The sequence below is a fragment of the Pontibacter beigongshangensis genome (assembly GCF_014332515.1).
In the GTDB taxonomy this organism is placed as follows: domain Bacteria; phylum Bacteroidota; class Bacteroidia; order Cytophagales; family Hymenobacteraceae; genus Pontibacter; species Pontibacter beigongshangensis.
In genome coordinates this window covers 57672-113997 of record NZ_VFSD01000024.1, presented here as the reverse complement: position 1 = coordinate 113997, position 56326 = coordinate 57672, and the positions used below count along the sequence as shown (strand labels likewise).

Sequence of the window (56326 nt, the reverse complement as noted above, 5' to 3'; positions counted from 1 at the left end):
AAAAGCGGTTTGTACCTGCCGCCGGGCGTGCAGGAAAAAGAGAAGGTGCAGGAAGGCTACATCATGAAAGTAGGCCCCGGCTACCCCATCCCGGCTGACTACGGTTTTGACGAAGAACCCTGGGAACGCGAAGACGAGGAAGAGATGGTGCGCTACATTCCGCTGCAGTCTAAAGAAGGAGATCTGGCTATTTACCTGCAGCGCGATGCCATCGAAATCAACTATCTGGGCGAGAAATACTTTATCGTGCCGCAAAGCGCTGTGCTGATGCTGGTGCGCGAAGAAGACCTGTAGCCACTCCCACACTATCACATAAAAAAAGAGCGTCATCTCCTGCAAAGGGTGGCGCTCTTTTTTAGTTAGAAAGGTAAGAGTTAGAAAGTTGCATATGTAGGCCAGGACTTTTCTGAGGTGCAGCAGGGGCATTTTCATTAGAATAATTGAAGTGTATAGCATGGATTCAGTATTCCTGCCGCGAGCTTTCAGCTCGCATGGATCCTTACTCCAACTTATGATCATAAAGTAGTTTACAAGAAGGTAATTCTTCTAACATGGTGGAGGAACATGGCCTGTTGGCCTACTCCCGCGAGCTGAAAGCTCGAATCATACTGAACCACGAGCTGAAAGCTCGCGAGAGGGATAAGTAATACTTTTTAGCTGAATATAAAAACCCCTTCGTAGTCTATACAATCAAATTATTTGAATAAAGATACCCCTCCGGAGCCTCTGCTGCTCCTGCTGCTGTTGCTGATTCACGCACAATGAGATGAAGCTGCCTCGTTAAGCAAGACACTCGTCACCAGATCAGCAATTAAACAATTTAACCATTCAACAATCCAGCAATTTAACCATCACTCCAAAGGCTTTGTCAGGTCGAAATCGGCCTGGAAGCGGAGCTGGTTGTCGCGTTTGAGGATGTAGCTGAAGGTACTGCCGTCGGGGCTGATGGCCAGGGTCCATTCGTTGGTGGCGGCGGCAGGCAGTAACTGTGCGGTGTGGGCATCGGCGGGAAAGGAATGCGTGAGCGATTCTGCCGGGGCCGTAGAGATGCCGCCATACATGGTAATTTCATCCGGGGTGCCATCTTCGTGGCGGTGGTCGTGCTTGAGCTGCAGGCCTTCAGGCGTTTTGCGGATCAGCCAGGTGCGGGATTTGTCTTCGCCCACCGTAAATGGCACCCGAAGGGTGGTGTCGGAGCAGGTTTGCACGTGCATCACCAGGGCTTTGCCGGCAAATGGATCGGTGCCATCAGCAGGGTGTACTACTGTTCCCCGAAAAGATTTGCCGCACAAAACAGCCAGGCTGTTGTAGAAAGATTGAGGAGAATGGCTTTGCGTAGAAGGCGGTGTAGTACATCCTGCCAATAGGAGCAGGAGCATCAGCATCAGCGAAAGGATCGTCTTTTTCATAAGGGGGTAGTTGTGAATATCTAAAGGTAGAAAGAGCTGCCTTATGCTGTGGCTTTTGCACAATAAATTGCGCATAAAGAGCTGGTGAGAAACAAAGCTTCCGATGCTAATCCAGAGGATCGGCTCGACTGAAAACGGATGCTATCGCTGCACCACCAGCTTTTTGGTATACTGCCTGGGGCCATGCTGCACCCGCAGCAGGTACACGCCCGATGCCCGCCCCGACAAATCGATAAAGCCTTCATACTGCCCGTTCCGCTGCTCCACCTTGCCGGTGTACAACAGGTGTCCGACCATATCCGTTACCTCAAAGGTGATATCCTCCGACCGATCTGTTTCCAGTTCCAGCCTAAAGCGGCCCGAGCTGGGGTTCGGTGAGGCAATCAGCTCCGGCCCTAGTTCCCGTACATCCGGACGGAAAATGTAAGTATAAGGAACCGACATCTCCGAGATGCAGCCATCATGTGACACCGTTACACTGTAGCTGCCACTCTCCTCGGGCACATAGGTATTGCCCGTGGCACCAACCAACAGCCGGCCGTTCAGGTACCAGCGGTTTCCTGTCGTTGCCGACGATACTAAGGTTTTGCCATTTCGGGTAACAGCTGGCTGCGGAATGGCAGTACCTGTTGTAATCTCTGCTGCCACACGTTCGCTCTGGCAGCCCAGCGCACTGATTTTCAGGTCGTAGAAGTAATAGAAGTAGCTGAGCGGGCCCGGGTTGGCAGAAGAGCCTGTGATGGTGAAGACATTCGATATGCCAAACGGATAGCCCTCTACACCCTCGTTGTTTCGGTAGATAGTGGCGCCGCCTTCGTAGGCAATGCCGATTCTGTAGTTTCCGGCTTCCGGCAGCGCCAGCCCGAGGTAGTACACGGCGCCCGTGTCGGCAGGGTCGTCGGGTTGCACGCCTGTGGCAGGGGTGGTGCGGGTCGCCACTACGTTCAGGGTGCGGCTGGAGACAGGGGCACCATCCTCATTAAAAGCGGTAAATGTTATTTTGCCGCTATGGCCAATGTAGAGGCGGGTACTTTCGAGCAGCATGGGCGCATGGGTGCTAACCAGCACATCAGGCGTAAACTGGTTATAGCCCCCGCCCGTGGCGAAACTTTTCGTGGCCGGCCCGATGGTAGCAGAAAAATCGTTGAGCGCCACATATAGATTATTGTTTACCTGCCCCAGGTCTGCCGATAGCAGATGGCCGGCCGCCACCGGAACAGTGGCATCAGGCGTGGCATACCAATAGGTGGAGCTTCCGCCTGAGCTGTTGAGGGTGAACTGCGAGCTGGTTCCGCAGCGTACGGCCATAGCCTGTGGCGGCGCAGCAGGCGCACTGATGGAAATGGTGCGGGTGAGGCGGTTATTGGCAGCCACCACATCGGTCAGGAGTTCAGAGGTGGCTATCAGTTCGTAGGAGGCGCCTGCCCCTGTGGCAAAGTTGCCTTCCAGCAGCATCTCTTCTTCCGAAAAAGGAGCCAGTGTACGATCGTAAACGCCAGTTAAGGTGGCTACAGCAGTACCATTTTGCAGCACGCTCACCGACACTGGAATATTGCTTTGTGACGCTGCTCCAAAGTTTCGTATTCTCACCACCAGCGCCTGGGCCGGGGTGGCGCAGAGGGAGCCGCCAGGTACCGATATGCTGGTAATGCCCACATCGTGCTGCTGCCGGATGAGCTGTACCACATAGTCCTGCGTTTCGCCGCGTGTGTAGGAGCCGCAGGCAGTTATGGTGCTGGCATCCGTAGTTTCCTGCAGTACCAGGCGCATCCGAAGTTTATTCCCAGCCACTACAGTGCCTGGTGCGGTTACATAGGCTGTTAAGGTGCCGCCTGAGCTGGAAAACAATACTTCTTCGCCAAAATCAGTAAAGTTGCCGTTATTGTTCCAGTCAAAAAATGCTTTGGCAGCTGTGGGAGCCTCTGCGCCACAGGTGCCGGTTACTATGGTCAAAGTCTGTGTCTGACCCGGTTCAAAAAAAATGGGGGCGTTAGCTGTATAATCGCGGGTGGTGGAGCAGCCGGTAGCGGGCATTGTAAGCGCGTAGGAACCCAGGGAGAAGCTGTTTATGCGGGCACCAGCATCAGAGGAGGGAGCACTGGCACAAGAAGCCTTGCCGCCAACACCACTCACCAGCAGCGAATAATCCTGCTTGCTATTGCGGAGTGCTCCTTTATGCGAGATGGTGATGGTGTAGGTTTCGCCGGGAACGGCATTGGCAATGGTGATCTGCTCTACATTGTCCAGGATGTTGTTGCCGGGTTGTGCAGGCTCTGCAGGGCTCAACGGGTTGAGGGTCCAGGGGAGGTGCGTGGTGCCGCGGCCGCTGATGCGTAGGTCCAGGTCGTTGACCAGGCGGGGTGTACGGTTGTTCAGCGCCTCTTTACCTACTGGTGTTGAGGCAGCTTCTGGGTCGGCCCAGCAAATGGTGGCCACCAAAGGACCGTAACCGGAGGCCACTACTTGTAAGGTGTAGGTCTGCGATTGGTTCAGGCTCCTTTCCTGCACCAGGTGTGCCTTATCGGTATTCGAGATTACGTTGGCGGCCCTGTCGGCATTTAACAGACCCCAGCCATGCCTGTAATCGGGGCCGGGAGAGGGACCAGCCTCATCGGCTGTGTGTATGGCCAATCCTTTTAGGGTGGCGGCACGCATCAACGCGCCATTGTTCAGGTTGGCATAGTGTTCCTGCAGCAGCAGCAGTGTACCGGCCACATTCGGGGAGGCCATGGAGGTGCCGTTGGAGGAGCGGTAGGCAAAGTCGGTGGTGCTGCTGGTGGAGAGTACCGCCACGCCGTTGCCCACAATGTCGGGCTTAATCCGGCCATCGTCGGTGGGGCCGAAGCTGCTGAAGCCTGAGATGGTTACATCGGAGGGCTTGTTGTACCCGTTGGGTATGGCGGCAACTGCTCCTACCGTGAGTATATTTTTGGCCGTGCCGTAAGTCGGGATAACGTCGTAGCCGTTGTTTTTGCTGATGGTGGCCGGGCGCGAGGCTTCCAGCGTAAAATCGCCCTTCCGGCTGCGTTTGTAGTAAGGGTCGCCCACGGCCGGGCCCGTGTCGCTGCGGTTGTTGCCAACTGATTTCACGATCAGGTAATACGGCGCGTTAAACGCGATGCGGTCCCAGGAGGTAGCCACTTCGCTATAGTAGCCGAATTTGTAATCTACAGTGTCGCTAATCTCCGGGTCGCCCCACCATTCCCAGAACGGATCTTCTTCGGTGCCTTTGCGGTCGGAGTTGTAGTGCCAGCCGGCAATGGAGCCGTAGGAGTGGTTAGAGACCAGCAGGTTGCTGGCTGCCGCCGCCATCTCCGATACATCGTTGTTATAGTCGTAGGCCTGCAGCTGCGTTACCCCGAACGCCATTCCTTTGGCAAAGCCATTTATGCCGCTGGCTACGAGGGTACCTGCAACGTGCGTAGCGTGATCGTCTGCTTTGGAGGCCTTGTCTTTCTGCAGCACCTTTCCCCGCAGTTCCTGGTGCGTTTCGAGTACACGGCCGGCATCCCAAACGCCCAGCTTGGTAGCAACACTGCTGCTGGCGCCGCTCAGGTTCAGGCCCAGCCCGCCGCCCGCCCAAAGCTGATCGGTTTTGGTGGTGGCAGCTGCGCGGCTGTTGTTGTAGGTAATGTAGTAGATGGGCAGGCCCTTGGCATCGAGGCCCTGCAGCGACATGTGGGTGCCGTCTTTGTAGGTTCTCTCGATTACCCAGCCGTTTTGGTTGGCAAGGTCTATGGCCCTGGCTCGGTTTATTTTGTAATCTTTCTCGGCCGCAATGGCTACGTTTTTCAGCACCTCTACATTCGTGCGGATGGGGGTGACACCCTGTTGTGCTATAGCCGGTGCGGCTGTAACTAAGGCAGCAATTAAAAGCCAAAGTCCTTTCATAGAGGGGAACAGGGTGTGAGTTTATTCTATCAAGTTAAGATAACAGTGCGAGAAAGTCAAAAGTTATGAGATTGTGTGCATTGCCACTGCTTTTCTAACTGATGTTACGCATTTTGCTGTAAAGATTAGGTTCCACCACTCTTCGCTGCTGCCCTATCCAGAGCCCTTGCCCTGTTTTGTTGCATATTAGTGGCGCTGAGCGCTCACGGCTGGGGTAGGGGCCCTATGCAAGCGGGGCCTCGTCCTTGGGCATCGGTGCTGCATTCCCTCCTGCCAGGGGTGCAGGGGCCCCTTTTTGACTCGCTGTCGCTCAGGCTGCCTGCGGCACCGGATCTCACGAGGCACCTCAACCCAAGGACTGGAACAGCTTCAATAGCACAAGCTTCTGCAGCACCTGCTGCTGCAGAAGCGAGTATGGCTCCAGAAGGCCTTTTCCATTCAAATAATTCGGTTGAAGCTGCCGCATAAAATAACCATGTAATTACCTAACCATTTAACCATTCTCCTATGCAAGGCCCCCTGTGTGTAACATCAGTTAATAGTTAAACTTGGGATAGCTTGCGAAGGTTCAATTCGGGGTTTGTAGGGCAGTTGCAAAAGGAAAAGGCGCACCAGACTAAAATTGATGCGCCTTTTCTATGTAATTATTCGAATCAAAACAGCCCTCCGGAGTTCTTTACTGCTGTTGATGCTCCTGCTGCCTAGGGCCGGACCCTCGCAGGAGCTGCGCACGCTGCGGGTTCTGTGCAGTCGACTACTGCTTCTTCAGGTACTGCGCGTATTCTTTGGCGAAGTAGGTTAATATAACGTCGGCTCCGGCTCGTTTTATGCCGGTTAGTATCTCGGCCATCGCTTTGTCGTTGTCGAGCCAGCCGTTTTGGGCAGCTGCTTTTACCATGGCGTACTCCCCGCTGATGTTGTAGGCGGCAATCGGCAGGTTAGAGTTGTCGCGGAGCAGCTTGATGACGTCGAGGTAAGCCAGGGCAGGTTTCACCATCAGGTAATCGGCTCCTTCCAGGGTGTCGAGTTCGGCTTCTATCAGGGCTTCTCGGCTGTTGGCGTAGTTCATCTGGTAGGTTTTCTTGTCGCCAGATTTTGGGGCAGAACCTAAAGCGTCACGGAAAGGACCGTAGAAGGCGCTGGCATACTTGGCGGTGTAGGCCATGATCGCCACTTTCTGGAAGCCGTTCTCATCAAGCACCTTCCGGATATGCCCGATGCGTCCGTCCATCATATCGGATGGGGCCACGATGTCGGCTCCGGCCTGCGCCTGTGTCAGGGCCATTTTGCCCAACACCTCCAGCGTCTCATCGTTTATGATCTCGCCGTTCTCCACGATGCCGTCGTGGCCGTCGGAGCTGTAGGGGTCCATGGCTACGTCGGTTACCAGCGCCACCTCCGGGAAGTTCTTCTTGATGGCCCGGATGGCGCTCGGGAAGAGGCCGTCGGGGTTCTGGCTTTCGGTGGCGTATTTATCTTTTATGTCTTCGGAGATGCTCGGGAAGGGAGCAAACACCTTTATGCCCAGGTCCACACAGGCCTGCACCTCTTCCAGCACCTGATCGATGGTGTATCGGAAGATGCCGGGCATGGAGCTGATCTCTACTTTCTTGTTCTCGCCCTCAATTAAAAACAGCGGAAATATAAAATCGTGCACACCAACCGTCGTTTCCTGCACCATGTTGCGGATAGCCTCTGTCTGCCGGTTGCGTCTAGGTCTTCGTATCATAAGATAGTTCGTTTACTGATCATCAAATAAGAAAGACAAAGGTAAGGGGCTTCGCTAAATTAAAAATTAGAAATTCAAAATTAGGAATGCCTGAAATAGTATGCCTATAGCCTTATTATTACTCCTCCAATTTGATTTTCAGAAAGGTTTAATGCTTGTAAAGCTGCCAGAAAGCATATCTGCCATAATTTATAATTTTAAATTTAGCGAGGCTTCAAAAGTTCATGATCACGTCTTCTATGATGTCGCAGCAGGCCTGCAGCTGCTCTTCGGTAATGACCAGCGGAGGGGCGAACCGGATGATGTCGCCGTGCGTAGGTTTGGCCAGCAGCCCTCTGTCTTTCAGCGCCACGCACACATCCCAGGCGGTGCGTCCATCTGGTGTAGGTTCTATGACGATGGCATTCAGCAGGCCTTTGCCGCGCACCAGTGTCACCAGTTCCGGCCGTTGCTGCTTCAGGCGCTCCATGCGCCCCCTGAAAATCTCTCCCATTGCCTGCGCGTTCTCCGTCAGGCGTTCTTCTTTTATCACCTGCAGCGCGGCTATGGCAACTACGGCTGCCAAAGGGTTCCCGCCAAAAGTGGAGCCGTGCTCGCCGGGCTTTATGCACAACATAATGTCGTCGTTTGCCAGCACCGCCGACACGGGCAGCACACCACCCGAAAGCGCTTTGCCCAGGATCAGGATATCGGCCTTTACTTTGTCATAATAACCGGCCAGCAGCTCGCCGGTGCGGCCAATGCCAGTCTGTATCTCATCGGTCATGAGGAGCACGTTGTACTTGCGGCAGAGCGCTGCTGCGTTGGCCAGGTAGCCTTGGTCCGGAACCACCACACCTGCCTCGCCCTGGATCGGCTCCACCAGAAAAGCGCACACGTTCGGGTTCTCCTGCAGTGCCTGCTCCAGCGCCTCCAGGTCGTTGTAAGGAATAACCTTGTAGCCGGGCATGTAAGGACCGAAGCCTTTGGTGGAGTCGGGGTCGGTGGAGAAGGAGATGATGCCGGTGGTGCGCCCATGGAAGTTGCTCTCCACCACAATGATCTCTGCCTTGTGGGGCGCGATGCCTTTGCTCACGTAGCCCCACTTGCGGGCCAGTTTAATGGCTGTCTCCACGGCCTCGGCCCCGGAGTTCATGAACAGCGATTTCTGGTAATCAAAATACTGGCAGATGTACTGCTCGGCCAGCCCCAGCTTGTCGTTGTAAAATGCCCGTGAGGTAAGCGTTAGCTGCTGGGCCTGCTCTATAAGCGCCCCTATGATTTTGGGGTGGCAGTGGCCCTGGTTCACGGCGCTGTAAGCCGAAAGGAAGTCGTAGTAGCGCTTGCCTTCCACATCCCAGAGGTGCACGCCCTCGCCGCGGGTGAGCACCACGGGTATTGGGTGGTAGTTGTGCGCGCCGTACTGGTGCTCGGTGTCGATGGCTTGCTGGCTCGAAGTGATGGTTTGCATATTCATAGGCGTAATAACTGAGTTAGGGAATGGACGGGGGGCGAAAGGCTCTGAACCGGAAGATGGCACCTGCCTCTCATCGGCCTTTTGCTGCCCGGGTGTATCTATTTTACAGAGATATTTAATTATGGTTGTAAATTATAGACGTCGCCTTAACTTCACGGATATAGAACTTGTAATGCCACCTGCTACGGGGCACAAGGCGCAGGACTTAAGACACAGGATTTTTTCATAAATCAGAACAAACCAAATCTTGAATACCGATAAGTTCTGGCATTGTCTGTAGCATAGTTAAAGATAGTGCAGGAATTATTCTAATAAAAATGCCCCTCCGGAGGTGTTTTTACTGCTCCTGTGCGGCAGCTTATCGACGAAATACATAAAACCCTGGCCTGGAAGATGCATTTTAGGCCTGCTCTTGCTTACTTTGTGCAGCATTAAGAAATAAAAGTTTGGGCCAGCCATTAAAAGAAGGAGAGGATTATTACCTGAACGAACAGGGGCTGCTGGTTTTTACGGCCAGCTACCACCTGAAACGCGGCTATTGCTGCCAGAACGGCTGTCGCCACTGCCCCTACGGCTACCGCAAAAAGCGGCAGGACGCCGGCCCGGGAGAAGGCAAATAAGCCTGCTTTGGGAGCAGCAGCAGTACTGATGAGCAGCTGAATAGTAGCCTCATTATAAAAATGTTGGCTACGTCTTTGACTTTCTGTTTCTTTTTTATGATCTTTGCACCCCAGTTGAAATAATTTAGAAGAATATACAAGATGGCAAGAGTTTGCGACTTAACCGGAAAAAGAGTACAGGTTGGTAATAACGTATCACACGCTAACAACAAGACCAAGCGTAAGTTTTATCCAAACCTTCAGAAGAAGCGTTTTTACATCCCTGAAGAGGATGCATGGATCACGCTTAAAGTTTCTACTTCAGCTTTAAGAACCATTAACAAAAATGGTATCACGGCTGTATTGAAGAAGGCGGTAGAGCAGGGGTACATCCTTTACTAATAACCGTTTCCCGGCAACGGGTGCTGCTGGTGCAGGTCAGGCCTCATCAGCATAGCGCGCAACCCGGAAAAGCCATCTGGTACTTGTAGATAAAGCATACCGGCAACGGAGAGAGCTACTGCGCAAAAGCAGTTACTGCCTCGCTCCGTTGCTGTTTTTTTGTAAGATACCAATGGTTTAGCTGCCGGAAGAGCAGCAAATGTCTCAGGAGGGACTTTTTGATTAGAAAAATTGTCTCTTGAGCCGGCAGGGTCTCTCTCCGCCCTATGGCACAGGCTTTTGCAGGTGTTGTCCGGCAGAGGCAGGAACAAAGACAAATCTTGCTTTCTGCCGCGAAACAGCATGCTGAGCCTGAAGCAGTTTCTCTGAAGGCTGCTGAAAAAGATAAACAATAAAATTGCATCAAAGCTTTGAATAAAACATGCACATCGTTTGCAATGAATAGTTTAAGCTTGTATATTTGCAGTCCTAAATAAAAAATTACTAGTTGAGATGGCTAAAAAAGCAAAAGGTAATAGAATCCAGGTAATCATGGAGTGCACAGAGCATAAAGCTACTGGCCTGCCTGGAACTTCAAGGTACATCACTACCAAAAACAGAAAGAACACTACTGGGCGCTTGGAGCTTAAGAAGTATAACCCTGTATTAAGAAAAGTAACCTTACATAAAGAAATTAAATAGACCATGGCTAAGAAAGTTGTTGCGACCCTGAAGACCGCTACAGGCAAAGACTGGGCAAAGGTAATTAAAGCGGTAAAGTCACCGAAGACCGGTTCTTACACCTTTAAGGAAGAAATGGTGCCTGTTGACAAAGTACAGGAGTTCCTGACCAAGTAATACAACCCGCTACTACTCTACGTTTACATAGATAGAACCACGAAGAAGTCCCTTATATGGGACTTTTTTGGTATATTACCGTGTCACTTGACACAACCTCAACACCCTACACGGAATTAAGATGGGAATTTTTGACTTTTTTGGAAAAGAAAAGAAAAAGGAGTCTCTGGATAAAGGCCTGGAGAAGTCTAAAACGAACTTTTTTGGACAATTAAGCAAAGCCGTCATGGGCAAAGCTACGGTAGACGTGGATGTGCTCGACGAGCTGGAGGAAATCCTGGTTAATGCCGATGTAGGGGTAGACACCACCATTAAGATCATAGACCGCATCGAAAAGCGGGTGGCCCGCGACAAGTACGTGAGCACCGACGAACTGGACAGAATCCTGCGAGAGGAAATTGCTGCCCTGCTTGGAGAGAACAAGGCCGGCGACGGTGCCAACTTCGACCTGCCGGCCGGCATCAAACCCTATGTGATTATGGTAGTAGGCGTAAACGGCGTTGGCAAGACCACTACCATTGGCAAACTGGCCTCGCAGTTCCACAAGGCCGGCAAGCAGGTCGTGCTGGGCGCTGCCGACACGTTCAGGGCCGCTGCCGTTGATCAGCTCATCGTCTGGGGAGAGCGCGTGGGTGTGCCTGTTATATCGCACGGCATGAACACCGACCCTGCCTCCGTTGCCTACGATGCCGTAAAAAAAGGCGTAGATATGGGAGCCGATGTGGTGATTATAGACACGGCGGGCCGCCTGCACAACAAAGTAGGCCTAATGAACGAGTTGGGCAAGATAAAGCGCGTGATGCAGAAAATTACCGCCGACACGCCGCACGAAGTGCTGCTGGTGCTGGACGGCAGTACCGGCCAGAACGCCATCCTGCAGGCCCGCGAGTTTACCAAAGCCACCGACGTAACGGCCATGGCCATTACGAAGCTCGACGGCACGGCCAAAGGCGGTGTGGTGATCGGTATTTCTGATGAGTTTAAGATTCCGGTGAAATACATAGGAGTTGGCGAGAAAATAGAAGACCTGCAACTGTTCGACAAGAAGGAGTTTGTAGAGTCGTTCTTCTCGCGCAAAAAATAATGCGGCATGAATAAGCTGTTGCTGTTGCCGCTCTGGTTGTGGCTCATTAGCTGCAACGGCTTCAGTAAAACCACAGCAAGCCAGCCGTCAGCGGATCAAAGTGAAGTGGATCAGGAGGAAAAGGATGGGCCGATCACTGTGAGAACTGAATGCTACACTAACAAAACACCCTTAAATGCCTCTGCCCAAGTAGTACAGGAGCAGCAGGCAACCATAAAACAAGGAATAGCCGGCCGCGTAGTGTGGGAGGCTGGTAACCAGATGCCATCGCCGGATGTGCCCCGCAGCAGCGGCCGGAAGGGCGTGCAGCGGCAGGTTTTTGTCTATGAACTCACCAGTGGCACGCAGGCCACTACCACCGATGGTGTTTTTCACACCAATATTCAAACTAATTTGGTAACGCAGGTTGTTACAGATGCTAATGGCTACTTTGCCGTTAGCTTGGAGCCCGGCCGCTACTCTGTTTTTACGAGAGAGGAGCAGGGGCTTTACGCCAACCTTTTCGATGGGCAGAACAATATCTACCCGGTGGAGGTGAAGCAGGGCGAGGTAACGCAAGTGGAGTTTCTGATAAATTATAATGCTACCTATTAAATCGTGAAAGTAAGAACACTCAAAAAAGACAAGGTAAACGTAATCACATTGGGTTGTTCCAAGAACCTGGTAGATTCGGAAGTGCTGATGGGGCAGCTGCGCGCCAACGATATGGACGTGGCCCACGAGTCTGACAAAGACGATTCCAATATCATCATCATCAATACCTGCGGCTTCATAGACAATGCCAAGCAGGAGTCGATAGACACAATTCTGCGTTATGCCGAAGAGAAAGAGGCCGGGCAGATCGATAAGCTGTACGTGACCGGCTGCCTCTCGCAGCGCTACAAAGATTCGCTGGAGGCAGAGATACCGCAGGTGGATGCCTACTTTGGCACGCTCGAAATGCCGCAGCTCCTCAAAAAGCTCGAAGCCGACTACAAGCACGAACTCATTGGCGAACGTCTGATTACCACGCCTTCGCACTTTGCTTACTTTAAAATTGCCGAAGGCTGCAACCGCCCCTGCTCGTTCTGCGCCATCCCGCTGATGCGCGGCAAGCACGTAGACCGCTCCATTGAAAGTTTGGTGGGCGAGGCAAAGCGCCTGGCTAAGATGGGCACCAAAGAACTGATCCTGATTGCGCAGGACCTGACCTACTACGGGCTGCAGCAATACGGCGAGCGCAAGCTGGCCGACCTGCTCCGTAACCTTTCCGATGTGGAAGGCATTGAGTGGATCAGGATGCAGTACGCATACCCGTCGCAGTTCCCGATGGAGGTGTTTGATGTGATGAACGAGCGCGAGAATATCTGCAAGTACCTTGACATGCCGCTGCAGCACATCTCCGACAACATGCTCAAGAGCATGCGCCGTGGCATCAGCAAGCGCCGTACCATAGAACTGGTAGACTCTATCCGCCAGCGCGTGCCGGACATCGCTTTACGAACCACCTTAATTGCCGGCCACCCCGGCGAGACTGATCAGGATTTCCGGGAGTTGTACGATTGGGTAGAGGAAACCCGCTTCGACCGTTTGGGTATTTTTACCTACTCCCATGAGGAAAGCACCCATTCCTTCAGCCTGGAAGATAATGTGCCGGAAGAGGTGAAGCAGGAACGTGCCGATGCCATTATGGAGTTACAGCAGGGCATATCGGTAGAGCTGAACGAGGAGAAAGTGGGCAAGACCTACAAAGTGCTCTTCGACCGCAAAGAGAGTGGCTATTTTGTGGGCCGCACCCAGCACGACTCTCCGGAAGTAGACAACGAAGTGCTCGTGCCTGCCACCGACACCTACGTACGCATCGGAGACTTTGCCCACGTGAAAATCACCGACTCTTCGGATTTCGATTTGTATGGCGAAGTGGTGAAATAGAAGCTGATCTAATATGCTGATGCCGCACCGATGCAGCCGGTAAAGCTCTGGAGGGGCTTTTTAATTAGAATAATTGCGTACATCAGTAAAACACATAGAAAAGCCCTGCAGGTGTAATAGCCTGTGGGGCTTTTTGTTTGGCTTGATCTGATGAGAGCCTCCGATTTACTACTCAACTCCTTTCCCTAGTCCAACCACCCCCGCCTATCTCACTTCAACACATACTTACTCAAAATCTTGTAAGCCTCATTAATGTTGTTGCCTTTCCGGAAATCCTGTTTGATGGTGGGTTCCGATTCGCCTGTCAGCCAGATTTTCAGTTCGGCATCCATATCCATAATACCGGCACTTTCTTTTGAGAACATTTTAATGCTGGCGTAGGGAATGCTCTGGTAATCGGTTTTGGAGCCGGTGAGGCCCTGCTTGTTTACCAGGATGAGCCGCTTGTTGGTGAACACCAGCATGTCGCGTATCAGTTTAAATGCCTTCTCCAGCTGCTCGTTGTCCAGCAGGATAGGCTGAAATTCTCTTTGTAACTTCTCGATAGACACCTCGGAAGCGTGTCCCATCATGCCGCTTAATAGTCCCATAGATTTTTAGTTTTAATGATGGTTTGTTTACGGGCAGTAACATGATTGGTATAAAGCCTTTCTGATGTATCGGCTTTTATCCATGTATAAAACCCGTACATTTGTAGCGACAAATTTGCAACCCAATCGCGCCGATGCTGTAAAAGCAAACAACAGCCCATACGCAAGGCAGACGGACCAACCAACATGAAAATAACGAAAATAGAGTACGCCGCCACCGGTGCCTTCTCCCAAACTATACTGGATTACCTCAGCCGTAGCGAGCAGCTGACACCCTTTTACAACCGCTTTCCTTCTGCAGCGGCTTTTAAGGCACAACTGGAGGAAAAGAGCTTCAGCCAGTCTCAGCGCCAGACGCTGCACCAGGCGCTGCAGGAGCAATATGCCTCTGTGTCGGACATTAACCCGAACGTGCAGCAAAACATAGGCCTGCTGCTGGAGCCCAACACCTATACCATCACCACCGGCCACCAGCTCAATATTTTTACAGGCCCACTGTACTTTGTTTACAAGATCATTACAGCCATAAACACGTGTAAAGTACTGCAGGAGCAGTACCCCGACCACAACTTTGTGCCGGTGTACTGGATGGCCACCGAAGACCACGATTTTGCCGAGATCAACTATTTCAACCTTTTTGGCAAAAAATATAGCTGGCAGACAGAGCAGCAAGGAGCCGTTGGCCGCTTTACGACCGAAGGGCTGGAGCAGGTGCTGGCAGAGCTGCCGGAGGCGTATCCTGTATTTGAGGAAGCTTACCGAAACAGCAAAACCCTGGCCGAGGCTACTCGTGCCATCACGCATGCCTTGTTTGGCGATTATGGCCTGGTGAGCCTGGACGGTGACCATGCGAAGCTGAAAAAGGCGCTGACGCCTGTGGTGGAGAAAGAGCTGACGGAGCAGCTGTCGCACCGGCTGGTGAGCCAGACAAGTGCGCAGCTGGAGGAGCTGGGGTACAAACCGCAGGTGTTCTCCCGCGAGATAAACCTTTTTTACCTGCAGGATGGGCTGCGGGAGCGTATCGTGGAGGTAGCGGGGCAGTATAAGGTGCTCAACACCGATATCAGCTTTAGCCGGGAGGAGGCACTGCAGCTGGCACAGGAGCACCCGGAGCAGTTCAGCCCCAATGTTATTCTGCGGCCGCTCTACGAGGAGCTTATTCTGCCTAACCTGGCCTATATAGGAGGTGGGGCAGAGGTGGTGTACTGGTTGCAGCTAAAGCAGCTGTTCGAGGCGTATGGGGTTGCTTTTCCGGTGCTGATGCTGCGCAACTCGGGCTTGTACATAAACCGGGGCAATGCCGGCCGCATGCAGAAACTGGGGCTGCAGCCCGTAGATCTTTTCCAGGATCTCCAGCGCCTGAAAAAGCATTTCTCAGCGCAACTGCACGAGGAGGAGATCAGTCTGGAGACACAGCGGCAGGCCATTGCCCGCATTTATGCGGAAGTGGAGCAGCTGGCGCAACAGGTAGACCCGACGCTGGTAAAAACAGTAGGGGCAGAGGCTCAGAAAGCAGCCAACTCGCTGCAGATGCTAGAGAAGAAAATCGCCAAGGCGCGCGACAACAAGCACGAGCAGAGCTTTAAGCAGCTGGAGACGCTGAAGGAGAAGCTCTTCCCGGGCAGCAGCCTACAGGAGCGCCACGACAACCTGCTGACCTACAGCACCAACAACCCCGGCTTTATACAGGCCCTGGCAGAGGCCTTTGATCCGCTGGAAAACAAATTTACCATTTTAGAGGAGGAGTAATGCAAAAGGAGGAGCTGCGGAAACTCATGCTGCAACAACGCAGGGCCCTGTCGGCCGAGGAGGTGCAGCGGCGCAGTGGGCGTATTGCCGCTCTTTTTTTTGAGCAGTTCCCGCTGCAGGCTGGCCAGACGGTGCATGTGTTTTTGCCGATCCTCAAGCACAACGAGATCAACACCTGGCTGATTATAGAGGGGCTGCGGCGGGAGCACCCTGCTGTGCGTGTGGTGGTACCGGTAACCGATGTGGCGCAAAACAGCCTCACCCACCATCATTTAACAGAGGAGTCTGTGCTGATCGAAAACGCCTGGGGTATTCCGGAGCCGCAAAATGCGCGACGTGTACACGCACAGGAGGTAGATATGGTGCTGCTGCCCCTCCTGGCATTCGATCTGTACGGGCATCGTGTAGGCTACGGCAAAGGTTTCTACGATCGTTTTCTGGCAGAATGCCGCCCGGATGTGCTCAAGATCGGCTTGTCGTTGGAGCCGCCTGTAGAGCGGATCGCTGACCCTCACCCGTTTGATGTGCAGTTAGATGCTGTGGTGATGCCAGAGAGGGTGTGGAAGCGGCCTGAAGCTTCAGATCCGGAAGCCTAACCGGTAAGGGCGCCCACAGGCAAAGCCAGGAGGAGCAGCAGAAAGCTCCGGAGGGCCATTTTCATTAGAATAATCAGGAGTAGAAATAAAAAAGAGGCTGTCCCGGCTACTAATCCGGACAGCCTCTTTTTGCTGGCAGTTCCAGTTGCTTTAAAAGGTCTGGTTAGCCTTTGTACACGATCTTAAACTTTTTGAGCTCTTTTACAGGGCCAAATTCAGATTTTTCGATGACGCGCCCTCTCTTTTTCAGGTGCACTTCCATCGGAGCCATGGTCTTGGTTATGTCGGAGTTAACGACCTGCACATAAAACCTGCGGGCTGCCTCAGAGGCTCCCTTCTCAAATTTGTGCTTCGACTGGTTCCCGTTTATCGGGAGGCCTGGAATAACATGGTAATTCGTGCAGACTACTTCGTAAGTAGGCAAAAAGGGTTTAATAGCTTTTCGGAGTAATTTTTTCATTTATAGGTTTGTTGTTTTCAAAGCATACTACTATCAGACATTCGAATATAGGAATATGGTTCTAAATTCTCCCAAAATGACAAAACTTTTTTCCGGCTATTGCGTAGCCATGCCCCAAAGTCGTGCAACCGATGTTAAAACCGGCCCTGTAGCGGCCTTGCAGAAAAGCGGCAGCAGATCCTTGCCTGGTTGTTATTCCTGTTTTACCAGCTTGGGTGCTTTTGAAGAAGCTCTTCCAGTAGTGCTTTCAGCGCCAGGGCTTTATCGGGGGGGAGGTCAGCAGCGGCGGCCAACTGGCTGGGAATACAGGCAGCTTTTTTTTTCAGGCTGTTGCCTTCCGGGGTCAGCATGAGCTGCACCAGCCGCTCGTCGGTGGTGGAGCGGCGGCGTTGCAGCAGGCCCTGCTGCTCCAGCCGCTTCAGCAGCGGCGTAAGGGTGTTGCTGTGCAGGTGCAGCCTGTCGCCCACCTGGTTTACCGTAAGGCCGTTATGCTCCCAGAGCACTAGCAGCACCAGGTACTGCGGGTAGGTTAACCCTAACTCATCGAGCAGGGGCTGGTACAGGCGGGTTACCAGGCGTGAGGCAGCGTAAAGCGGAAAACAGATCTGGTTCTCCAGTTTTAGCTGCTCATAGTTCTCGGTGGTTTCCATTATTTGTTTTTGCCCAGCAGTTGCTGCACGTAGGGTTCTATTTTTTCGGGCTTGGTGATAGGGGCAAAGCGCTTTACCGGCTTACCGTTAGCATCGACCAGGAATTTGGTGAAGTTCCACTTAATGCGGCTTCCGAACAAGCCACCCAGGTTCGATTTCAGGTACTGGAACACAGGGTGCGCGTTTTCTCCGTTCACATCTACTTTGTCGAACATCGGGAAGCTGACGCCATAGTTTAGCAGGCAGCCTTGCTCAATTTCTTCTTTGCCGCCGGGCTCCTGGTTGCCAAACTGGTTGCACGGAAAGCCCAGGATAACCAGGCCGTCGTCTTTATATTTTTTATAGAGTGCCTCCAGGCCTTCGTACTGCGGAGTAAGGCCGCATTGGCTGGCGGTGTTCACTACCATCACTACCTTGCCCTTAAACTCGTCCATCGCCACTTGCTTGCCTTGCAGCGTTTTCGCCTCCAGCTGATAAAAATTGTTTTCCATAATAAATCTTGTAAGATTATATCGTATACGATCCAAATATACCAGAAGTTTCCGAAAAGCCGATCTTTTGCCTGCGGAAAAGCTGTCGCAGTTATCGCCAATCTGTAAAATTTGCCTGGATTATTTGAATGAAAAAGGCCCTCCGGAGCTCATCTTGTAGGGAAAACAGCTTGTAGGTCGCTGGTGCGGGCTGGCAGCTCGTACCTTTTTCTCTTTTTGGTCAACAGTATATGAAGCATCAACACTTCATCACCTGATGTTGCCTCATTGAAATGTTCAAGTATGATGAAAGTACGAGCTGCCAGTTCGCACCAGCGAACAATGCGTCGCATCAAGTCTTGAATTTACGATTACAAGATGAACTTCGGAGGCAAAAAAGACACAGGACCTCTTGTTGGGGAAGAGTTAGACGCTAAGAGCTGATCTGCGATTTATCATGCATTTTCGGATTCCTGAAATCTTACCTCCTCGCGGCAGCAATATATTTTTCTCTTGATGCATGCCTAACACTCTTCCATAGGTCGTACACTCAAATTATTTGAATGAAAATAGCCCTTCGGAGGCTGAAAAGACGCCACACAAAGGGGCCTTGATTTATGGAAGGGTGGAGTTGCCGGGAATAAGAAAGCGTGGCTGCAGAAAGTGGAAGGGGCGCAGCAGCCTGAAGCGCAGTGTTTCTGTGCTTCAGGCTGCCACCACATGCCAGTTTATTCGCCGCGTTCCAGCACAATAAAATTGGCGGAGGCGCGGTTCAGTGCGATGGGTATGTTGTTGAGTACTGCCGTCCGGATAAGTGTCTGTATATCGTGCTCGTGGCCGTGTGGCGTTTCAGCATCAATAAAAAAGATGATCTTGCTGATTTCTCCCTGCAGGATTTTGGCGGCCAGCAGAATGTCGCCACCACTGGGGCCGTGCCCGAATGGCGTGATGTTCATGTCGAGCAGGTCGTTGATGAGGGCAGAGGTGTTGGTGGTGCCTACCAGGTTATAATTACGGAGAACATCCTGGTTTTCTTTTACCCAGTTCAGCAAGTCTGTCTTTTTATTGTTATGGGCAATCAGAGCAATTGTGTTCATAAGCAAAGGTGTTGTTAAGCGTTGTTTGCCTGGGTAAGATAATAATTCCCGGCGGGTTTTTGCGTCTTAGTATGCAGATTGATACATGTATCTGAAAAAGCCTCCTTGCCGGAGGCCTCGGAGACCCTGGCGCGTAGGCTTCTCCTGGGTTTACCTATGCCGTGCAACCGGATCACTTTGGCCCCTTACTCCATCAGGATGGGTTTCAACCCCCTGGTCATCTCACGTTTGCCGGGAGGGCCTGGCAGGGCTTCTACGGTATAGCCTGCCGCTTTCAGGGCGCGCTTAAAAGATCCTTTGGCGCAATAGGTTACCAAAATGCCGCCTGGCCGGGTAGCAAGGTAGAGCTTCCGGAACATCTCTTCTGTCCAGAGCTCCGGCTGCTTTTCTGGCGCGAAGGCATCGAAATACACCAGGTCGTAGTAGGCAGCGGGCGGACAAAACTCCTCCAGGGTCTCGTGCATTTTCTGCAGCGTAAAGTAAGGGGTAATCTCCAGAGGCTCGTTCCAGTTGCCTTCGTGCATCTGCTGATAGTACGCCAGCAGTTCGGGGTTCGGGATAACGTTGCTGAACTCGAGCTGCTCCACCACCTCTTTGCCCAGCGGGTGCTTCTCCAGGGTGTCGTATTGCACAAAGGCTTTTTTTGCCAGTGCGTACGGGAGCGTAAGAATGGCGTTGAGGCCGGTGCCGAAGCCTACCTCTAAAATTTTTAGGTCTTTTTTCTGATCAAGTATATACTCCAGGCCATGCTTTATAAAAACATGCTGCGATTCCTGCAGAGCACCGTGCACCGAATGGTAGTGCTCATTCAGTGTGGGCACATACAAGGTGTTTGATCCATCTTTCGTTTGCCTGATTTCGAGCTGCATCTTTTTTGTGTTACTTTACAAATGTAAGCAATATTGCGCTTTCCGCTTGTTGTTTTATAACCATACTTGCGTGTTTTTACAGGCATTTAACAATTTAACCACTTAGACCTATGCCCCGAGTAAAAGTAGCCATACCCGCTGATGCTGTTTTTGAAGCGCATATTCCCGTCCGGATCACGGACCTGAACTACGGAGGGCACCTGGGCAACGATGCCCTGCTCTCGGTGCTGCATGAGGCGCGCGTGCAGCTGCTCGCCCACTTCGGCTACAGCGAGCTGGAGCTGGCCGGCACCAGTCTGATAATGGCCGATGTGGCCATCGAGTACAAAGGTGAGGCGTTCTATGGCGATGTGCTGACGGCTAAAATGGCCATAACCGATCTGCACAAATACGGCTTCGACATAACCTACCATGTGCTGAACCAGCAAGACAAAGAAATTGCACGGGCCAAAACCGGTATGCTCTGCTTTAACTACACCACCCGCAAGCTGGCCGCCGTGCCAGCAGAAGTTAAAATTAAATTTGAAACTAATGCCTGAGTAATTTTGTAATTTTGTGGTATGAACTTGATCGCAGACATTCCAATACTCAATAAGAAAGATATCCGCAAGCTTTCGCTCGACGACCTGAAGGCCTGGCTGGTGGAGCAGGGCGAGAAGCCCTTCCGCGCCAAGCAGGTTTTTGAGTGGATCTGGAAACACTCGGCCCAGTCGTTTGCCGAGATGAACAACGTGAGCCTGGCCCTGCGCGAGAAGCTCGACCAGCATTTCGACATAAACGCGGTGATAGTGGCCACCAAGCAGGTCAGCAACGATGGTACCATTAAATCTGCTTTCAGGCTGCACGATGGCAACATTGTGGAAGGCGTGCTCATTCCGCACGACGAGCGCAAAACCGCCTGCGTGAGTAGCCAGGTGGGTTGCTCGCTTACGTGCAAGTTCTGCGCCACCGGCTACATGGACCGCGTGCGCAACCTCGATGCCGCCGAGATCTACGATCAGGTGGTGCGCATTAACGAGCAGAGCCTGCAGCAGTACGGCGAGCCTTTGAGCAACATCGTGTACATGGGCATGGGCGAACCCATGCTCAACTACGCCAACGTTATGAAGAGCATTGAGCGCATAACCGCGCACGACGGGCTGGGTATGGCCGCGCGCCGCATTACGGTGAGCACTGCCGGCATCGCCAAAATGATCAAAAAAATGGCCGACGATGGGGTAAAAGCCAATCTGGCCCTCTCGCTGCACGCCGCCAACGACGAGAAGCGCAACCAGATCATGCCCATCAACGAAACCAACTCGATAGAGGCCCTCTCTGACGCACTTCGCTATTACCACCAGCTGACAGGCCGCAAAGTAACCTACGAGTACATTGTGTTCGAGAACTTTAACGATTCGCTGCAGGATGCCGAGGAGCTGTTGCGCTTCTCCAAGATCATTCCCTGCAAGATAAACCTGATCGAGTACAACCCGATTGCCAACGCCGACTTTGTGAACACCGACGAAGACAGGTGGCAGCAGTTTATCTACTACCTCGCCGACCGTGGCGTGCAGGTAAACGTGCGCCGCAGCCGGGGCAAAGACATAGACGCCGCCTGCGGGCAGCTGGCGGTTAAAGAAAAAGAAACCGTTTAGGAGCAACACCAGTAGCCACAGAAACAGAAAAGCCATCTCTTGTGAAGCAGGAGATGGCTTTTCTGTTTCTGTGCTGAGGCTATTCTTCCTGGTTGAACCTGCCTTCTGCCCGTGGCCGGCCAGTGCCTTGCTTGTGCTTTTCAAACTTAGGATGCTCCACAATTTCCTGCTCCTTGTAGAACACGGCGTGTGCCTTGGGCATAATATTATGCCCAAACACAGTTGCATATTGTTGTGTGAACTCTGCTCCGAACAGCACGATGGCCGATGTGTAGTAGATCCATACCAAAATAACAATAATAGAGCCTGCTGCCCCATAGGCGGAGCCAGGGTCGCTGGTGCCGATAAACCAGCTGATCAGGTATTTGCCAAGCACAAACAGCAGGGCCGTGATCAGAGCACCCACCCATACATCGCGCCAGCGAATAACGGCGTCCGGCAGAAACTTGAATATCAGGGCAAATAAAATGGTTACGATAGAGATGGAGATGGTTATGTCGACCACGCTTATAAAGAAAACGCTTACTTCAGGGAAGGCGCTGGTAATGTAGTCGCTCAGGAAAGCGATAATCGTGCTCACCAGCAGCGACAGCAGCATCAGGAAGGCCATGCTAAGCACAATGCCGAACGAGAAAAGGCGCACCTGCAGCATTTTCACGATGCCATTGGTAGGCTTTGGCTTCAGGTTCCAGACGGTGTTCAGCGACTGCTGCAGGGTGGCGAAAAAGGTCGTAGAGGCAAATATCAAGGTGCCTATACCTATCCAGAAGGCAATACCGCCTGCATCGCTGATGGCTGCGTTCTGAATAATACTCTCGATAGACTCTGCCGCATTGGGCCCGATAGCGCTCGAAATCTGTTCAGACAACTCCCCCGATACTGCTTTCTCGCCCAGAAAAAAGCCTGCCGCCTGAATAATAATGACCAGCAAAGGAGGAATGGAAAAAATGGCGTTGAAGGCCAGCGCCGCCGCCAGCAACAGGGAGTTGTTATCGTTAAAGCCATTGAAGGTGGTTTTTAGCAGAGGCCATATTTTGCTTACAGTAGAGTTTGCCATAGGCGCTGTTTCTTTCAATAAGATTTCAAAATGTTGTTTCTGATACGGCGGCCATACAGAATTGGTTAATCATATGCCCATGGCAGAGGTGCTGCGTTGAGGGTAGAGGTTGTGGCGGGAGACCATTGCATTTTGAAGGTTAAAAGAATTTCCTTACAAATTATTCTAATCAGAAAGGCCCTCCGGAGGCACTGCTGCTCCTGCTGTTCCTCCTCCCAGACTTATAACTCTTAACTTATAACTCTTAACTTTTAACTAAACCTACAGCTTGTCTACAGTGGCTGTGAGCGTGCCTTTGGCGTTAACTACTGCTTTTATGCCTGTTGGTGTCAGGTAAATGTTGTCAGGGCTAAGCTCCCGTATGTTGCCGCGCAGCAGCACCGACTCATGCACCCTGGCCGACTGGTCGAGGGTGGTTTGCAGCATCTTTTGCGCCTCGGTGAGCTGGTTTTGCACAGGTATGTTTACCTGCGCCTGCATAATGTCGAGCAGTTTGCCTTTGGCAAACCAGCTGGCTGTGTGCAGGAGCCTGTCTTTGGTGTCGAGGTCGTAGTCCAGGTTGCGTACTTTTATAGAGGCGCTTTGGGCATCGTAGTAGGGGGTGCCGCGCAGGTATACCTTGCCTGCTATCTTTTTGGTGAACAGGCCGGCTTTAGTCCTGCCGTTTACATCCAGCATCAAAATCAGCTGGTCTCCGCCTGGCGTAATGCTGGCGTTGTTCACGGTAAACTGACTTTTGTCGTCATCGAGTTTGTAGGTCTGCCCCGCCACCTGTGCTTGCAGCAGCTTGCTGGCATGCTCGTAGGGGATGTTGGCCGTCAGGCCGATCTGTATCTCATCAGAAAAGCGACTGTCGATGATAAGCTTTGGCAGTTTTTTGTTTGGGGCTTGCTGCGGCTTGCCATCAGTGGTAACAGAGATAAACGAGGTAATGCCGATGCGGGTGCTGAGGGTGCCGTTTTTCAGGAGCAAAGGGGCAATGCGCACATCCTGCGGCACAATGCTGAGCCAGGCATCCAGGTTGTTGTCGAGCTTTACGGGCTGCTGCACCATCAGCCAGGCCTCCGACACATATTTCCGCATGTCGAGGTACTGCTGCAGCTCCTTGTCGAGTTGCCTGGAGATGTTGCTCATCTGGTGGCGTATGGCAGGTTCCACAAAGCGGGCCAGGCCAATTTTAAGCGGGCCGAGCTGAATGGTAGGTTTGGTATTGCCCCACTCAAAGTCGCCGCTCGTGATGGTGTTGATCTTGTAATCCTCGGTCAGGCCGATGCGGCTTTCCGTCTTGATCACCATGTCGAAGGAGGTATCTTCGGTTTTGTCGATGGCCGGGCACAGCTTGCAGGGGTCCCATTTCCAGCGCCCTTTGGCGTAGATGTGGAGCGGAATGCTGAAATAGATCTTGTCTTTATCGGCCCGCATGCTGAGCTTGCCGTTCTTCGATACGGTTACGGCCACATTGTCGCCGTCGAGCTTGTCGTCTTTGTACAGGATGCCAGCAATTTCCTTGTTCAGCTTTTCCTCGATGGTGGCAACAGAGACTGACACTGGAATGGTAATGGAAGACAGGCTGGGCTGGTAAGCCGGCACCGGCGATGCTGAGGCCGCAGGGGCCTCGGTATTGAGCTTGGTGGTGCTGGAACAGCCAGGCAAAGCCATGCTGCCGGTTATCGCCAGCAGCAGGGAGGCGATAAGCTGAAGAGTTAGTTTTTTCACAAATAAGCTGATTTAAAAAAAGCGGTGCAAGTTAGTGCTTTTTCGGATCAGCTGCTACAACTGGGGCCTTCTGAATGTAAAGGTCTACGAATTGTCTTTCAGGAGCTTCGCCAGCATCTCTCTTATACCGTCTTCGGTAGAAACAACGCCGCAGTCTAATAAGGTCCCTTTTCGGTAGGTGGCAAAAAACGGTGTGCCCGTCATGGTTACTTCCTTGCTCGAAACCGGGTTTTCGCGGGCGCTCATCCGCACAAATTGTACGTGTTGATAGGTCGGTTCTGTGGCAATTCTCCGGAACGAGGGTGATAAGACTTTACAGATCGGGCAATTCTCGTCTGTAAACTTCACCATCACTCTGTCTTTTTCAAAAATCAGTTTCCGGAGCTGTTCGTCGTTAGATTCTGTTACGGGCATGGGTGCGTTTTCATAGTTCGTGCCTGTATAGACGCAGAAAACAGGGTGCAGGTTAAGCGCTTTGCCTGAATTTATGCTTTTGGGAGCCTGCAAAAGACACCAACAACCCCGGGGCATAAAAAAAGAGCAGCGCATTTTTGCGCTGCTCTTTTTTTGTTTTGGGTGAAGCAGGTAGTATTAAAAAACAAAGCCAATTCTGATGCCTCCTGTAGAGAACACATTGAACCGGGTGCTGTGGTAGCCGTCTATGGTTTCGTCTGAGGGAACACCTGATTTAAATTCGTATTTTACATCGCGGTTTTTGCGGTAGCCAAGGCCGGCGCCAAATTCAAATCCGGTAAAAAAGTTCTGGGCTATATAAAAGTCCATGCCCGCCACCACATTCAGGCCGATGCCAAATGCGCCACGCTCCGTCATTGACCCTGACCGGGAGTTAGCTCCCCGTACAACTACATCATCGTCTTCGTACCGGGCTCCGGAGAAGCTGATCGGTAGTTCAGCGCCTACGTAAGGAGACAGCCTGTTGGTGCCGGCAAAGTGCTTTTCTACGCCGGGGGCAATCGTGAGCGATGTGTTGCTTCGGTTGGCGTTTTCGCTTATCTTCTCGGAGTTGTGCGCCACGCCTACGCCCAGGCGGTAGGCCATTTCGTCGGTTGCGAACCTGCGTAGCCTGATCTGGCCTCCCTGCAAAAAGGTGCCGCTGGTAAGGTTCACGCCGATTTCGGCTGTGGTGCTGCCTGCTGTTGCTTTCAGGCCACCGTCCTGTGCCTGCGCGCTGAAAGTTACTGCCGTAAGCAGTGCCAAAAGGAAAAGTTTAATTTTCATGATACTGTTGGTTGAGGTTGTTAAAATATATTGTGGCGCGAATATAGGGAATATATTTTTTATGCAAGAGGAGGAGCCGATTACTCCTTAGGTGCGGGGCCGGCTTTTAGAATCCAGGTTCTGGTGGCTGGCTTTGTCTGATGCAGCGTTTCTGCCAGTTCATGGTCGTTGCTGAACTGTAGTTGTTGCAACACCCGGTACTCCACGCTCACCTGCAGTTCTTTTTCCGAAAAAGGCCAGGGCTGCACCTGTACCTCGCTGCTGCGCAGCAGCAGGGCAACGTAAGTTTTACCATCGGGGCCTTTCGCTATTTCCACGGTCCGCTCCCCGGCCGGAAGCTCATTTTTGCAGAGGAGCAGGGAGAGGCTGTCGCACCAGTTCAGGATGGCATAGGCTTTTTGGGCTTCTTTCTTGCTTATTTTAAGGCTTCTGCGGCAAGTGTTCTGGAGCTCCAGCTGCTCATCCAGAAAAGCGTTGGCGGCCTTGGAACTGCCCCGGCCGGGCTCGTACAGAAACGACAGGTGCATAGAGGTGAGCAGCGCAACCCAACGGCTCTGGAACCGGACGGCATGCGCCAGCGCCCGCGCCTGCTCCAGCGTAGGAGGCAGCTGTGTGAAGTCTGCCGGTGCGCCTGCCTCTGTAAGGCCGTCGTGGCCGTGCCAGGTTTTCTGCCTGTTGTCGTGATTGCCGATGGCGAGCAGCGTTTCTACCCAGCGGGCACACTGCAGCTCCGGCTTCAGGTGGTAGGCCAGCTGTGCCGCCAGCACCCCGTGCGCCTGCTGATAAATAATTTCCCACCCTTGTGGAACGGAGTTTACGATCATAGAAGCGGCTTCGCCTAATTAGAAATTCAAAATTCAAAATTTCCACAAATCTGCTTTCGGGCAGCAATAGCAGCATTTTTTACCTGATTTTTAATTATGAAGCTGCTGGTCTGTTCTGATGGCTTTACCATGTTGTAGAGACGTGAGCTGTTGGATTAAGTTAGAAGTTGATGCTGCACTCTCTCCTTCTTTACATCTCCAGATCAACCATTGAGCAACTAGCAACAAACAAATTATTTGAATAAAAACGGCCCTCCGGAGGTGAAATGAACTACTGCTGGAGTAGATGCTGCAGCCTGTTAATTTAGGATAACTTTCTTTGTAAAGACCTTTCCCTGCACCTGCAGCTGCACATAATAAGCGCCACGGCCTAGGGTAGCGGCTGGCAATACAACACCTGCCTGCAGTTCGGTAGGTTTTACCTGTTGGCGAAGCACCTGCTGGCCCAGGGCGTTGTAGAGCACTAGCTCTAGTGGTTCTGTGCCGGGCTTTATATCCGGCAGCGCCACATGGAAATCACGTTTGCTTGGGTTGGGATATACGCTAAGTTCCTGAAAACTTTCTTCTGATAAAGGAGAACTGAGGGTGCCTGGGGTTAATTTAATTACCCAGTACCCGCCATTTGTAGTTGTCTTGTCGGCTCCTGCCCAACTACTGGATGTTCCGCCTAACACATAATCACCTTCATCAGTTATGGCTAACGCTGATAATTGATCATCACTAGGTCCTCCGAGAGTTAAGTCCCAGGCCAAGCTACCATCTGAGTTGAGCTTTACAATCCAAAAGTCCTAATCCCGCCAATAATCCAGATCCCCGCTTCCTTTGGTGTTTTCTGTTTTATCGCCGCTTGCTTGTGAATTTGACCAGCCGCCCAGGAGATAGCTACCATCCTGGGTTGTAGATAACGAGGTTAAATAATTGTTCCCGCCTCCTCCAGCGGTTTTATCCCAGGCCTTGCTGCCGTCTGCATTTAGCTTCACTACCCAATAATCAACAATTCCTCTGGAGGCTTCTGTTTTATCGTCTCTTATTCCTGAATTTGACCACCCGCCTAGGAGGTATCCACCATCCGGTGTTGCAGTCAGTGCAGTCAAAAAATCTATGCCTTTTCCTCCAAAAGACTTCTCCCAGGCTTTAGCGCCATCAGAATTAAGCTTCAGGATCCAATAATCAACACTTCCCTTTGATTCCGTCTTATCGCCACCACCAGACTCGGAGCCTCCTCCAAGTAGAAAACCACCGTCTTTTGTAAGAATCATAGACATGAGTACGTCATCTCCATATCCTCCGAAAGTTTTATCCCAGGCTTTGCTCCCGTCTGCGTTTAGCTTCACTACCCAAAAATCGAATCGGCCAAAGCCACCGCCGCCTTTCCAGCCTTCTGTTTTGTCGCCAGTGGCATCCGAACCAGAGTACCCGCCGAGCAGGTACCCTCCATCTAAGGTTGTAATCATAGAAGTTAAGTATTCGTCTCCAAATCCTCCGAAAGTTTTATCCCAGGCCTTGCTGCCATCAGCATTGAGCTTTACAACCCAATAGTCGCCTTCTCCTCTACATGTATCTGATTTTTCTCCATCTGCTCCTGAATGTGACACTCCACCCAAAAGGTAACCCCCGTCTTCTGTTGCTATGAGAGAATATAGCCAATCCTCATCACTTCCTCCCACTGTTTTGTCCCACTCCTTGGTGCCGTCTGCATTAAGTTTTACTATCCAATAGTCATTGCCGCCTTTTGAGTCTTCCGATTTTATTGCTCCGCTTTCTGCTCCAGACTGACCGCCTATTAAAAAACCTCCATCTGATGTAGTGATTAAAGAGGACAATTCTTTTCCTCCAAAACCTTTGTCCCACACTTTTTCAACCGGCACCTGCGCGAGCAGCAACTGCGGGTAAAAGTAGGTTAGCAAGAGGGAGACAAGCAGCGTGAATTTAGGCAAATATGGCTTCATGATGTGAGAGAATGTGCTCTTGCAAATAAATCAAATGAAAATAGATATAAAATTATTTTTGATGTAATGCACAAAAGGCAGGCTGATTTTCTGAATCCTTACCTTCAGGAGCAATTAATGAGTAGAAGATTCTACTTGAAGGCTTCCTTAGTAAACTAATCTACCTATTCTCATCATAAATTTGAGCAGCAGCAGAATCTGCCGGAAGGCTTATTGCATTAGAAAAATTAGTTTCGGAGCAGCCGCTGCTGACTGCTCCTATAGTAGTGCCTGCTGCTGCAGATTCTCCAGTATATCGGCTGTCATGGCATCCAGGTCGTAGGTAGGGTGCCAGCCCCAGTCTTGCCGCGCCACCTGGTCGGAGATGGTTTGGGGCCAGGAGTCGGCGATCTGCTGGCGGTAATCGGGTTTGTAGATGATCTTGAAAGAAGGAATTAATTTTTGAATAGAAGCCGCAATCTCTTTCGGCGAAAAGCTCATGCCGCTCACATTATAAGCATCACGCACGCTGATGTTTTCGGCAGGAGCCTGCATCAGGTCTATGGTGGCTTTTATGGCATCGGGCATGTACATCATGGGCAGGTAGGTGTCTTCGTGCAGGTAGCACTCAAACGGTTTGCCCTCCACGGCCTTGCGGTAAATATCTACGGCATAGTCGGTGGTGCCGCCGCCTGGCAGCGCTTTGTACCCGATCAGGCCGGGGTAGCGGAGACTGCGGATGTCGAGGCCGTGCTTTCGGAAGTAGTAGGCGCACCACATTTCGCCGGCCAGCTTGCTGATGCCGTACACCGTGCTCGGGTTCATGATGGTGTGCTGCGGTGTGTGCTGCCGGGGGGTATCGGGGCCAAAAACGGCGATGGAACTGGGCCAGAACACCTGCCCGATACCCTGCTCCAGTGCCAGATCCAGCACATGAAAAAGGCCGTCCATGTTCAGGCGCCAGGCAAAACTGGGGTCTTTTTCGCCAGCGGCCGACAAGACAGCGGCCAGATGATAGATCTGTGTGAACTTGTAGCGGCTGGCTATGGCAGCCATTCCTTTCGGGTCGAGCACATCTATCTTCTCAAAAGGGCCAGACGCCAGCAGGTCGGTTTGTTTGGGAGCATAAATATCTGCCGCCACCACCTTGCTTCCGCCGTAGAGCGAGCGTAGCTGGAGCGTAAGTTCCGAACCAAGCTGCCCGCAGGCACCAATCACCAATATCGTTTCAGTTTTGTTTGCCATCTTCTGCGCTGGGCTGTTAGCCTGTTTCGTCACAATACTTAAAGTTGCGCTCATAAGTTGTAAAAACAATCAAAACAGCCTGGGGCCGCCAGAAGGCGATAAGAGAGGGGCTAAAAAAAGAAAACGCCTGCTGCAGGCAGGCGCTCTCATTTGAAGCTAAACTTATCCTATCGTTTACGCATCTAACGGATCAAAGGTAGGAGAAGAAGCCTGGCTCTGAAACAAGAGGCCCCAGATTTAACCATTCCTTAACTTGCTGCAAAATTGGAGGAGGCAATGCCCTGCAGGCCAGCACCATTTTTATATATTTGTAGAGATTAGCCGTAGTGGCGGGAGATGTTCCGGAAATGATGTAGCCTTTTATATGACGTTTGAAGAGTACCTGATAAAGAAGCGGATAAACAGAGCAGCCTTTGAGGCAGCGGAGCCGGCACGTTACGATGCCTGGGAGGCGATGTTTGCCCAGATGCACCCCAACAGCTTTTACATGGCCCAGAAAATGGTGATCAACGATGTGCGCCTGAAATATCACCTCCCCGAAGAAGACATTCCGAAGCCGGACCCTGCCACTGCCGCGCCACGCCCTGCCGCACGGCGCGCGGCCCCGGCACGGCCTGCCACCGAAGCACCGGCCGAGGCGCCTGCCGCCACACCACAACCAGCAGCAGCGGCTGCCCCGGAGCAGGCTGCTGCGCCACGCCCTAAACCGGTGGTGCGCCGCCCTGCCATACCCGCCAGGCCTGCCGCCGAAGGAGAGCCAGCCACACCAGCCGAAGCTAAACCGGAACAAGAAGCCACTCCGGCTGCCCCACGGCCAAGACCCGTTGTGAAAAGGCCTGTTATGCGCAAACCAACCGATGCAGCAGCAACGGCCGAGACAGCCACAGACGGGCAACCTAATTTGAAACAGCAGTCCGGAGAGGTAGCAGCGGAAAGCGAGCGGCCAGCAGCAGGAGCATCAGAAGCAGCTAAGCCTGCTCGTCCAAGGCCGGTTATTAAGAGGCCTGCCGCCCTGCAGAAGCCCCAGGAACCTGCTGCGCCAACTCCGGAAGAACCAACCGGAGCATCAGCTGCGGAAGAAGCAGCCAAACCAGACCGGCCAAGACCCGTAGTGAAACGGCCGACTGCTCTGCAAAGACCTCCGGAGCAACCTGCAATGCCCGCTCCAGAAGAACCCAGCGTCACACCGGCGGCCGCCGATGAGGCAACACCTGCTCCAAAACCACCGCGCCCACGTCCCATCATAAAAAGACCGGCAGCAGCTACCCCTCCTGCAGAGGAGCCAATTGCCAAAGATCCGGCAGCTGAAACAGTGCTGGAATCTACAACAGCGCCACCTGCACCAGGAGCAGAAACACCTGTGTCTGAAGAAAAACCAAAGCCGCCACGGCCACGCCCGGTGATCAAAAGACCGGCTGCTCTCGTAAAGCCAACAGAGCAGGAGGCAAAGCCAGAGGAGGAGAATCCTGTAGTGGCTCCTGCAGCGACAGTTCCGGCTGTGGAGCCGGCTCCGAAGCAACCGGAGGCAGAGCAGCCAGAAGTCCATGAGGAGCCGCAGCAGGAAGAGAAGCCGAAGCCCCCACGGCCACGCCCGATCATGCGTCGCCCGCCGCCAAAAACGGAGGAGTAAAGCTGAAAAAGGACATAAGACGTAAGTCTTGTCAGATTAGAAATTCAAAATTAAAAATTAGAAATTGGCTTGACTGTGAACATAGTCAAGCCTCCCATTAGAATTTTAAAATCAGATACAGCCTTCCTTTGAAGAAACAGAGCGTTGAAATGGATATTCTAATTTTGAATTTCTAATTTTTAATTTGGCGAAGCACTAACATCTACGAACATGTACGAAACGCTAAAACCAGACCTGGAAAAACAGCTGGCCGAAATAAAGGAGGCCGGATTATATAAAAAGGAACGTGTTATTACCACACCCCAGGGGGCTGTGATCGATACCACGCAGCAGGCGCAGGTGCTGAACTTCTGCGCCAACAACTACCTCGGCCTTTCGGCGCATCCCAAAGTAATAGAGGCCGCTAAATCAGCCATCGATACGCATGGCTATGGCATGAGCTCAGTGCGTTTTATCTGTGGCACCCAGGACATCCATAAAGAGCTGGAGCAAAAGCTGGCCGATTTCCTGGGCACCGAAGACACTATCCTCTATGCCGCTGCTTTCGATGCCAACGGCGGCGTGTTCGAGCCGCTCTTCGATGCCGATTCGGCCATTATTTCCGATGAGCTCAACCATGCCTCCATCATAGATGGCGTGCGCCTCTGCAAAGCCCAGCGCTTTCGCTACCTGCACAACAACATGGCCGACCTGGAGGCAAAGCTGCAGGAGGCGCAAAATGCCAAACACCGCATTATCGTAACCGACGGCGCTTTTTCTATGGATGGCACCGTAGCGCAGCTCGACAAAATTGCGGAACTGGCAGAGCAGTACAAAGCCGTGCTGATGGTAGACGACTCGCACGCCACCGGCTTTATGGGCAAAACCGGCCGGGGCACCCACGAATACCACAACATTATGGGCAAGGTCGATATTATTACCAGTACACTGGGCAAGGCGCTGGGTGGTGCTATGGGCGGCTTTACCTCGGGGCGCAAAGAAATCATAGACATGCTGCGGCAGCGCTCACGGCCGTACCTGTTCTCCAACTCTCTGGCTCCCTCTATTGTAGGTGCCTCTATTGCCGTGCTCGATACGCTGAGCGCTACCACCGAGCTGCGCGACAAGCTGGAATGGAACACCAGATACTTCCGCGAAAAAATAACCGAAGCCGGTTTCGACATTACACCAGGCGACCACCCCATTGTGCCGGTTATGCTCTACGAAGCGCCACTGGCGCAGGAGTTCGCTGCCCGCATGCTCGAAAAAGGCATTTACGTTATTGGCTTCTACTATCCGGTCGTTCCAAAGGGCAAAGCCCGGATACGGGTGCAGCTGTCGGCGGTGCACGACCAGGAGCACCTCGACAAAGCTATTGCCGCCTTCACGGAAGTTGGCAAAGAACTGGGTGTGATTACGTGAGGCAGCAAAAGGTGATTTAAAGAATTCGGGTTTGCTAGGCAGGACAAGCCCATGCCCCCGTTTCTTGCGGCTTGTGCCTCTATCAAATGCTAACAGAAAAGCTGCTCCTGCTATGGGAGTGGCTTTATTTTTTTCTACCTTTAAATAGATAAAGCTAAACAGGAATGAACAACATCAAAATAAAGCCTGGCCAGGTAATGCTCGGCACGGTGCTGACGTGGGTGGCCATGTCCTTGTTTGCCTATACCACCGCCGGTTTGCGTGGCGATGAGGCGAACCTGACCAGTACCTTGCTGCAGATTACCTTCTACTTTTCGCTGCTGCTGTCGGTGGAGGCCTACCTAAACATGCTGCTGAACCCGCAGTGGACCCGGATAAACCTGGGTACCATTATGCTGCTGTGCGCTCCCGCACTCATGTACCTGGTGTGGTATTTAAGCGAAATGATTTTTTAAATTAGCAACGCGTTTCATGGATTTTGGCTCGTATAACCTGGTCGTTTTAATACTTATTCTGCTCAACTACCTGCTGGTGGTCTTTAGCCTGTTTCACCTTATATTCAAAACGGATTACACCTTATGGGACCGCCTGCTCTGGATGGTGCTGCTCTGGGTATTGCCTATAGTTGGCCCTGTTGGGTATTGGTTTTACTGGAAGCGCGGGAGATAGGGCAGCAGAGGCTTCGAGTACAATCCAGATAGTGCTTAATACAGAATTATTCTAATAAAAATGGCCCTCCGGAGCTAATCCTGCAGGGGGAATTTGAATAACTTTTTCTGCCATGGAGAATTCCAGGAAGATGAGAGGCCGTCTATACCTGCCGCATGTTACCGCTCCGCTCCAACTTGCGGCAGGAATCGTTTAATAGCACCATTTTTTTCTGCAAGATTAGCTCTGGAGGGCCATTTTTATTAGAATAATTCATTTCCTCCCAGATATTCCTTTCAAATAAAAGGTCTTGTGTCTTACGTCCTGTGTCTTTTTTCGATTAAGCTACATTCACAGGCTTTTCGGCAGAGGCCGGGGGGGCAGTCGGCTTCTGCTGGTCGGTGTCGAACAGGAGCTGGTTTAGCTTAATGCGCAGGTCGGCAGAGGAGAGGTTCCGGAATACTTCGCCGTTGCGCACCAGGGCAATCTGCCCCGTCTCTTCCGACACCACCAGCACAATGCTATCGGTTACCTCAGTCAGGCCAATGGCGGCGCGGTGGCGCAGACCCATAGAGGCCGGTATGTCGTTGTTTTCGGTTACGGGCAAGATGCAGCGGGCAGCTTTAATGCGGTTGTTGGCAATAATCACGGCGCCATCGTGCAGCGGGCTCGTTTTGTTGAAAATAGACATGAGCAGGCGCTTCGAGATCACGGCATCAATCAAATCGCCTGACTCAGCGTAATATTTCAGCTCGGAGCTTTTGGAGAACACAATAAGCGCCCCGGTGTTTTTGCCAGCCAAGGATTTGGCGGCTTCTATAAAGGGCGTGAGGCTCAGCTTTTCGGCCTGCTCGCGCCGCCAGGGGAAGCTCTTGAAAAAGCGGTCGTTGTTAAAGGCGGTGGTTTTCCCGATCAGGAGCAGGAAGCGCCGAATCTCCGGCTGGAAAACGATGATGGCCGCCAGCACCCCCACGCCCATAAACTGCCCCAGTATAATGCTGAGCAACTCCATGCCAGCCGCCCTTACCACCAGGTAGAGCAGGTAGATCGAGAGCAGCCCCAGGAAAATCTTCAACGCCACGCTGCCCGTCAGGAGCTTGTATAACTGGTACAGAAGCACTGTTACAAGCAGAATGTCGATTATTTCGAGCCATCCTATCTCCAGGAATCCTATGGCGAATAGTTGAATCAAAGCGTAGTCTTAGTAAATAGGTCTATGGTCTGTTTTGTTTCTTTTACGTCATGAACGCGCAAAATGTCGGTACCGTGTGTTAACGCCAACATATTTAAGGCTATTGTGCCCGGCAAAGCCTCTGCCTGGTCTATTCCCAGAAACTTATAGGTCATTGATTTGCGCGACAGGCCCACCAGCAGCGGCAGCTCCAGCATGGTGAATTCACGCAGACGGTTGAGCAGCTCAAAGTTCTGATCCACAGTCTTGGCAAACCCGAAGCCGGGGTCCAGGATAATGTCTTTCACGCCTGCCGCGGTGAGTAGGGCCAGTTTCTGCTGCAGCTCATCAAGAATATCCACCACCAAATCCTGGTAGGTCGTGAGGCTGCTCATGGTTTTGGGCGTACCGCGCATGTGCATGAGCACGTACGGCACCTGCAGCCGCGCCACGGTCTGGAACATCGCCACATCCAGCGTGCCTGCCGATATGTCGTTTATAATGGCGGCACCGCTACCAATGGCAGCTTCGGCTACGCCCGCCCGGAAAGTGTCTACAGAGATGATGGCATCAGGAAAGGCTTTTACAATGGCCTTGATAGCCGGAACAACCCGATCCAGCTCTTCCTGCTCCGACAGGTCGGCCGCGCCGGGGCGGGAGGAGTAGCCGCCCACATCGAGTATGGCAGCGCCATCGGCGAGCATCTGCTCTGCCTTTTTTACAACTTCATCCAAAGAGCTAAGGCGGCTGCCGGCATAGAAGGAATCAGGCGTCACGTTCAGGATACCCATTACCTGGGGCGTGACCAACGACAGGATTTTTCCGTTGCAGTTAAGTGTTCTTTTTTTATGAAAAAGCGTATCTTTCGCTCTTGCTGTAGGCATCTGTATCAATTGTTTTTAAAATTAAAATTAAAAAGTTGATTAGTCAAACCATTCAGGAATATAATCAGGTAGTAAATCGCTGCAAAGACACCTTCGTAAAGAAGACCGCCGACTACGGCACCGCCTGGCGCGTACTGCGACTGCCTTCCATCACCGATCAGATTTTTATCAAAGCCCAGCGCATCCGCTCCATTCAGGAAAAAGGCGTGCAACTGGTGCAGGACGATATCAGCTCCGAGTTTGTAGGCATCATCAACTACTGCGTAATTGCGCTTATACAAGCCGCTCTGCCCGCCGGTGCGCCCATGGCGCTGGAGGCCGAAGAGGTGGAGAAGCTGTACACGGCGCAGATCCAAGAGAATATCCTGCTCCTGAACGCCAAAAACCACGATTACGGCGAGGCCTGGCGCGACATGCGCGTGAGCTCTATTACCGACATTATCCTGATGAAACTCTACCGCACCAAGCAGATAGAAGACAACCAGGGCCAGACGCTGATTTCGGAAGGCGTGGAAGCCAACTACCGCGACATGATCAACTATGCCGTGTTTGCCCTCATCAAATTAAACTTTGCCCCTCATGAAGCTACTAAGTAAGTTCTGTTGGCTCTTTGTCGGCGTGCTTTTTATTTTTTCGGGCCTGATCAAAATCAACGACCCCGTGGGCACGGCCATTAAGCTGGAAGAGTATTTCGAAGTTTTTGCAGAAGACATTGCTTCTTTCTTCCACGTTTTTAAACCCTATGCCTTGTTCCTGTCCATCTTCCTGAGTGCGCTGGAGATTGTGCTGGGCGTGGCCCTGCTGGTGCGCTGGAAGTTGAAGGAGGTGCTGCTCGTGCTGCTGGCCCTGACGGTGTTCTTCTCTTTCCTGACTTTCTACTCGGCCTACTTCAACAAAGTAACCGACTGCGGCTGCTTCGGCGATGCCATTGTCCTCACGCCCTGGCAGTCTTTCACAAAAGACATTGTGCTGCTGGTCATGATTCTGGTGCTGCTGTTTACGCAGCGCTACCTGAGGCCGCTCACTAATTTTACAACAGGCGCGGTGGTGGTTTCGTTCACAGCGCTTTTGTCGGTGGGCTTGGGCTGGTATGCCTACGAGCACCTGCCTTTCGTCGATTTCAGGGCCTATAAAGTGGGCAGCCATATTCCGTCGCTCATGAAACCCTCGGCGCCGCTCCGCTACAAGTACGTGATGCTGAAGGATGGGGAAGAGCTGGAGTTTGAGGAATATCCGATGGATGAACAGTACAAGTTCAAGGAGATGGTGGCCATTAACCCGGAAGACGGACCGAAAATCACTGACTTCAACGTCTGGAACGACGAAGGCGACCACACGCAGGAAGTGCTGACAGGCAAAAAGCTGCTGATTGTGGTGCAGAACGTGCCAAAGACCAACCGCGACAGTTTCGGGGAGATAAACAGGCTGGTGGCTGCGGCCGAGCAGCAGGGCATTACACCGTTGGTGCTCACCTCTGCCGGCCGCCAGGAGTTTGAAGAGTTCCGCCACGACGTGAGCCTGGCTGCCCCTTACTACTTTGGCGATGGCACCGTACTCAAAACCATGATCCGCTCCAACCCTGGCATCATGCTGCTGCAGGACGGCACCGTGAAAGGCATGTGGCACTACAACGACACGCCGGAGATAGGGGAGGTGCAGGCCTTATTGGCAGAGTAACGGGTATGAAGTTTTACAAGTTGTTCCTCCTGCTGGCGCGAGCTTGTAGCTCGTACCTTCCAATTATCCAGAGAAAACACGCAGCAAAAAACAGTACGAGCTATAAGCCTTATCTTGTCCCATATCTTTTCTGGAAAGAGGCTTAAATCAGCCTGTATTCGATGTATTTCCAGAAGCGATAACATGAGGGTGAATGATTAGAGCAGAAAGAACTAAAAATGAATCAAAAACTGTAAAAATGGAAGCTCTTTGCCTCTTTAGTTTATCCTCGTTCAGAGAATGTTCATTACTGGAAAAGATATGGGACAGGATAAGGCTACAAGCTCGCACCAGCGGGTAACGTAAAAAGACAACTTTCCGAAACCTAAAAGCACTCATACATCCACTCAATAACAATAAACCTTGAAACTGCTAGGATTCATACTGAGCCGAATGGGGCATGGCCTGCTGATACTGCTGGGTGTGCTGGTGGCGGTATTTTTCCTGTTCAATGTGCTGCCCGGCGATCCGGTGGCGCTGCTGGCCGGGCAACGCTCCGACCTTTCTACGCGCGAGGCTATAACCAAAGAACTGGGGCTGGACAGGCCGCTGCCGGCGCAGCTGCTCTTTTATATAAACGATGTGTCGCCGCTGTCGGTGCACGAAGATACGGAGGCGAACCAGCAGAAGTACGACTATACTACCCTGGTTGATGTGGGGGAGGATGTGGTGGTTTGGAAGATGCCTTACCTCCGTCGCTCGTTCCAGAGCAACAAGAACGTGACCGATATCCTGCTCGATCACTTCCCTGGCACTCTCTGGCTGGCGGTGGCTGCTATGATCATAGCACTCGTGCTGGGCATTCTGTTTGGCGTGCTGGCCTCGCTGCGCCCTCACAGTGTGCTGGATCATGCGCTGGTTACCACGTCGGTGCTGGGGATCTCGGTGCCCTCTTTTGTGGCGGCCATTCTTATTGCCATTACCTTCGGGTTTTACTGGAGCCACTGGACCGGCCTCAGCCTGACGGGGCAGCTCTACGAGATCGACCCTTTTGAAGGCCGCCAGCTCATGCTCCGCAACCTGCTGCTGCCGGCGGTGGCGCTGGGCATCAGGCCGCTGGCCGTCATTGTGCAGCTCACCCGCAGCTCCATGCTCGACGTTATGTCGCAGGACTATATTCGCACGGCGAAGGCGAAGGGCCTGAGTCAGCGCCGGGTTATCATGGGGCACGCCCTCAAAAACGCCCTGAACCCGGTCGTGACGGCTGCCTCGGGTTGGATGGCCTCGCTCATGGCCGGCGCTTTTTTCATCGAATACATCTTTAACTGGAAAGGGCTGGGAGCCGTTACCATTCAGGCGGTGCAGAACCTGGATTTCCCGCTGGTAATGGGAGCCACACTGTTCGTAGCTTTCCTGTTTGTGCTCATCAACATATTCGTGGATCTGCTCTACACCATGCTCGACCCGCGCGTGAAGCTGGACTAGGAACGCAACCAACTTCAGCATCACCACCCTGAGCAAAGCCTCCGGAAGGGCTTTTTGATTCGAATAATTTGGTTGTTAATGTGCTAATGGGTTCATGTGCTAATTGTTAAATGGTCGTTTTGGGAATTTGAAGATGAACCGAAAACACAAATCAACTCTTAACTCTTAACCTAAAAGGAGTCTACCATCTAAAATCTAGTGTCTAGCATCTAGAGAAACCTCCGGAGGACCTTTTTTATTCAAATAATTCAGAATTTGCCTTTCTGCCTCAGTACTAACGACTTCGTGTCTGCAGACGGGGCATCTAAGACGTAACTTTGTCTTTCTGTACTGTTATATCGTCAGGCTGTGTGGCTTTGGTGCGTTTTTTGATATATCCGATTTTGTTATATAGCGTTTTTGTTTTTCTACTTAAGCCAGGTATCTGAAAGATGTTGCTTTTTTTGGTCGGAATGATGGGATCCGGGAAATCTACCCTGGGCAAACAGCTGGCGCAGCACCTGCAGGTACCCTTTGTGGACCTGGACGAGTACCTGGAGAAGCGGGAGAACAGCACCATTGCCCAGCTGTTTGAACAGGGGGGAGCTGCCCGTTTCAGAGAGCTGGAGCGGAAGGCGCTGGAGGCCGTGGTACAGGAGTTCCGGCAGGCTGTGGTGGCTACCGGCGGGGGCGCCCCCTGCTTTCACGACAACATGACACTGATTAACCGCGCTGGTGACAGTGTTTTTCTGGATGTGCCGGTGGAGGAAATTCTGCAACGTTTGCAGGCCACCGACCTGCGCACGCGCCCGCTGCTGGCCAATAAAACAGAGGCAGAACTTAATGCCTTCCTGACCAACACCTTAGCCCAAAGACGACCTTTTTATGAGCAGGCCACCTACACATTAGGCGGCAAAGTTTATAACATTGAGGCCTTATTAGCGTTAATTAACCATAAATAAGAAGCAACGTTATTATGAATAGCCCGAATGTTAAAGAGAAAAAAATATCTCTTTTCAGATTGCGGCAATAATTATCTTGCTGCAGTTTCCTGATTCAGTAGCATTCAGTTTTACATCTGAAAAAAAGTGTAGAGAGTAACAAGTTATGAAACCTAACCACAAAGGACGTGCTCAAATTTTCCAGAACCCTGTACTGGAAAGGCTTACGAGAACCCATATTGCCCTTCCAATTATCATCTTTATCAGTATAGCGGGCGGACTGATTTATTATGGCATCACCTACAGCTTTATTAATGTAGTAGAGGCTTTTGGCTTATTTCTGGTAGGCTGGCTCATTTTTACATTACTGGAGTATCTGGCTCACCGGTTCGTCTTCCATATGGATACCGACACGCCGCTGAAAAAGAACATACAGTACACTTTCCACGGTAATCACCATGATTTTCCGAAAGACAAGGAGCGCCTGGCCATGCCGCCAATTGTAAGCGTGTTCATAGCCTCGTTGCTGTTCTTTATTTTTAAGCTGATGTTCGGTCCGCTGGTTTTCGGCATTGTGGCTGGCCTGCTCTTTGGCTACGCGCTCTACCTGTTTGTGCACTACGCCGTGCATGCGTTTGCGCCGCCCAAAAACTTCCTGAAGGTGCTATGGGTGCATCATAGCATCCATCATTACAAAGACCCCGAGGCGGCCTTTGGCGTGTCTTCACCGCTATGGGACTGGGTATTGGGCACAATGCCCGGCAAAAGCAAATAGCTGAAGCCGCATATCCACATAAAAAAGGAAGCTCTGGAGCTTCCTTTTTTTATGTGGATATGGCTGATTATCTTCTGCCCCCGAGTTTCCGGAAAATCCAGATCACGATCAATACTATAATAACGATAATGATAACTGCTGTCCACATGCCAGCTTTAAAGATGTCGCCAATCACCTCGCAGCTGCTCAGCGTTGTGGTTAAAATGATTAAGATGGCATAAAGGTAAGGCTTTATATTTTTCATAGTTTTCGTTTTTTGTGATCAGGGTGCTGGTTAAGCATGAGCTCGATTAAAGCAGCCACCCTAAAGTATGACAATATTACCATGTGTATAATGAGAATACTGGAATTCTGCCTAAAAGGTTGACTGTTGCAGCCCTGCAAGTTGCTGAGCTATGGGTTCCCATATCCCTGCCAGCCACAGGCAGCGGGGCAAACGCGTGGTGTGGTTTAATAGTTGGAGCAGCAGAAAGGGGAGGGCAACATGTTCTGAAAATTGAAAACTCGGTTCTCTTGTATGCTTCCGTATGATTGCTGCCGGGGCGGGGTATATACATTTGCCCGTAAGACGTACTGCCACCGGGTTTTTGTGGATAACTAATGTTATTAACATTTTTACTAACATTTTTAGTTGCAGACTAACTGGCTTAGCTGCTCCTCCTGAAGATTTATGCTCCACACACGCTATAAATAAATTATCTGTAGGCTGTGCTGAGGGAAGAAGGCATGAGCAGGAAGCGGAGCAGTGTGGTGCCGGCTTTAGAGGAAGGGGTAACAGGGGGCACCAACAAAAAAGCCACTTAACGATTTTACTCGTAAGTGGCTTTTTTTAAGCTCCCCCTCTTGGGCTCGAACCAAGGACCCCATGATTAACAGTCATGTGCTCTAACCAGCTGAGCTAAGGAGGAGTGTCTCTTTCAGCAATTGTCTTGCTGTTTGATGCTGCAATATTACGGCAGTTTTTCTTTCTACGCAAGCGCAGCCCGAAAAAAATCTTTAATAAAAGGTTAATTTATTGGGAATCAACCCAAAAAATTAATTGGTGATGTATAAGACAGAACCGCTCAGCGAAGTTCGGTAGGGCTTGAGTCCCAGAATAGCCGGGCCCGCGTTTACATTGCCATACATGCTGAACTGGGAGCCGCAGCACTTGTCTATCATAAACAGGTTCGATTCGTCTACCTCTACCCGGGCGCAGTCGGCGGTGGGGTCATAGGTGCAGGCGCGCTCAAAGGCATGGTAAATGGTGGACGTCTGGCGCACCACAATAATGCCTTTGTAGCCGGCATTTATATAGGCGAAGCCGCCGTCCTGGCGCAGCATCGGGTACTGCAGGCTGCTTACGTTTATCTGCTCGTTTACCGGCACATTGGGTATGTTCGGGTGGTTGTTTTCGTCGCGGCAGGAAAGGAGCAGCAGCGTGAAGAGCAGCAGGAGAATCTGGTTAATCTTGGTCATAAGTATAAAAGCCTTTGCCGGTTTTGCGCCCCAGGTGCCCGGCATCCACTTTCTGTTGCTGCACACGGCTGGGCCTGAACTTCGGGTCGTAATAAAAAGCCTCGAACATAGAAGCGGTTACCGTGTAGTTAATATCAACACCTATCAGGTCCATAAGTTCAAAAGGGCCCATTTTAAAGCCGCTGGCCCGCATCAGCTGGTCGATGGTGGCTGCGTCGGCAACGCCTTCCTCCAGCAGTTTCAGGCTCTCCACATAAAATTGGCGCGCCACCCTGTTAACGATAAACCCCGGCGAATCTTGTACCAGCACCGGCGTCTTTCCGAGCTTCAGCACGAGCTGCTCTATGGTCTGGGCTACAGCGGGCGCCGTGGCAGCCCCTGACACCACTTCCACCAGTTTCATGATATGGGCCGGGTTGAAAAAGTGCATGCCCACCACCCGCTCCGGATGCGGCACCGGGGCCGCTATGCGGGTAATGGAAATGGAGGAGGTATTGGTAGCGAAAATAGTGTTTGCATCGTTTATGCCGGAGAGCTCCTTAAAGATGCTCTGCTTTACCTCCAGCCGCTCCACCACGGCCTCTATAATTACATCGGCATAAAGCTCTAAGGTGTTGCCGGTAAAGGTCAGGCGCTGCAAGGTGGCTTCTTTGTCGGCGGACGTTAGCTTCTGGCGGCTTACGCCCTGTTCCAGGTTGGCGGTTATGGCAGCCTCTGCTTTCTGTAGCTTGCTGGCGCTGATGTCGTAGAGGATGGTGGTGTAGCCCGCCTGCGCGCACACCTGCGCGATGCCCAGCCCCATAGTGCCGGCACCCACCACCCCTATCTTCTTTATCTCCTTCATTTTTCAGACACAAGTATCAGAGCACAAGATTTATTATTCTGATATCACAGCAGCAGAGCCTCCGGAGGGGCATTTTGATTAGAATAATTTCTCCCTAAAAAAGACAGGAGATAACCATTCAACAATTTAGCCATTGAGCAATTTAGCATCCAGCAATCAAATAATCCCCTCAAACTGCTTCAGGAAGCGCACGTCGTTTTCGGTGAACAGGCGCAGGTCTTTGATCTGGTACTTGAGCATGGTAATGCGCTCTATGCCCATGCCGAAGGCGAAGCCGGAGTATACTTCCGGGTCGATGCCGCAGCTTTGCAGCACGTTCGGGTCTACCATGCCGGAGCCGCCGATCTCTACCCAGCCGCTGCCTTTGCAGATGTTGCAGCCTTCGCCTTTGCAGATCAGGCAGCTGATGTCGATCTCGGCGCTTGGCTCTGTAAAAGGGAAAAACGACGGTCGGAAACGCACTTTCGTGTCTTGCCCGAACATCTCTTTGGCAAAATAATATACTGTCTGCTTCAGGTCGGCAAAGCTTACGTTCTTGTCTACGTACAATCCCTCCACCTGGTGGAACACCATGTGCGCGCGGGCCGAGATGGCCTCGTTGCGGTACACGCGGCCCGGCATAATGCTGCGCAAAGGCGGTTGCTGCATCTCCATCAGGCGCACCTGCACCGTGGAGGTGTGCGTGCGGAGCAGCTTGTCGCGGTCCTGGCTCAGGAAGAACGTGTCCTGCATCTCGCGGGCCGGGTGGTTTTCGGGGAAGTTCAGGGCCGAAAAGTTGTGCCAGTCATCTTCCATCTCCGGGCCTTCGGACACGTTGAAGCCGATGCGCTCAAAAATGCGCACAATCTCGCTGCGCACCAGCGACAGCGGGTGGCGTGTGCCCAGCGTGGCCGGCACAGGCGGCAGCGTAAAATCGAAGCTTGTCTCACCGGCATCGGCCGTGGCAGAGGCCAGTTGTTCCTGTGCCTGCTCCAGCTTTTCCTGCGCCAGGTTCTTGAGGCGGTTCAGGTCCTGCCCCACCTGCCGGCGCTGTTCCGGAGCCACCAGCTTCAGATCGTCGAAAAGCGCGGATATCTGGCCTTTCCGGCCAATATAAGTGATTCTGAACTGCTCCAGCTCGGCTGCATTGCCGATATGGGCGGCCGCTATTTCTTGTTCTACTCGTTGTATCTTCTCAACCATAATACACAAAGATAATAATCCTGCTAATTAATGTGCTAATAGGTTAATTGCTAAATTGTTTAATTGTTCTATGAGAGCTGGATCACGCTTTTGTCATCCAGAATGGATCTTGTGGGCGAGATGCACTTAAAGGAATGGTCATGCACATCCTCTAACTGTTGTAAATCCCGGAGGTAGGGGGCCTGCATAACGATTTATACACAAGTCTATCCTCTATAATCTAGTATCCAGCATCTTTACTGAGCAGCAGCAGAAACCTCCGGAGGGGCAGCATCATTAGAATAATTCTGAATTTTAGTGCTGCCCATGCAACGCTGTCACGCGAATGTGGCTCTTATTAATCAGGATGGTTAAGATGCAGAACTTTGCTATTCAGAGGCTTAATTTGCCTGTTTGTATAGTTTAGCTTTTGAGTAAGGCAGCTTTTATGCAATTTTGAGGTAGCGGGTTCAGAAGAAGGCAGTTCCTTTTGCATGCGCAGCCTGGGGGGTGTTTCTGAGAGCCGGCAAAATTTGCTTTCCGGCGGCTTTGCAGGTATTAGGCTTTTCGGAAAATACGGCTGGAAGACGGCCTGGAATATAAAAAGCAGATTATTTGAATGAAAACGGCCCTCCGCAACCTTTGCTGCCCCTGCTGCCAAGCCTGCTTCTGAATCTTAAAGGGCTGACGTGTATGTGCTTACAGGTGTTAGTACGCCGAAAAATTACAGCAGGAAACTTTGGAAACTAAAAATGTTTCCTTAGTTTTAACCCGTGGAACAGCAAGCAGGATCACTTCAGTTGAATTCAGAAATTCAGGTAAAAATCGCGACGGCGGCCTTTGAGCTTTTTTGTGAGCAGGGTATCAAGGGCGTGTCGATGGACGATATTGCACAGCATCTGGCCATGTCGAAGAAAACGATTTACAAGTGGTACAGCAACAAAGATGAGGTTGTGTATGCTGCGGTAAAAGGGTTTCTGGATAAAATGGGGCACGACAGCGAGTGCTGCCTGAGCAATTCGGAAAATGCGGTGGCGCAGCTTTTTAATATCATGCAAACGGTGCGGCAGCTTTTTGTGAGCATCCGGCCTGCCGTCTTTCACGACCTGCGCAAATATCACCCCAGCGCCTGGAAACTCTGGCAAGACCACAAGTGCAGTTTTATGCTCGGCAGCATAAAGCAGAACCTGCGCCAGGGCATAGCAGAGGGCCTGTTCCGGAAAGACCTGGACATAGAGATTGTAGCCCGCCTCCGGATGAACATGGTGGAGCTTCCTTTCGACCCGCACGTTTTCCCACAACACGAGTTTAACCTGCAGCAGGTGCAGCAGGAAACCCTGGAACTCTACATGCTTGGTATCGCCACGCTCAAGGGCCACAAGCTGATCAATGAATACAAGCATATCAAAGAAGACGAATAAGCAGACTTCCCATTTTACCTAGCCCATAAACAATGAAAAAAATAATCTTACTGTTACTGATTCTGTTAACTTCAGTAGCGGGTGCCATGCAGGTAAGCTCGCAAGGTACACCATATTCTTTCAGTCTCCAGCAAAGCATTGAATTTGCGCTGAAAAGTAAAGCAAGCTTAAAGGCAACGCGCAACGAGGAGCGGATAGCAAAAGCTAAGGTTGGTGAGATCAGAGCAATTGGCTTGCCACAGGTAAATGCTTCGGCAGAAGTAGGTAATAACTTTATTCAGCAAAAAACGGCTTTAGATCCAAGTGGTTTTGGGCCTCAAATGGAGCTACAGCCTTTTGTTATTTCTCAGGGCGATATTGCTTCAGGTCAGGATATAAGGTTGACCCCAACATATGCTGCAGCAGAACAAAGGCCGAATCAACCCTTGCAGATTATTTCATTTGTGCAACCTTACACCGGAAGTCTAACTGTAAGTGGCAGCCAACTGCTGTTTGATGGCTCTTACCTCATTGGTTTGAAAGCTGCCAGTACTTATACCGAACTGTCCAGAAAAAGCACGATTCAGAGCGAAATTGAAATAGCAGACCAGGTTTCCAAAGCTTATTACAGCGTGCTGGTGAACCGTTCCCGCATGGAGCTGCTGAACCAGAACCTGGTACGACTGGATACCCTGCTAAAACAAACTGACATAATGTATAAAAATGGTGTTGCGGAGAAGTTGGATGTGGACAGGCTGCGTGTTTCTTTCAACAATCTAAATGTGGAGAAGCAAAGGACAGAAAGGTTGTTAGATCTTAGCCTGTCTTTACTAAAGTTCCAGATGGGCATGCTTCAACAAGAGGAGTTGGAGTTAACTGATCAGTTGGAAGAAGTAGAAGTGGAGCTGAATAAGATCAGCAGAGATGATTTTAATTATGGAGGTCGCATCGAATATTCTATTCTGGAAACACAACGTCAGTTAGCTCATCTCGATTTACGCAATATAAGATCGGGTTACCTGCCAAAGCTAAATCTGAATGCACGCTATGGTTATGCAGGTTTTGGGCAAACTTTCTCTGATGTAATGAACATTCGGGCTGGTCATAACAATGTGACCAACCGCAACTGGTTCGATTTCGGATATGTAGGGGTGCAACTGCAGGTACCTATTTTCGATGGCCTTCGCAAAAGCTACCAGATTCAGCAGGCCAAAATCACCCTCGATAACACGGAGCTCGGTTTTGAGGAACTTCGCCAAAGCATAGATCTGCAACTGACACAAGCCTCTACCGAAATAATCAATTCAATAGATGTGCTGAAATCTCGCAAAGAGAATATGGAACTGGCAGAAGAAATAGCGCGTGTCGCCAAAATAAAATTTCAAGAAGGTGTAGGCTCAAATCTGGAGGTAGTTACTGCTGAAACAGACCTGCGGGAGGCCCAAACCAACTACTACGCCGCCATGTACGACGCCCTGATTGCCAAAGTAAACCTCGACAAAGCCACCGGTACCCTGTTAGCAAAATAAGACTTATGAAAAACCTCAACCAACCATGAAAAGAATACTAGGAATAATAGTCATAACGGTTCTGATGAGCACCACAGCCTGCCAGAATGACAAAGAAACCCAACTGGCGGCGCTGAAGCAGGAGCAGAACGAAATACAGGCTAAGATTGCTGCCCTGGAGGCCGAGCTGAAGGCAGAAGGGAAAGGCGGAGAACCGGAGAAGAAGACCATCCCGGTGTCGGTGGCCACTATCCAGCAGGACACCTTCCGCCATTACCTGGAAGTGCACGGCACTGTCGACTTTACGCAGAACGTAATGGTGAGCCCTAAAGCAGGCGGCGTTTTAACCAGCATACGGGTGCAGCGTGGCGACCGGGTGGCGAAAGGCCAGACCATGGCTACCATAGACGCCACCGTGCTCGACCAGAACCTGGCAGAAGTGCGCACACGCCTCGATCTGGCCCGCATCGCCTACGAAAAACAGAAGAACCTCTGGGATCAGAAGATCGGCACCGAGATGCAGTTCCTCACGGCCAAAAACAACTACGAGGCGCTCCAGCGCAACCTCTCCTCCATAGAGCAGCAGCGCGACCACTATAATGTAAAATCGCCGATTGCGGGCGTAGTCGACGATGTGGTGCCCAACACCGGCGAAGCTGTGGCCCCGGGCATGGGCATTATCCGGGTAGTGAACACCACCGGGGGCAAGGTAGTGGCCGAAGTATCGGAGGCTTACCTTTCTAAAATAAACAAAGGCGCCGAAGCTGTGGTGAGTTTCCCTGATCTTCAGAAGGAGGTAAAAGCCACCGTAGACGTAGTGAGCCAGTTCATTAACCCAACCAACCGAAGTTTTAAAATTGAGCTCCGGCTGAAGGACACGAAAGACATAACACTCCGGCCAAACCTGGTAGCCCTGGTGCGCATACAGGATTATGTGAAAAAAGGCGCTATTGTGGTACCTGTAAACCTTTTGCAGAAAGATGAGAAGGCGCAATATGTATATGTCGCTAAAAAAGAGGGCAACGGCTATGTGGCTTTCCGGCAAGAGGTAACAACCGGCGTAACCTACAGTGGCCGTGTAGAGGTGCTGTCTGGACTTGCCGCTAATGACCAGCTTATCACCGCCGGTTACCAGAACCTGAACGAGGGGCAACCAGTAGTTTTCAGCCAGGTTAGCAGCGCCGCCCTATAACCCCCATAAGCCCAAAACTATGAAACAGTTTAAGCCAACCAACTGGTCTATCGATAACAGGACCAGTATCTATATCATCACTGTTATTATCTCTATTGCAGGTATATTTTCTTATATAAACCTGCAGAAAGAGAACTTCCCCGATATTGTGATCCCTACTGTTTTTGTAGGCACGATCCATCCGGGCACCTCGCCTACGGATATGGAGAACCTGGTGACGCGGCCTATCGAAAAACAGATAAAGTCTATTTCGGGCGTAAAGAAAGTAACCTCTAACTCGCTGCAGGACTTCTCCATGATTACGGTGGAGTTTAACACCGATGTGGAGGTAGTGGAGGCCAAACAGCTGGTAAAAGACGCCGTAGACAAAGCCCGCACCGACCTGCCCAGCGACCTGGACCAGGACCCGACGGTGCAGGAGATCAACTTCTCCGAGTTCCCGATCATGTCGGTAAACGTGTCGGGCAACTATAGCCTGGACAGGCTGAAAAAATATGCCGAAGACGTGCAGGACCGGATAGAGGGCCTGCCTGAGATTACCCGCGTAGACATGGTGGGAGCGCTCGATAAGGAGGTGCAGGTAAACGTGGACATGTACAAAATGCAGACGGCCAAAGTCACCTTTAACGACATAGCTAATGCCATCGCCTACGAGAACATGACCATTTCAGGTGGCAGTGTGGCGGTAGGAGAGATGAAGCGCTCGGTGAGGGTAGTGGGGCAGTATACAGATCCCGACAAAATAGGGGATATATATGTGAAATCGGTGCCCGGCGCCAATATTCAGCTTAAAGATATCGCGGAGGTAAAAGAAGGCTTTGAGGAGCAGGAAAGCTATGCCCGCCTCGACAACTCCCCGGTAATTACGCTGAACGTGATCAAAAGAAGCGGCGAAAACCTGATCGAAGCTTCTGACAAGATTTCGGACCTGCTGGATGAGATGCAGGGTTCGGTGCTGCCAAACGACCTGAAGGTGACCATAACCGGCGAGCAGGCTACCATGACCAGGCACACGCTTAACGATCTGATCAATACCATTATTATCGGGTTTGTATTGGTAACACTTGTACTCATGTTTTTTATGGGTGCGACCAACGCTATTTTTGTGGGCCTGTCGGTGCCGCTGTCTATGTTCCTGGCCTTTATTATTATGCCTACGCTGGGTTTTTCGCTGAACATGATCGTGCTGTTCTCGTTCCTGCTGGCACTTGGCATTGTGGTAGACGATGCCATTGTGGTTATAGAAAACACGCACCGCATTTTTCATCAGTCTAACATTGGCATTTTAGAGGCAGCCAAAAAGGCAGCCGGTGAGGTATTTGTGCCTGTTCTGGCAGGAACGCTAACTACGGTGGCGCCCTTCCTGCCGCTGGCGTTCTGGCCGGGCATTGTGGGCAAGTTCATGTTCTTCCTGCCTATTACGCTTATCATTACCTTATTATCGTCGTTGCTGGTTGCCTTTATCATGAACCCGGTATTTGCGGTAACATTCATGAAGAAAGAACACGGCAAGGAGGTTTCGCCGGGAGCACGTAAAAAGTTTTTGTATGGTGCGGTGGCTGCGCTGGCCGTGGCTGTGCTGGGCTATAGCACGGGCTGGTATGGTACCGCCAACCTGATTGTGCTGCTCGTGCTGCTCGTGCTCCTGAACAAGTACGTGTTTACGCGCATGATCAATGGTTTCCAAAACAGGGTGCTGCCTCGGTTTATGGCCGGTTATGAGCGGTTACTGCGCTGGACGCTGCTAGGGTACAGGCCGATAGGCGTATTTGTGGGCATAATGGCCTTGCTGGTGCTCTCGATCGTTGCCATAAGTCTGCGTTCCCCTAAAGTCGTGTTCTTCCCCGAAAGCGACCCGAATTTTGTGTACACCTACATACAGCTGCCGGTCGGTACAGATCAGGTGGTAACCGACTCGGTAACCAAGGTGGTGGAAAAGCGCATCTATAAAGTGATAGGAGAGAATAACCCCGATGTAGAGTCTGTTATTTCTAACGTGGCCATCGGCGCCGGCGACCAGAACGACCGCAGCACCACCGCTCAATCGCATAAGGGCAAAGTAACGGTGGCATTTGTGGAGTACCAGGACCGGGTTGGCGACAAAACCTCCGGTGCTTACCTGAACGAGATACGCGAGGCCGTGAAGGGAATTCCCGGCACAGAAATTACGGTAGACCAGGAGCAGAATGGCCCTCCGGTGGGTAAGCCGATCAGCATCGAGATATCAGGAGAGGAATTCCCTGAACTTATTACCCTGTCCAGGAATGTGGAGAATTACATAAGCCAGCAACAGATACCTGGCATAGAAGGGCTGAAGTCTGACCTGGAAGACAGCAAGCCGGAAATTATCATCAACATAGACCGGGAGCGTGCTAACCGCGAAGGCATCAGCACCGGCCAGGTTGGCTCCGAGGTGCGGACAGCCATCTTCGGGAAGGAGGCTTCCAAGTTTAAGCTCGACGAAGACGAATACCCCATTCAGGTGCGCTACGCTGAGCCTTACCGCAAGAACATCGATGCCTTGCTGGGCATGCTCATCACGTACCGCGACATGAACTCCGGGCAAGTGCGGCAGATTCCGCTGTCGTCGGTGGCCAGTATCGAGTATTCCAACACCTATGGCGGCATTAAGCGCAAAGACCTGAAGCGCATGGTCACCCTGGAGTCTAACGTGCTGGATGGCTACAACGCCAACGAGATTGTGCAGCAGATAGAACAGTCGCTGGCTAACTTCCAGACTCCGGAGGGGTACGAGGTGCGCATGGGAGGCCAGCAGGAAGAGCAGCAGGAGACAGGCCAGTTCCTGATGGTGGCGCTGGTAGCCGCCTTCTGTATCATCTTCCTGATTCTGGTAACGCAGTTCAACTCCATATCCAAGCCATTCATCATACTCTCAGAAGTGCTCTTCAGCATTATAGGGGTGCTGCTGGGGTTCTCTATTTTTGGCATGGATGCCTCTATTGTCATGACAGGAGTAGGAATTGTAGCCCTGGCCGGGATAGTGGTAAAAAATGGCATTTTAATTGTGGAGTTCATAGAAGCACTCCTGGCAGAAGGCATGGAGCTGAAGGAGGCCATTGTGGAGGCAGGCAAAACCCGTCTGAACCCGGTGCTGCTCACGGCCACTGCCACTATACTAGGGCTTATACCGCTTGCGTTAGGAATTAATCTGAACTTTTTCACGCTGTTCACGGCCTTTGAACCCAACTTTTTTATGGGAGGCAGCAGTGCCGCCTTCTGGGGGCCGCTGGCCTGGACCATTATCTTCGGGTTAAGCTTTGCAACCATCGTGACACTGGTAATTGTGCCGGTGATGTACCTGCTGAATGAGAAACTGAAGGACAGGATTATAGGGAAAAAGAAAAGAGCTGTTGCGCTCAAATTAAGGCAGGACATGCCTGTAAATGGAAAAGTAAAGGACTATACGATTTAAATTTATGCTGACATCAGATAAGATGATAGAGAAAGAGGTTGTTAAGATAATTAGCAAAACCAAGCATATCCGGCCGGCCAGAGTGCGGGCTAAGGCAAATCTTTCGCAGGATTTTGGTTTCGATCCGATAGATGTGGTAGATATTATACTGGAACTCGAGAAAAATTTTCACATCACCATCCCCGACGAAGTGCCGATCGATACAGTGGGAGATTTTATCAACTACCTCACTACTCACACCATCCAGAAGGTAGATTAACAAAAGAACTTCACCCTAAAACCAAAGCAGCACGAGAGAGATCTCGTGCTGCTTTGGTTTTAGGGGCTTTTTGGATAACGGCTTAAACCGGATTATTCTAATCAGAATGGCCCTCCTGAGGTTTCTGCTGTTGCTGCTGCTAGCCGTTTTTCCCTTCCGGTATGCTTCAGGGTTTTTGAGCATCAGGAGCCGCAGGATGGTAAGATCGACAGGATGCTGGGCAGATGCAAGCATGCGTTGCAGGCAGCTTGTGACGAAGAAAGTGCCCGTACCCCTGAATTATTCTAATAAAAACTGACCTCTATGGACTTCTGCTGCTCCTGAGCGGCCATGCATGCGCCTGGCCGCTGCGCTTGCGCAACGGTTTTTGTTGCTCCTGCATAGAGCGCCCGGACTATAACATTTAAAAGAGTAATGGTTGAATCTATAGAAAGGCGCTTAGTAAATGGTAATGCGGTATGCCTTCAGTTTTTTGTCGAGCGACCTGGCGTTGCCGCAGATGCTGTCGAGGAGCGACCAGAAGCCGGGGCCGTGGTTTTTTTCTACGGTGTGCGCCAGCTCGTGCAGGATCACATAATCGCAGAGGGAGTCGGGCAGGCGCATGAGGTGCAGGTTCAGGTTAATGTTGTTGGTGAAAGAGCAGCTGCCCCACCGCGACTTCGCATTTTTGATGAACACGTTCTGGTACTCAAACCCAAACTTTTTGGCAAAGTAGGCCACACGCTCCGGCAGGTACTGCTTGGCTTCCTTCCGATAAGCTTCCTCTATAGACTTGCGGATAAACTTCTGCACATCTGCGTCGCGCACATCTTTGTGGGCCGGGTAAAATACGTTGATGTACTCTTTGTCGATGACACAGCGCATGGTGTACTGGGCGTGCGTGAGCAGGCGCAGGGTATGCGATCGGGTCCTGAATTCGCTGTTATGTTCGTATACCGTTACTTTCGCCTCATGCTTCTGCATCAGCGCCTGGTGCTCCTTTATCCAGTCGGTTTTGGTGTAAATGAGTTGCTCGGCCTTTTCGAAGCTCACGTGTGGGGGCACGGCAACACGGATGCCTTTTAAAGGCCTGACACTAATGGTAAGGCGCTTAGCCTTATCACTCCTTTCGATCAGCACTTTTCCAATGCCGTCAATGTGGAGGTTAACGGATGATAAACGTAAAAATGAAGAGGACACGATGGCTAAAAAGTTAAAGTCCAAAAACAGTAAGCCAAATATAAATAAATATTTTCTTAAAACGCCATCATTACCAACGCTTTTATCCAGAAAAATGTATTTATCTGTATTTGAATTGTACTATATTTTAGCCTAGCAATAATTTATTATAGCTGAATCTGGCTTTAATAAGGGGTGTTTTCAGAAGAAAGGAGCAAATGCAGGAAAGGCTGCCGTAGGCAGCCTTTCCTGCTGAAAAGAGATAATTTATCTTATGTTGCCACCTTCGGGCAGGTCGTCGTTGCTGTTTTTGGGAACACGCGAACTGTCGGTGGTGGCGGAGCGGAGTGTAGGCTCAGCGCTGTTGGTGGCTGAGCCTTTGGCGCCGGTAGAGTGCCCTTGCGATGTGTGGTGTGGAATTGTTTCTTCTTCAGCTTTCTGCTCCCCGGTTTGTTTATCCTTCTTCATGGAGCCTTTTTCATGCGGTCTGGCTTTCTTGTTTGCATCCATAAGCGTGTTTGGTCTACGTTAATAATCTTTTTTGTCATCTACCTGCACTGTGCCGGCAGGCTGGTCGCTGTACTTCGGGGTGCCGAACGAGCTGTCGGCGTTATGCTCCAGGCTGGCAGTGGCGGCCGCCAACTGTTCCTGTGCCGGAGCAGGTTTAGTGGCTTCCCATTCGTTAAAGCGGTCCAGCTCCGATTTAATGCTTGTCATAAACCAGGCCAGCAGCGTGGCATCGTCGAGCAGGCCGATTACCGGAATCACATCGGGTATAAGGTCTATCGGCGTCAGGAAATAAATAAAAACAGCTATGCCACCTACCAGCGTGGAGGTCGGAATGCCTTTGTACTCGCCTGCCATGGCGGCTTTGATCATGCGTGAGAGCACCTGCAGGTTCTCCCAGGCCTCCGTGGCCAGCGTGCCTATGTTCTTCTTGGTGGCGGCTTTCTTCAGGCTGTCGGCCAGAAGCTTGGTCACCTGCATCGGGTGCTGTAAAAACTGTTCAGCCTTTTTCAGTATATTTTTAAAAATAGGGCTTTGTGCTACTTTTTTACCTTCTTGTTGCTGATTCTCCATTTTGTATTGTACGTGCTAATGCTTAAGGGGTGTGGTTACTATTTCAATATCAAAAGTAGGCATATATGATGAACAAGAAAATAGTCAGCTGGCTCAGTTGCAGGAAGTTTTGCGTGCTTTTAAACGGGCTGCCTTTGTGCGGCTATTCTCATGCCTTTGCTGCTCCCTTATCTATACTGGCTCCCCCCGAAAATGTTCGGGCCCCGGCGCAACAGGGAGCCCCGCTGTGGCAAGTGCAGCGGGGCTCCCTGAAATAAACTACAGAGGTGTCGGGAGTAATGCTCCTCCAACTTTATTGTAAGAAGACCTAGGAGGCTGCGTAGGAGTTTCAAATCAGCCAGAGGCTGTAGAATTGTATGCAGGAGCAAAAACACTTGCGCCAGGATAATTTCTGATTTTTAATTCGGCGAAGCCCTAATTTACGCGGCCGGCGGCAAAGTAATGGTTGCGGTAATAGGGCTCTTTGAGCGAGCTGATCATAACGCCCCCGTTGGTGGCGGCGTGTATAAATTTATTTCCCTTCAGGTAAATGCCTACGTGGTAAATGGGTTGCTGAGGGCCCCGGCGGAAGAAAACCAGGTCGCCGGTCTGGATGCTGTCTTTTCTGATGCGCTCCACATCTCCGAACATGGAGTGGGAGCTGCGGCTAAGGTCTATGCCATACACCTCGCGGTAAATGCTGGTTACGAAGCCGGAGCAATCGGTCCCTCTTCTGCTGCTGCTACCGTAGCGGTAAGGCGTGCCGATCCATTTTGTAACGGTTTTGAGCAGTTCCTTGTCTTCGCTGTAGTCGAGGCGCATGCCCAGCTTTTTAGAGTATTGTTCGTAAAAAAGAGAGTCTTTTGGAGATGGCGCTTCGGGTACGGCAGGAGCTGGCTCGTAAGGCGGAGGGAGCAGGAAAGCGGCAGCTTCGGATACGGCAGGTGCAGGTTCGCTGGCTCCCTGTGATATTTCGTAGAAGTACGAAAGTGTGAGCGAGGCGATGGCCAGTATGCTCAGTACAATACTTTTTATCATGTGGGTTTAGCTTGTTCCCTGCCTGGTTTCGGGCTAACAGGTTCACCAGTTTCTTACAGTAAGCAGGCCCGGAGTAGCTATAAATTCAGGCCAGCTTATAACGTTTTTGATGTTATCGCATCTTTACAGGCTGTGAAAATAGGTCTCAAATTTAGAAGTTCCAAACTTAAAAGCGATTTTGTGGGAGATAGGGCTTTTTCAGGCTGGCATATTTAACAAATCGATAAATACCGGGAGATGAATACGGGCCCCAAGAAAAGGCAGTTTATAACCTTTTATAGAAAGTGTGTATGGAAATAAAAGTGATGGAGAACTCACCGTTTGCCCGTATAGCCCGGCTGGTGCTGAAGAGCAGGAACGTGGCCATGGTGCTCGGCAAAACGGTGCACCTGAGTGGTGTGAGCAAAGAGATTTTTCTGAAGGACGAAGGCTGGGTGGCGCATGAGCTGTGCCACGTGGAGCAGTTCCGGCAGCATGGGTACCTGCGCTTTCTGTGGCTGTACCTGGTGGAGTCGTTGCGGGTGGGGTACTACAATAACAAATTTGAGGTAGAGGCTCGTATTGCCGGCATGAAACACATGCAGCACCTATCGCCCACCCAAAAAGCAGCCTTTGCCCTAAAGCCTACGGAGCTGCCACTACCAGCAGATAAACGGGAGACATAAAAAGGCACAGGGCACAAGACTTCTGAAAAATCTTGTGCCCTGTATCCTGATACTTGTGTCCTAAAACTAAGCTTCGCGCCATTTAATGGTGCAGCCTATGGCCTTTGTGTTGGGCTGGCTGATATTTTTGCCTGCCACTAAGGCCTCTATGGCCTCTTCGGCATATTTCTTCTGTACTTTGTCCGGCTCACGTGAGTTGTCGTCTACGGCTCCGATATAGGCTACTTTGTAGGTACCGTCCTGCTGCTTCTGCACCACATAAATGTGCGGGGTGCGGGAGGCGCCGTAGGCTCTGGTGATGTCCTGTGTCTCGTCCTGCAGGTAGGGGAACGGGAATTTCTTTTCTTTGGCACGTTTCTGCATATCGGCGAAAGAGTCTTTCGGCGAGGCCTTGGAGTCGTTGGGGTTAATGGCTATGAGCGGATAGCCTTTGGGAGCAAACTTGTTGTGGAGCTCGATCAGGCGGTCTTCGTAGGCCACGGAGTAGGGGCAGGTGTTGCAGGTAAAGGTCACGATAAAGCCTTTGGCGTCTTTGTAGTCGGCCATCGAAACCATCTTGCCGTCTACGTTTTTCAGTTTGAAGTCCCGGGCAGTGTCGCCAACCTGGTAGCCAGGGTCGGCAGCAGGAATGGCAGCGAGCAGGAGGCCCACCAAAAGCAGGCACATGGCATAAGCAAACGGTATTCTGACTCTTTTCATAGACGTTATGGTTTTGGTTTATATTCCTGTATTAGTTGCTGCAGCTGCTCCTGCTTCATTTCCCCTTCCAGGAAGTAGTAGGTGTTGCGCTTGTTGTTGAACAGGATGGTGGCCGGAATCGCGCCAGTCCACTTCGGGTCCACCTTGTCAATAAACGTATTGCCGTCCGGCTCGTCGAGCAGCAGCAGCTCCGACTGTAGCTTGCGCTTTTTGGCGAAGGTGTTTACGCGCTTCTCCAGGTCCTGCACGGCATCCATGCTCACCAGGATCACTTTTACCGGCTGGTTTTTGTACTGCCGGTTGGCTGCCTCAAAGTAATGGAGCTCTTTTATGCAGGGGCCGCACCAGGTAGCCCAGAAGTTAACGACATAAAGCGTGTCGTGGGGGAGCTGGCGCAGCTTCTCGAGGTCTTCGTACTTTATCACCTTCACATCCTGCGC

At 51.5% G+C, this 56326-nt stretch carries 57 protein-coding genes and 1 tRNA gene (2 of these 58 only partly in view); 27 read left to right on the top strand and 31 right to left on the bottom strand.

The genetic code is table 11. From position 1 onward, the window contains the following. Positions 1-294, top strand: the 3' portion of a protein-coding gene (locus FJM74_RS18175; protein ID WP_187264069.1) for a co-chaperone GroES. It extends 90 nt beyond the left edge of the window; 294 of the gene's 384 nt are visible here — the last part of the coding sequence; the start codon falls outside the window, past its left edge; the stop codon is at positions 292-294. Positions 295-851: 557 nt separating this feature from the next. On the opposite strand, the gene FJM74_RS18170 is transcribed toward FJM74_RS18175, so the two are convergent. From FJM74_RS18170 to rocD, 4 genes are all read right to left on the bottom strand, one after another. After that, a complete protein-coding gene (locus tag FJM74_RS18170; protein WP_187264061.1) occupies positions 852-1409 on the bottom strand; it encodes a hypothetical protein in 558 nt (185 codons plus the stop codon). Between the two features lie 141 nt (positions 1410-1550). Further along, the gene (locus FJM74_RS18165; protein WP_187264060.1) at positions 1551-5300 is read right to left on the bottom strand and encodes a S8 family serine peptidase; all 3750 of its coding nucleotides are present in this window, start codon (positions 5298-5300) and stop codon (positions 1551-1553) included. A 754-nt stretch (positions 5301-6054) separates the two neighbouring features. Next, entirely contained in the window at positions 6055-7029 is a 975-nt protein-coding gene (hemB, locus tag FJM74_RS18160) for a porphobilinogen synthase (protein ID WP_187264059.1), read from the bottom strand. A gap of 214 nt (positions 7030-7243) precedes the next feature. Then, the gene (gene rocD / locus FJM74_RS18155) at positions 7244-8485 is read right to left on the bottom strand and encodes an ornithine--oxo-acid transaminase (protein ID WP_317175583.1); all 1242 of its coding nucleotides are present in this window, start codon (positions 8483-8485) and stop codon (positions 7244-7246) included. 446 nt (positions 8486-8931) lie between these two features. Here rocD and FJM74_RS18150 point away from each other — a divergent pair, with 446 nt between their 5' ends. The 7 genes from FJM74_RS18150 (at position 8932) to rimO (ending at position 13318) form a co-directional block, all read left to right on the top strand. Next, positions 8932-9105, top strand: coding sequence for a DUF5522 domain-containing protein (locus FJM74_RS18150; protein WP_187264058.1), 174 nt, complete (start codon positions 8932-8934; stop codon positions 9103-9105). A 141-nt stretch (positions 9106-9246) separates the two neighbouring features. Then, on the top strand, positions 9247-9486 hold the full coding sequence (gene rpmB, locus FJM74_RS18145; protein WP_147922067.1) for a 50S ribosomal protein L28: 240 nt from the start codon (positions 9247-9249) through the stop codon (positions 9484-9486). 492 nt (positions 9487-9978) lie between these two features. Further along, entirely contained in the window at positions 9979-10167 is a 189-nt protein-coding gene (gene rpmG, locus FJM74_RS18140; RefSeq protein WP_147922068.1) for a 50S ribosomal protein L33, read from the top strand. Between the two features lie 3 nt (positions 10168-10170). Then, a complete protein-coding gene (locus FJM74_RS18135; protein WP_187264057.1) occupies positions 10171-10323 on the top strand; it encodes a DUF4295 domain-containing protein in 153 nt (50 codons plus the stop codon). Between the two features lie 121 nt (positions 10324-10444). Next, positions 10445-11407, top strand: coding sequence for a signal recognition particle-docking protein FtsY (ftsY, locus tag FJM74_RS18130; RefSeq protein ID WP_187264056.1), 963 nt, complete (start codon positions 10445-10447; stop codon positions 11405-11407). 6 nt (positions 11408-11413) lie between these two features. Continuing rightward, complete coding sequence (locus FJM74_RS18125; protein ID WP_187264055.1) at positions 11414-12001, top strand: peptidase associated/transthyretin-like domain-containing protein; 588 nt, start codon at positions 11414-11416, stop codon at positions 11999-12001. A gap of 3 nt (positions 12002-12004) precedes the next feature. Then, complete coding sequence (rimO, locus tag FJM74_RS18120; protein WP_187264054.1) at positions 12005-13318, top strand: 30S ribosomal protein S12 methylthiotransferase RimO; 1314 nt, start codon at positions 12005-12007, stop codon at positions 13316-13318. Between the two features lie 209 nt (positions 13319-13527). Here the strand turns inward: rimO and FJM74_RS18115 are convergent, their stop codons facing one another. Continuing rightward, positions 13528-13908, bottom strand: a complete 381-nt coding sequence (locus tag FJM74_RS18115) for a PH domain-containing protein (protein WP_187264053.1) — start codon at positions 13906-13908, stop codon at positions 13528-13530. Positions 13909-14094: 186 nt separating this feature from the next. Between FJM74_RS18115 and bshC the strand changes: the two genes are divergently transcribed. Together bshC and FJM74_RS18105 are read left to right on the top strand one after the other, a co-directional pair. Then, positions 14095-15657, top strand: coding sequence for a bacillithiol biosynthesis cysteine-adding enzyme BshC (gene bshC / locus FJM74_RS18110; RefSeq protein ID WP_187264052.1), 1563 nt, complete (start codon positions 14095-14097; stop codon positions 15655-15657). Next, positions 15657-16253: a 5-formyltetrahydrofolate cyclo-ligase gene (locus FJM74_RS18105; protein ID WP_187264051.1), complete on the top strand. Its 597-nt coding sequence runs from the start codon at positions 15657-15659 to the stop codon at positions 16251-16253. Before bshC ends, FJM74_RS18105 begins: the two co-directional genes overlap by 1 nt. A 163-nt stretch (positions 16254-16416) precedes the next feature. On the opposite strand, the gene FJM74_RS18100 is transcribed toward FJM74_RS18105, so the two are convergent. From FJM74_RS18100 to mnmD, 5 genes are all read right to left on the bottom strand, one after another. Continuing rightward, on the bottom strand, positions 16417-16713 hold the full coding sequence (locus FJM74_RS18100; RefSeq protein WP_187264050.1) for a hypothetical protein: 297 nt from the start codon (positions 16711-16713) through the stop codon (positions 16417-16419). A 203-nt stretch (positions 16714-16916) separates the two neighbouring features. Then, positions 16917-17363: a MarR family winged helix-turn-helix transcriptional regulator gene (locus FJM74_RS18095; protein ID WP_187264049.1), complete on the bottom strand. Its 447-nt coding sequence runs from the start codon at positions 17361-17363 to the stop codon at positions 16917-16919. Then, entirely contained in the window at positions 17363-17854 is a 492-nt protein-coding gene (locus tag FJM74_RS18090) for a glutathione peroxidase (RefSeq protein WP_187264048.1), read from the bottom strand. Before FJM74_RS18090 ends, FJM74_RS18095 begins: the two co-directional genes overlap by 1 nt. A 707-nt stretch (positions 17855-18561) precedes the next feature. Continuing rightward, positions 18562-18930, bottom strand: a complete 369-nt coding sequence (locus FJM74_RS18085) for a methylglyoxal synthase (RefSeq protein WP_187264047.1) — start codon at positions 18928-18930, stop codon at positions 18562-18564. A gap of 185 nt (positions 18931-19115) precedes the next feature. Next, complete coding sequence (mnmD, locus tag FJM74_RS18080) at positions 19116-19799, bottom strand: tRNA (5-methylaminomethyl-2-thiouridine)(34)-methyltransferase MnmD (protein ID WP_187264046.1); 684 nt, start codon at positions 19797-19799, stop codon at positions 19116-19118. Positions 19800-19909: 110 nt separating this feature from the next. Between mnmD and FJM74_RS18075 the strand changes: the two genes are divergently transcribed. Both FJM74_RS18075 and rlmN read left to right on the top strand, forming a co-directional pair. Beyond that, positions 19910-20338 (top strand): acyl-CoA thioesterase, encoded by a 429-nt coding sequence (locus tag FJM74_RS18075; RefSeq protein WP_187264045.1) that lies wholly within the window; start codon positions 19910-19912, stop codon positions 20336-20338. 21 nt (positions 20339-20359) lie between these two features. After that, positions 20360-21433 carry a 23S rRNA (adenine(2503)-C(2))-methyltransferase RlmN gene (gene rlmN, locus FJM74_RS18070; protein ID WP_187264044.1) on the top strand — a complete coding sequence of 358 codons (1074 nt, stop codon included), beginning with the start codon at positions 20360-20362 and terminating at the stop codon, positions 21431-21433. Positions 21434-21512: 79 nt separating this feature from the next. Here rlmN and FJM74_RS18065 read toward each other — a convergent pair whose 3' ends face one another. The 8 genes from FJM74_RS18065 to FJM74_RS18030 all read right to left on the bottom strand — a co-directional run bounded on the left by FJM74_RS18065 (position 21513) and on the right by FJM74_RS18030 (position 29442). Next, complete coding sequence (locus tag FJM74_RS18065; RefSeq protein ID WP_187264043.1) at positions 21513-22490, bottom strand: YihY/virulence factor BrkB family protein; 978 nt, start codon at positions 22488-22490, stop codon at positions 21513-21515. A gap of 261 nt (positions 22491-22751) precedes the next feature. Continuing rightward, positions 22752-24206 (bottom strand): DUF4403 family protein, encoded by a 1455-nt coding sequence (locus FJM74_RS18060; protein WP_317175582.1) that lies wholly within the window; start codon positions 24204-24206, stop codon positions 22752-22754. Between the two features lie 84 nt (positions 24207-24290). Next, entirely contained in the window at positions 24291-24620 is a 330-nt protein-coding gene (locus FJM74_RS18055; protein WP_187264042.1) for a thioredoxin family protein, read from the bottom strand. 177 nt (positions 24621-24797) lie between these two features. Then, positions 24798-25445, bottom strand: coding sequence for a BT1926 family outer membrane beta-barrel protein (locus FJM74_RS18050; RefSeq protein WP_187264041.1), 648 nt, complete (start codon positions 25443-25445; stop codon positions 24798-24800). A gap of 80 nt (positions 25446-25525) precedes the next feature. Then, the gene (locus FJM74_RS18045) at positions 25526-26269 is read right to left on the bottom strand and encodes a DUF3891 family protein (RefSeq protein WP_187264040.1); all 744 of its coding nucleotides are present in this window, start codon (positions 26267-26269) and stop codon (positions 25526-25528) included. Between the two features lie 299 nt (positions 26270-26568). Next, positions 26569-26943 (bottom strand): T9SS type A sorting domain-containing protein, encoded by a 375-nt coding sequence (locus FJM74_RS18040; RefSeq protein ID WP_187264039.1) that lies wholly within the window; start codon positions 26941-26943, stop codon positions 26569-26571. 114 nt (positions 26944-27057) lie between these two features. After that, positions 27058-28218 (bottom strand): hypothetical protein, encoded by a 1161-nt coding sequence (locus FJM74_RS18035; RefSeq protein ID WP_187264038.1) that lies wholly within the window; start codon positions 28216-28218, stop codon positions 27058-27060. 258 nt (positions 28219-28476) lie between these two features. Further along, positions 28477-29442: an NAD-dependent epimerase/dehydratase family protein gene (locus FJM74_RS18030; protein WP_187264037.1), complete on the bottom strand. Its 966-nt coding sequence runs from the start codon at positions 29440-29442 to the stop codon at positions 28477-28479. 364 nt (positions 29443-29806) lie between these two features. Here FJM74_RS18030 and FJM74_RS18025 point away from each other — a divergent pair, with 364 nt between their 5' ends. From FJM74_RS18025 to FJM74_RS18010, 4 genes are all read left to right on the top strand, one after another. Next, positions 29807-31072 carry a hypothetical protein gene (locus FJM74_RS18025; protein ID WP_187264036.1) on the top strand — a complete coding sequence of 422 codons (1266 nt, stop codon included), beginning with the start codon at positions 29807-29809 and terminating at the stop codon, positions 31070-31072. A 210-nt stretch (positions 31073-31282) separates the two neighbouring features. Next, the gene (gene kbl / locus FJM74_RS18020) at positions 31283-32473 is read left to right on the top strand and encodes a glycine C-acetyltransferase (RefSeq protein WP_187264035.1); all 1191 of its coding nucleotides are present in this window, start codon (positions 31283-31285) and stop codon (positions 32471-32473) included. A 164-nt stretch (positions 32474-32637) separates the two neighbouring features. Then, positions 32638-32928 (top strand): hypothetical protein, encoded by a 291-nt coding sequence (locus tag FJM74_RS18015; protein WP_187264034.1) that lies wholly within the window; start codon positions 32638-32640, stop codon positions 32926-32928. A 16-nt stretch (positions 32929-32944) separates the two neighbouring features. Continuing rightward, on the top strand, positions 32945-33142 hold the full coding sequence (locus FJM74_RS18010; protein ID WP_187264033.1) for a PLDc N-terminal domain-containing protein: 198 nt from the start codon (positions 32945-32947) through the stop codon (positions 33140-33142). 319 nt (positions 33143-33461) lie between these two features. On the opposite strand, the gene cdaA is transcribed toward FJM74_RS18010, so the two are convergent. After that, positions 33462-34313, bottom strand: a complete 852-nt coding sequence (gene cdaA / locus FJM74_RS18005) for a diadenylate cyclase CdaA (protein WP_187264032.1) — start codon at positions 34311-34313, stop codon at positions 33462-33464. Further along, the gene (gene folP, locus FJM74_RS18000) at positions 34310-35176 is read right to left on the bottom strand and encodes a dihydropteroate synthase (RefSeq protein WP_187264031.1); all 867 of its coding nucleotides are present in this window, start codon (positions 35174-35176) and stop codon (positions 34310-34312) included. The genes cdaA and folP overlap by 4 nt, the downstream gene beginning before the upstream one ends. A gap of 35 nt (positions 35177-35211) precedes the next feature. On the opposite strand from folP, the gene FJM74_RS17995 reads away from it, so the two are divergent. From FJM74_RS17995 to FJM74_RS17975, 5 genes are all read left to right on the top strand, one after another. Next, positions 35212-35772, top strand: coding sequence for a DUF1599 domain-containing protein (locus tag FJM74_RS17995; RefSeq protein WP_187264030.1), 561 nt, complete (start codon positions 35212-35214; stop codon positions 35770-35772). Next, positions 35756-36853, top strand: coding sequence for a BT_3928 family protein (locus tag FJM74_RS17990; protein WP_187264029.1), 1098 nt, complete (start codon positions 35756-35758; stop codon positions 36851-36853). Before FJM74_RS17995 ends, FJM74_RS17990 begins: the two co-directional genes overlap by 17 nt. A 408-nt stretch (positions 36854-37261) precedes the next feature. After that, positions 37262-38317 (top strand): ABC transporter permease, encoded by a 1056-nt coding sequence (locus FJM74_RS17985; protein ID WP_187264066.1) that lies wholly within the window; start codon positions 37262-37264, stop codon positions 38315-38317. Positions 38318-38748: 431 nt separating this feature from the next. After that, positions 38749-39258, top strand: coding sequence for a shikimate kinase (locus FJM74_RS17980; protein ID WP_187264028.1), 510 nt, complete (start codon positions 38749-38751; stop codon positions 39256-39258). A gap of 145 nt (positions 39259-39403) precedes the next feature. Next, on the top strand, positions 39404-40012 hold the full coding sequence (locus FJM74_RS17975; RefSeq protein ID WP_187264027.1) for a sterol desaturase family protein: 609 nt from the start codon (positions 39404-39406) through the stop codon (positions 40010-40012). A 67-nt stretch (positions 40013-40079) separates the two neighbouring features. On the opposite strand, the gene FJM74_RS17970 is transcribed toward FJM74_RS17975, so the two are convergent. The 5 genes from FJM74_RS17970 to pheS form a co-directional block, all read right to left on the bottom strand. After that, entirely contained in the window at positions 40080-40256 is a 177-nt protein-coding gene (locus tag FJM74_RS17970; protein ID WP_187264026.1) for a hypothetical protein, read from the bottom strand. Positions 40257-40846: 590 nt separating this feature from the next. After that, positions 40847-40920 (bottom strand) — tRNA-Asn (locus FJM74_RS17965). Between the two features lie 127 nt (positions 40921-41047). After that, positions 41048-41470 carry a Rieske (2Fe-2S) protein gene (locus FJM74_RS17960; RefSeq protein ID WP_241739232.1) on the bottom strand — a complete coding sequence of 141 codons (423 nt, stop codon included), beginning with the start codon at positions 41468-41470 and terminating at the stop codon, positions 41048-41050. Then, positions 41457-42314: a 3-hydroxyacyl-CoA dehydrogenase NAD-binding domain-containing protein gene (locus FJM74_RS17955; RefSeq protein ID WP_187264025.1), complete on the bottom strand. Its 858-nt coding sequence runs from the start codon at positions 42312-42314 to the stop codon at positions 41457-41459. Before FJM74_RS17955 ends, FJM74_RS17960 begins: the two co-directional genes overlap by 14 nt. Positions 42315-42470: 156 nt before the next feature. Next, positions 42471-43496, bottom strand: a complete 1026-nt coding sequence (pheS, locus tag FJM74_RS17950; protein ID WP_187264024.1) for a phenylalanine--tRNA ligase subunit alpha — start codon at positions 43494-43496, stop codon at positions 42471-42473. A 752-nt stretch (positions 43497-44248) separates the two neighbouring features. On the opposite strand from pheS, the gene FJM74_RS17945 reads away from it, so the two are divergent. From FJM74_RS17945 to FJM74_RS17925, 5 genes are read left to right on the top strand one after another with little or no spacing between them, the layout of a single operon-like run. Continuing rightward, positions 44249-44896 (top strand): TetR/AcrR family transcriptional regulator, encoded by a 648-nt coding sequence (locus FJM74_RS17945; protein ID WP_187264023.1) that lies wholly within the window; start codon positions 44249-44251, stop codon positions 44894-44896. 32 nt (positions 44897-44928) lie between these two features. Further along, positions 44929-46404: a TolC family protein gene (locus FJM74_RS17940; protein WP_187264022.1), complete on the top strand. Its 1476-nt coding sequence runs from the start codon at positions 44929-44931 to the stop codon at positions 46402-46404. A 25-nt stretch (positions 46405-46429) separates the two neighbouring features. Further along, the gene (locus FJM74_RS17935; RefSeq protein ID WP_187264021.1) at positions 46430-47575 is read left to right on the top strand and encodes an efflux RND transporter periplasmic adaptor subunit; all 1146 of its coding nucleotides are present in this window, start codon (positions 46430-46432) and stop codon (positions 47573-47575) included. A gap of 19 nt (positions 47576-47594) precedes the next feature. Continuing rightward, positions 47595-51008: an efflux RND transporter permease subunit gene (locus FJM74_RS17930; protein WP_187264020.1), complete on the top strand. Its 3414-nt coding sequence runs from the start codon at positions 47595-47597 to the stop codon at positions 51006-51008. Between the two features lie 4 nt (positions 51009-51012). Then, the gene (locus FJM74_RS17925) at positions 51013-51267 is read left to right on the top strand and encodes an acyl carrier protein (RefSeq protein ID WP_187264019.1); all 255 of its coding nucleotides are present in this window, start codon (positions 51013-51015) and stop codon (positions 51265-51267) included. A gap of 438 nt (positions 51268-51705) precedes the next feature. Here FJM74_RS17925 and FJM74_RS17920 read toward each other — a convergent pair whose 3' ends face one another. The 4 genes from FJM74_RS17920 to FJM74_RS17905 all read right to left on the bottom strand — a co-directional run bounded on the left by FJM74_RS17920 (position 51706) and on the right by FJM74_RS17905 (position 54522). Continuing rightward, on the bottom strand, positions 51706-52446 hold the full coding sequence (locus tag FJM74_RS17920; RefSeq protein ID WP_187264018.1) for a M48 family metallopeptidase: 741 nt from the start codon (positions 52444-52446) through the stop codon (positions 51706-51708). A 246-nt stretch (positions 52447-52692) separates the two neighbouring features. Continuing rightward, on the bottom strand, positions 52693-52935 hold the full coding sequence (locus tag FJM74_RS17915) for a hypothetical protein (RefSeq protein ID WP_187264017.1): 243 nt from the start codon (positions 52933-52935) through the stop codon (positions 52693-52695). 18 nt (positions 52936-52953) lie between these two features. Further along, complete coding sequence (locus FJM74_RS17910) at positions 52954-53505, bottom strand: YkvA family protein (RefSeq protein ID WP_187264016.1); 552 nt, start codon at positions 53503-53505, stop codon at positions 52954-52956. A 414-nt stretch (positions 53506-53919) separates the two neighbouring features. Beyond that, on the bottom strand, positions 53920-54522 hold the full coding sequence (locus FJM74_RS17905) for a C40 family peptidase (RefSeq protein ID WP_187264015.1): 603 nt from the start codon (positions 54520-54522) through the stop codon (positions 53920-53922). A 290-nt stretch (positions 54523-54812) separates the two neighbouring features. Between FJM74_RS17905 and FJM74_RS17900 the strand changes: the two genes are divergently transcribed. Further along, positions 54813-55187 (top strand): hypothetical protein, encoded by a 375-nt coding sequence (locus FJM74_RS17900; protein WP_187264014.1) that lies wholly within the window; start codon positions 54813-54815, stop codon positions 55185-55187. Positions 55188-55253: 66 nt separating this feature from the next. On the opposite strand, the gene FJM74_RS17895 is transcribed toward FJM74_RS17900, so the two are convergent. Continuing rightward, the gene (locus FJM74_RS17895) at positions 55254-55886 is read right to left on the bottom strand and encodes a thioredoxin family protein (protein ID WP_187264013.1); all 633 of its coding nucleotides are present in this window, start codon (positions 55884-55886) and stop codon (positions 55254-55256) included. Between the two features lie 5 nt (positions 55887-55891). Next, on the bottom strand, positions 55892-56326 hold the 3' portion of the coding sequence (locus FJM74_RS17890; RefSeq protein WP_187264012.1) for a TlpA family protein disulfide reductase. Its footprint extends 66 nt past the window's final position; only the last 435 of its 501 coding nucleotides appear in the window; the start codon falls outside the window, past its right edge; the stop codon is at positions 55892-55894.

Bases quoted from the DNA above. Each gene is read 5' to 3' on its own strand.
- FJM74_RS18170 (WP_187264061.1), bottom strand. From the start codon at position 1,409: ATGAAAAAGACGATCCTTTCGCTGATGCTGATGCTCCTGCTCCTATTG.
- FJM74_RS18165 (WP_187264060.1), bottom strand. From the start codon at position 5,300: ATGAAAGGACTTTGGCTTTTAATTGCTGCCTTAGTTACAGCCGCACCG.
- hemB (WP_187264059.1), bottom strand. From the start codon at position 7,029: ATGATACGAAGACCTAGACGCAACCGGCAGACAGAGGCTATCCGCAAC.
- rocD (WP_317175583.1), bottom strand. From the start codon at position 8,485: ATGAATATGCAAACCATCACTTCGAGCCAGCAAGCCATCGACACCGAG.
- rpmB (WP_147922067.1), top strand. From the start codon at position 9,247: ATGGCAAGAGTTTGCGACTTAACCGGAAAAAGAGTACAGGTTGGTAAT.
- rpmG (WP_147922068.1), top strand. From the start codon at position 9,979: ATGGCTAAAAAAGCAAAAGGTAATAGAATCCAGGTAATCATGGAGTGC.
- FJM74_RS18135 (WP_187264057.1), top strand. From the start codon at position 10,171: ATGGCTAAGAAAGTTGTTGCGACCCTGAAGACCGCTACAGGCAAAGAC.
- ftsY (WP_187264056.1), top strand. From the start codon at position 10,445: ATGGGAATTTTTGACTTTTTTGGAAAAGAAAAGAAAAAGGAGTCTCTG.
- FJM74_RS18125 (WP_187264055.1), top strand. From the start codon at position 11,414: ATGAATAAGCTGTTGCTGTTGCCGCTCTGGTTGTGGCTCATTAGCTGC.
- FJM74_RS18115 (WP_187264053.1), bottom strand. From the start codon at position 13,908: ATGGGACTATTAAGCGGCATGATGGGACACGCTTCCGAGGTGTCTATC.
- bshC (WP_187264052.1), top strand. From the start codon at position 14,095: ATGAAAATAACGAAAATAGAGTACGCCGCCACCGGTGCCTTCTCCCAA.
- FJM74_RS18105 (WP_187264051.1), top strand. From the start codon at position 15,657: ATGCAAAAGGAGGAGCTGCGGAAACTCATGCTGCAACAACGCAGGGCC.
- FJM74_RS18100 (WP_187264050.1), bottom strand. From the start codon at position 16,713: ATGAAAAAATTACTCCGAAAAGCTATTAAACCCTTTTTGCCTACTTAC.
- FJM74_RS18095 (WP_187264049.1), bottom strand. From the start codon at position 17,363: ATGGAAACCACCGAGAACTATGAGCAGCTAAAACTGGAGAACCAGATC.
- FJM74_RS18090 (WP_187264048.1), bottom strand. From the start codon at position 17,854: ATGGAAAACAATTTTTATCAGCTGGAGGCGAAAACGCTGCAAGGCAAG.
- FJM74_RS18085 (WP_187264047.1), bottom strand. From the start codon at position 18,930: ATGAACACAATTGCTCTGATTGCCCATAACAATAAAAAGACAGACTTG.
- mnmD (WP_187264046.1), bottom strand. From the start codon at position 19,799: ATGCAGCTCGAAATCAGGCAAACGAAAGATGGATCAAACACCTTGTAT.
- FJM74_RS18075 (WP_187264045.1), top strand. From the start codon at position 19,910: ATGCCCCGAGTAAAAGTAGCCATACCCGCTGATGCTGTTTTTGAAGCG.
- rlmN (WP_187264044.1), top strand. From the start codon at position 20,360: ATGAACTTGATCGCAGACATTCCAATACTCAATAAGAAAGATATCCGC.
- FJM74_RS18065 (WP_187264043.1), bottom strand. From the start codon at position 22,490: ATGGCAAACTCTACTGTAAGCAAAATATGGCCTCTGCTAAAAACCACC.
- FJM74_RS18055 (WP_187264042.1), bottom strand. From the start codon at position 24,620: ATGCCCGTAACAGAATCTAACGACGAACAGCTCCGGAAACTGATTTTT.
- FJM74_RS18050 (WP_187264041.1), bottom strand. From the start codon at position 25,445: ATGAAAATTAAACTTTTCCTTTTGGCACTGCTTACGGCAGTAACTTTC.
- FJM74_RS18045 (WP_187264040.1), bottom strand. From the start codon at position 26,269: ATGATCGTAAACTCCGTTCCACAAGGGTGGGAAATTATTTATCAGCAG.
- FJM74_RS18035 (WP_187264038.1), bottom strand. From the start codon at position 28,218: ATGAAGCCATATTTGCCTAAATTCACGCTGCTTGTCTCCCTCTTGCTA.
- FJM74_RS18030 (WP_187264037.1), bottom strand. From the start codon at position 29,442: ATGGCAAACAAAACTGAAACGATATTGGTGATTGGTGCCTGCGGGCAG.
- FJM74_RS18025 (WP_187264036.1), top strand. From the start codon at position 29,807: ATGACGTTTGAAGAGTACCTGATAAAGAAGCGGATAAACAGAGCAGCC.
- kbl (WP_187264035.1), top strand. From the start codon at position 31,283: ATGTACGAAACGCTAAAACCAGACCTGGAAAAACAGCTGGCCGAAATA.
- FJM74_RS18015 (WP_187264034.1), top strand. From the start codon at position 32,638: ATGAACAACATCAAAATAAAGCCTGGCCAGGTAATGCTCGGCACGGTG.
- FJM74_RS18010 (WP_187264033.1), top strand. From the start codon at position 32,945: ATGGATTTTGGCTCGTATAACCTGGTCGTTTTAATACTTATTCTGCTC.
- folP (WP_187264031.1), bottom strand. From the start codon at position 35,176: ATGCCTACAGCAAGAGCGAAAGATACGCTTTTTCATAAAAAAAGAACA.
- FJM74_RS17990 (WP_187264029.1), top strand. From the start codon at position 35,756: ATGAAGCTACTAAGTAAGTTCTGTTGGCTCTTTGTCGGCGTGCTTTTT.
- FJM74_RS17980 (WP_187264028.1), top strand. From the start codon at position 38,749: ATGTTGCTTTTTTTGGTCGGAATGATGGGATCCGGGAAATCTACCCTG.
- FJM74_RS17975 (WP_187264027.1), top strand. From the start codon at position 39,404: ATGAAACCTAACCACAAAGGACGTGCTCAAATTTTCCAGAACCCTGTA.
- FJM74_RS17970 (WP_187264026.1), bottom strand. From the start codon at position 40,256: ATGAAAAATATAAAGCCTTACCTTTATGCCATCTTAATCATTTTAACC.
- FJM74_RS17960 (WP_241739232.1), bottom strand. From the start codon at position 41,470: ATGACCAAGATTAACCAGATTCTCCTGCTGCTCTTCACGCTGCTGCTC.
- FJM74_RS17955 (WP_187264025.1), bottom strand. From the start codon at position 42,314: ATGAAGGAGATAAAGAAGATAGGGGTGGTGGGTGCCGGCACTATGGGG.
- pheS (WP_187264024.1), bottom strand. From the start codon at position 43,496: ATGGTTGAGAAGATACAACGAGTAGAACAAGAAATAGCGGCCGCCCAT.
- FJM74_RS17940 (WP_187264022.1), top strand. From the start codon at position 44,929: ATGAAAAAAATAATCTTACTGTTACTGATTCTGTTAACTTCAGTAGCG.
- FJM74_RS17935 (WP_187264021.1), top strand. From the start codon at position 46,430: ATGAAAAGAATACTAGGAATAATAGTCATAACGGTTCTGATGAGCACC.
- FJM74_RS17930 (WP_187264020.1), top strand. From the start codon at position 47,595: ATGAAACAGTTTAAGCCAACCAACTGGTCTATCGATAACAGGACCAGT.
- FJM74_RS17925 (WP_187264019.1), top strand. From the start codon at position 51,013: ATGCTGACATCAGATAAGATGATAGAGAAAGAGGTTGTTAAGATAATT.
- FJM74_RS17915 (WP_187264017.1), bottom strand. From the start codon at position 52,935: ATGGATGCAAACAAGAAAGCCAGACCGCATGAAAAAGGCTCCATGAAG.
- FJM74_RS17910 (WP_187264016.1), bottom strand. From the start codon at position 53,505: ATGGAGAATCAGCAACAAGAAGGTAAAAAAGTAGCACAAAGCCCTATT.
- FJM74_RS17905 (WP_187264015.1), bottom strand. From the start codon at position 54,522: ATGATAAAAAGTATTGTACTGAGCATACTGGCCATCGCCTCGCTCACA.
- FJM74_RS17900 (WP_187264014.1), top strand. From the start codon at position 54,813: ATGGAAATAAAAGTGATGGAGAACTCACCGTTTGCCCGTATAGCCCGG.
- FJM74_RS17895 (WP_187264013.1), bottom strand. From the start codon at position 55,886: ATGAAAAGAGTCAGAATACCGTTTGCTTATGCCATGTGCCTGCTTTTG.